52 protein-coding genes, 2 tRNA genes and 1 pseudogene (2 of these 55 cut by a window edge) are annotated in these 57,116 nt (G+C 55.4%); 19 read left to right on the top strand and 36 right to left on the bottom strand.

Features of this window, described 5'->3' with window-relative positions; translation table 11 throughout:
* The 5 genes from tilS to F8N36_RS09385 form a co-directional block, all read right to left on the bottom strand.
* A protein-coding gene (tilS, locus tag F8N36_RS09405) for a tRNA lysidine(34) synthetase TilS (RefSeq protein WP_291332536.1) crosses the window boundary here: on the bottom strand, positions 1-130 show its beginning. The gene continues 977 nt to the left of window position 1, outside the view; the window shows 130 of its 1,107 coding nt (coding positions 1-130); its start codon is at positions 128-130; its stop codon lies beyond the left edge, outside the window.
* Positions 131-277: 147 nt separating this feature from the next.
* Positions 278-616, bottom strand: a complete 339-nt coding sequence (locus F8N36_RS09400) for a hypothetical protein (RefSeq protein WP_291332535.1) — start codon at positions 614-616, stop codon at positions 278-280.
* Positions 616-1,911, bottom strand: coding sequence for a glutamyl-tRNA reductase (hemA, locus tag F8N36_RS09395; RefSeq protein WP_291332534.1), 1,296 nt, complete (start codon positions 1,909-1,911; stop codon positions 616-618). The genes F8N36_RS09400 and hemA overlap by 1 nt, the downstream gene beginning before the upstream one ends.
* A gap of 13 nt (positions 1,912-1,924) precedes the next feature.
* Positions 1,925-2,752 carry a cytochrome c biogenesis protein CcsA gene (ccsA, locus tag F8N36_RS09390; protein ID WP_291332533.1) on the bottom strand — a complete coding sequence of 276 codons (828 nt, stop codon included), beginning with the start codon at positions 2,750-2,752 and terminating at the stop codon, positions 1,925-1,927.
* Positions 2,739-3,431: a bifunctional precorrin-2 dehydrogenase/sirohydrochlorin ferrochelatase gene (locus F8N36_RS09385; protein ID WP_291332606.1), complete on the bottom strand. Its 693-nt coding sequence runs from the start codon at positions 3,429-3,431 to the stop codon at positions 2,739-2,741. Before F8N36_RS09385 ends, ccsA begins: the two co-directional genes overlap by 14 nt.
* Positions 3,432-3,648: 217 nt before the next feature.
* Here F8N36_RS09385 and F8N36_RS09380 point away from each other — a divergent pair, with 217 nt between their 5' ends.
* Positions 3,649-4,932, top strand: a complete 1,284-nt coding sequence (locus F8N36_RS09380) for a glycosyltransferase family 9 protein (protein WP_291332532.1) — start codon at positions 3,649-3,651, stop codon at positions 4,930-4,932.
* Positions 4,932-6,218, top strand: a complete 1,287-nt coding sequence (locus tag F8N36_RS09375) for a glycosyltransferase (RefSeq protein ID WP_291332531.1) — start codon at positions 4,932-4,934, stop codon at positions 6,216-6,218. The genes F8N36_RS09380 and F8N36_RS09375 overlap by 1 nt, the downstream gene beginning before the upstream one ends.
* Positions 6,219-6,309: 91 nt before the next feature.
* On the opposite strand, the gene F8N36_RS09370 is transcribed toward F8N36_RS09375, so the two are convergent.
* Positions 6,310-7,329: a hypothetical protein gene (locus F8N36_RS09370; RefSeq protein ID WP_291332530.1), complete on the bottom strand. Its 1,020-nt coding sequence runs from the start codon at positions 7,327-7,329 to the stop codon at positions 6,310-6,312.
* 439 nt (positions 7,330-7,768) lie between these two features.
* Here F8N36_RS09370 and ybgF point away from each other — a divergent pair, with 439 nt between their 5' ends.
* The 4 genes from ybgF (at position 7,769) to F8N36_RS09350 (ending at position 12,650) form a co-directional block, all read left to right on the top strand.
* Positions 7,769-9,217, top strand: coding sequence for a tol-pal system protein YbgF (gene ybgF, locus F8N36_RS09365; RefSeq protein WP_291332529.1), 1,449 nt, complete (start codon positions 7,769-7,771; stop codon positions 9,215-9,217).
* 12 nt (positions 9,218-9,229) lie between these two features.
* Positions 9,230-10,576, top strand: a complete 1,347-nt coding sequence (gene dprA / locus F8N36_RS09360) for a DNA-processing protein DprA (protein WP_291332528.1) — start codon at positions 9,230-9,232, stop codon at positions 10,574-10,576.
* A complete protein-coding gene (locus F8N36_RS09355) occupies positions 10,573-11,547 on the top strand; it encodes a tyrosine recombinase XerC (RefSeq protein WP_291332527.1) in 975 nt (324 codons plus the stop codon). The genes dprA and F8N36_RS09355 overlap by 4 nt, the downstream gene beginning before the upstream one ends.
* Before the next feature lie 185 nt (positions 11,548-11,732).
* Entirely contained in the window at positions 11,733-12,650 is a 918-nt protein-coding gene (locus F8N36_RS09350) for a manganese-dependent inorganic pyrophosphatase (protein WP_291332526.1), read from the top strand.
* 483 nt (positions 12,651-13,133) lie between these two features.
* Here the strand turns inward: F8N36_RS09350 and F8N36_RS09345 are convergent, their stop codons facing one another.
* Positions 13,134-13,853 (bottom strand): hypothetical protein, encoded by a 720-nt coding sequence (locus F8N36_RS09345; RefSeq protein WP_291332525.1) that lies wholly within the window; start codon positions 13,851-13,853, stop codon positions 13,134-13,136.
* A 176-nt stretch (positions 13,854-14,029) separates the two neighbouring features.
* On the opposite strand from F8N36_RS09345, the gene F8N36_RS09340 reads away from it, so the two are divergent.
* A complete protein-coding gene (locus F8N36_RS09340) occupies positions 14,030-15,229 on the top strand; it encodes a biotin/lipoyl-binding protein (RefSeq protein WP_291332524.1) in 1,200 nt (399 codons plus the stop codon).
* Positions 15,230-15,490: 261 nt separating this feature from the next.
* On the opposite strand, the gene queD is transcribed toward F8N36_RS09340, so the two are convergent.
* The 4 genes from queD to F8N36_RS09320 all read right to left on the bottom strand — a co-directional run bounded on the left by queD (position 15,491) and on the right by F8N36_RS09320 (position 19,358).
* The gene (gene queD / locus F8N36_RS09335) at positions 15,491-15,847 is read right to left on the bottom strand and encodes a 6-carboxytetrahydropterin synthase QueD (RefSeq protein WP_291332523.1); all 357 of its coding nucleotides are present in this window, start codon (positions 15,845-15,847) and stop codon (positions 15,491-15,493) included.
* An 8-nt stretch (positions 15,848-15,855) separates the two neighbouring features.
* A complete protein-coding gene (gene queE, locus F8N36_RS09330) occupies positions 15,856-16,494 on the bottom strand; it encodes a 7-carboxy-7-deazaguanine synthase (RefSeq protein ID WP_291332522.1) in 639 nt (212 codons plus the stop codon).
* A 351-nt stretch (positions 16,495-16,845) separates the two neighbouring features.
* Positions 16,846-18,585, bottom strand: coding sequence for a YcaO-like family protein (locus F8N36_RS09325; protein ID WP_291332521.1), 1,740 nt, complete (start codon positions 18,583-18,585; stop codon positions 16,846-16,848).
* Complete coding sequence (locus F8N36_RS09320; RefSeq protein ID WP_291332520.1) at positions 18,582-19,358, bottom strand: 50S ribosomal protein L11 methyltransferase; 777 nt, start codon at positions 19,356-19,358, stop codon at positions 18,582-18,584. The genes F8N36_RS09325 and F8N36_RS09320 overlap by 4 nt, the downstream gene beginning before the upstream one ends.
* Positions 19,359-19,570: 212 nt before the next feature.
* On the opposite strand from F8N36_RS09320, the gene F8N36_RS09315 reads away from it, so the two are divergent.
* Both F8N36_RS09315 and F8N36_RS09310 read left to right on the top strand, forming a co-directional pair.
* Positions 19,571-20,419 (top strand): 50S ribosomal protein L11 methyltransferase, encoded by an 849-nt coding sequence (locus F8N36_RS09315; protein WP_291332519.1) that lies wholly within the window; start codon positions 19,571-19,573, stop codon positions 20,417-20,419.
* Positions 20,420-20,426: 7 nt separating this feature from the next.
* Positions 20,427-20,768: a hypothetical protein gene (locus F8N36_RS09310; protein WP_291332518.1), complete on the top strand. Its 342-nt coding sequence runs from the start codon at positions 20,427-20,429 to the stop codon at positions 20,766-20,768.
* 7 nt (positions 20,769-20,775) lie between these two features.
* On the opposite strand, the gene F8N36_RS09305 is transcribed toward F8N36_RS09310, so the two are convergent.
* Positions 20,776-21,660, bottom strand: coding sequence for a peptidoglycan DD-metalloendopeptidase family protein (locus tag F8N36_RS09305; RefSeq protein WP_291332517.1), 885 nt, complete (start codon positions 21,658-21,660; stop codon positions 20,776-20,778).
* A gap of 128 nt (positions 21,661-21,788) precedes the next feature.
* On the opposite strand from F8N36_RS09305, the gene F8N36_RS09300 reads away from it, so the two are divergent.
* From F8N36_RS09300 to F8N36_RS09285, 4 genes are all read left to right on the top strand, one after another.
* Positions 21,789-22,646, top strand: a complete 858-nt coding sequence (locus tag F8N36_RS09300; protein ID WP_291332516.1) for a pirin family protein — start codon at positions 21,789-21,791, stop codon at positions 22,644-22,646.
* A gap of 87 nt (positions 22,647-22,733) precedes the next feature.
* Entirely contained in the window at positions 22,734-23,783 is a 1,050-nt protein-coding gene (locus F8N36_RS09295) for a metal ABC transporter substrate-binding protein (RefSeq protein WP_291332515.1), read from the top strand.
* Entirely contained in the window at positions 23,773-24,687 is a 915-nt protein-coding gene (locus F8N36_RS09290) for a metal ABC transporter ATP-binding protein (RefSeq protein ID WP_291332514.1), read from the top strand. The genes F8N36_RS09295 and F8N36_RS09290 overlap by 11 nt, the downstream gene beginning before the upstream one ends.
* Positions 24,680-25,543 (top strand): metal ABC transporter permease, encoded by an 864-nt coding sequence (locus F8N36_RS09285; protein ID WP_291332513.1) that lies wholly within the window; start codon positions 24,680-24,682, stop codon positions 25,541-25,543. The genes F8N36_RS09290 and F8N36_RS09285 overlap by 8 nt, the downstream gene beginning before the upstream one ends.
* Positions 25,544-25,645: 102 nt before the next feature.
* On the opposite strand, the gene tpx is transcribed toward F8N36_RS09285, so the two are convergent.
* Complete coding sequence (gene tpx, locus F8N36_RS09280) at positions 25,646-26,149, bottom strand: thiol peroxidase (protein WP_291332512.1); 504 nt, start codon at positions 26,147-26,149, stop codon at positions 25,646-25,648.
* Positions 26,150-26,398: 249 nt separating this feature from the next.
* Between tpx and hslU the strand changes: the two genes are divergently transcribed.
* Positions 26,399-27,712, top strand: a complete 1,314-nt coding sequence (gene hslU / locus F8N36_RS09275) for an ATP-dependent protease ATPase subunit HslU (RefSeq protein WP_291332511.1) — start codon at positions 26,399-26,401, stop codon at positions 27,710-27,712.
* A gap of 274 nt (positions 27,713-27,986) precedes the next feature.
* Here the strand turns inward: hslU and F8N36_RS09270 are convergent.
* Positions 27,987-28,062 (bottom strand) — tRNA-Lys (locus F8N36_RS09270).
* 334 nt (positions 28,063-28,396) lie between these two features.
* Here F8N36_RS09270 and F8N36_RS09265 point away from each other — a divergent pair.
* Positions 28,397-28,483, top strand: a tRNA-Leu gene (locus F8N36_RS09265).
* 184 nt (positions 28,484-28,667) lie between these two features.
* Here F8N36_RS09265 and F8N36_RS09260 read toward each other — a convergent pair.
* The 5 genes from F8N36_RS09260 to F8N36_RS09240 all read right to left on the bottom strand — a co-directional run bounded on the left by F8N36_RS09260 (position 28,668) and on the right by F8N36_RS09240 (position 34,202).
* A complete protein-coding gene (locus tag F8N36_RS09260; RefSeq protein WP_291332510.1) occupies positions 28,668-29,396 on the bottom strand; it encodes a site-specific DNA-methyltransferase in 729 nt (242 codons plus the stop codon).
* A gap of 191 nt (positions 29,397-29,587) precedes the next feature.
* A complete protein-coding gene (locus F8N36_RS09255) occupies positions 29,588-29,956 on the bottom strand; it encodes a hypothetical protein (protein ID WP_291332509.1) in 369 nt (122 codons plus the stop codon).
* A complete protein-coding gene (locus tag F8N36_RS09250) occupies positions 29,953-30,513 on the bottom strand; it encodes a hypothetical protein (RefSeq protein ID WP_291332508.1) in 561 nt (186 codons plus the stop codon). Before F8N36_RS09250 ends, F8N36_RS09255 begins: the two co-directional genes overlap by 4 nt.
* A complete protein-coding gene (locus F8N36_RS09245; protein ID WP_291332507.1) occupies positions 30,501-31,991 on the bottom strand; it encodes a hypothetical protein in 1,491 nt (496 codons plus the stop codon). The genes F8N36_RS09250 and F8N36_RS09245 overlap by 13 nt, the downstream gene beginning before the upstream one ends.
* Before the next feature lie 9 nt (positions 31,992-32,000).
* Positions 32,001-34,202 carry a DUF4815 domain-containing protein gene (locus F8N36_RS09240; RefSeq protein ID WP_291332605.1) on the bottom strand — a complete coding sequence of 734 codons (2,202 nt, stop codon included), beginning with the start codon at positions 34,200-34,202 and terminating at the stop codon, positions 32,001-32,003.
* Between F8N36_RS09240 and F8N36_RS09235 the strand changes: the two genes are divergently transcribed.
* The 4 genes from F8N36_RS09235 to F8N36_RS09220 all read left to right on the top strand — a co-directional run bounded on the left by F8N36_RS09235 (position 34,180) and on the right by F8N36_RS09220 (position 37,808).
* Positions 34,180-34,491 (top strand): DUF2975 domain-containing protein, encoded by a 312-nt coding sequence (locus F8N36_RS09235; RefSeq protein WP_366247043.1) that lies wholly within the window; start codon positions 34,180-34,182, stop codon positions 34,489-34,491. The two genes, F8N36_RS09240 and F8N36_RS09235, sit on opposite strands and share 23 nt — an antisense overlap.
* An 8-nt stretch (positions 34,492-34,499) precedes the next feature.
* Positions 34,500-34,739: a helix-turn-helix transcriptional regulator gene (locus tag F8N36_RS09230; RefSeq protein ID WP_291332505.1), complete on the top strand. Its 240-nt coding sequence runs from the start codon at positions 34,500-34,502 to the stop codon at positions 34,737-34,739.
* 1,025 nt (positions 34,740-35,764) lie between these two features.
* Positions 35,765-36,628 (top strand): acyl-CoA dehydratase activase, encoded by an 864-nt coding sequence (locus F8N36_RS09225; RefSeq protein WP_291332504.1) that lies wholly within the window; start codon positions 35,765-35,767, stop codon positions 36,626-36,628.
* Between the two features lie 40 nt (positions 36,629-36,668).
* Positions 36,669-37,808 carry a double-cubane-cluster-containing anaerobic reductase gene (locus F8N36_RS09220; RefSeq protein ID WP_291332503.1) on the top strand — a complete coding sequence of 380 codons (1,140 nt, stop codon included), beginning with the start codon at positions 36,669-36,671 and terminating at the stop codon, positions 37,806-37,808.
* A gap of 238 nt (positions 37,809-38,046) precedes the next feature.
* Here F8N36_RS09220 and F8N36_RS09215 read toward each other — a convergent pair whose 3' ends face one another.
* From F8N36_RS09215 to F8N36_RS09135, 17 genes and pseudogenes are all read right to left on the bottom strand, one after another.
* Positions 38,047-38,754 carry a zinc-binding dehydrogenase gene (locus F8N36_RS09215; protein ID WP_291332604.1) on the bottom strand — a complete coding sequence of 236 codons (708 nt, stop codon included), beginning with the start codon at positions 38,752-38,754 and terminating at the stop codon, positions 38,047-38,049.
* 84 nt (positions 38,755-38,838) lie between these two features.
* Positions 38,839-39,114 (bottom strand): annotated as a pseudogene (locus F8N36_RS09210) (alcohol dehydrogenase catalytic domain-containing protein); the annotation flags it as partial.
* 10 nt (positions 39,115-39,124) lie between these two features.
* Positions 39,125-40,960, bottom strand: a complete 1,836-nt coding sequence (locus F8N36_RS09205) for a hypothetical protein (RefSeq protein ID WP_291332502.1) — start codon at positions 40,958-40,960, stop codon at positions 39,125-39,127.
* 19 nt (positions 40,961-40,979) lie between these two features.
* A complete protein-coding gene (locus F8N36_RS09200; RefSeq protein ID WP_291332501.1) occupies positions 40,980-42,239 on the bottom strand; it encodes a class I SAM-dependent methyltransferase in 1,260 nt (419 codons plus the stop codon).
* An 11-nt stretch (positions 42,240-42,250) separates the two neighbouring features.
* Positions 42,251-43,138, bottom strand: coding sequence for a sugar nucleotide-binding protein (locus F8N36_RS09195; protein WP_291332500.1), 888 nt, complete (start codon positions 43,136-43,138; stop codon positions 42,251-42,253).
* 12 nt (positions 43,139-43,150) lie between these two features.
* On the bottom strand, positions 43,151-43,732 hold the full coding sequence (locus F8N36_RS09190) for a WbuC family cupin fold metalloprotein (protein WP_291332499.1): 582 nt from the start codon (positions 43,730-43,732) through the stop codon (positions 43,151-43,153).
* Positions 43,690-44,826 carry a class I SAM-dependent methyltransferase gene (locus F8N36_RS09185; RefSeq protein ID WP_291332498.1) on the bottom strand — a complete coding sequence of 379 codons (1,137 nt, stop codon included), beginning with the start codon at positions 44,824-44,826 and terminating at the stop codon, positions 43,690-43,692. Before F8N36_RS09185 ends, F8N36_RS09190 begins: the two co-directional genes overlap by 43 nt.
* Complete coding sequence (locus F8N36_RS09180) at positions 44,823-46,676, bottom strand: hypothetical protein (RefSeq protein ID WP_291332497.1); 1,854 nt, start codon at positions 46,674-46,676, stop codon at positions 44,823-44,825. The genes F8N36_RS09185 and F8N36_RS09180 overlap by 4 nt, the downstream gene beginning before the upstream one ends.
* 17 nt (positions 46,677-46,693) lie before the next feature.
* Entirely contained in the window at positions 46,694-47,365 is a 672-nt protein-coding gene (locus tag F8N36_RS09175) for a methyltransferase domain-containing protein (RefSeq protein WP_291332496.1), read from the bottom strand.
* 47 nt (positions 47,366-47,412) lie between these two features.
* Positions 47,413-48,096: a hypothetical protein gene (locus F8N36_RS09170; protein ID WP_291332495.1), complete on the bottom strand. Its 684-nt coding sequence runs from the start codon at positions 48,094-48,096 to the stop codon at positions 47,413-47,415.
* Positions 48,097-48,338: 242 nt separating this feature from the next.
* Positions 48,339-50,162 (bottom strand): cobalamin-dependent protein, encoded by a 1,824-nt coding sequence (locus F8N36_RS09165; RefSeq protein WP_291332494.1) that lies wholly within the window; start codon positions 50,160-50,162, stop codon positions 48,339-48,341.
* Positions 50,163-50,782: 620 nt separating this feature from the next.
* The gene (locus F8N36_RS09160; protein ID WP_291332493.1) at positions 50,783-52,867 is read right to left on the bottom strand and encodes a glycosyltransferase; all 2,085 of its coding nucleotides are present in this window, start codon (positions 52,865-52,867) and stop codon (positions 50,783-50,785) included.
* Positions 52,868-53,058: 191 nt separating this feature from the next.
* Positions 53,059-54,093: a phosphotransferase gene (locus F8N36_RS09155; protein WP_291332492.1), complete on the bottom strand. Its 1,035-nt coding sequence runs from the start codon at positions 54,091-54,093 to the stop codon at positions 53,059-53,061.
* Between the two features lie 3 nt (positions 54,094-54,096).
* Positions 54,097-54,774: a hypothetical protein gene (locus F8N36_RS09150; protein ID WP_291332491.1), complete on the bottom strand. Its 678-nt coding sequence runs from the start codon at positions 54,772-54,774 to the stop codon at positions 54,097-54,099.
* A gap of 29 nt (positions 54,775-54,803) precedes the next feature.
* On the bottom strand, positions 54,804-55,730 hold the full coding sequence (locus F8N36_RS09145) for a transketolase C-terminal domain-containing protein (RefSeq protein WP_291332490.1): 927 nt from the start codon (positions 55,728-55,730) through the stop codon (positions 54,804-54,806).
* A complete protein-coding gene (locus F8N36_RS09140) occupies positions 55,727-56,566 on the bottom strand; it encodes a transketolase (RefSeq protein ID WP_291332489.1) in 840 nt (279 codons plus the stop codon). The genes F8N36_RS09145 and F8N36_RS09140 overlap by 4 nt, the downstream gene beginning before the upstream one ends.
* On the bottom strand, positions 56,550-57,116 hold the 3' portion of the coding sequence (locus tag F8N36_RS09135; RefSeq protein WP_291332488.1) for a radical SAM protein. The gene runs 507 nt beyond the window's last position; only the last 567 of its 1,074 coding nucleotides appear in the window; its start codon lies beyond the right edge, outside the window — the gene reads right to left on this strand; the stop codon is at positions 56,550-56,552. The genes F8N36_RS09140 and F8N36_RS09135 overlap by 17 nt, the downstream gene beginning before the upstream one ends.

The following is a 57,116-nucleotide window of genomic DNA, read 5'->3' as shown; positions in this document are numbered from 1 at the left end:
CAGAGAGCGCCAATAACAGATGTGAACCACGCGCGAGACCCAGCCGCAAAAGGCAGAATCGCTCAACCTCAAGGCAAAGATGGGCCGCAGCGGGCGGGAGGGTTTGCAGCGTAGGCGGTGATTCCATCATGGCATGTCTGTGGCAGCGAAGGTGTGGGCAAAAGATGGACCCGGAAAAACTGGAGATTGTGGAAACAGGAAAGGGCAGTTGAAAACGGCCCTGGGGTTTTGGCGTTGCGCATCGCCCCAAGGCCATAGAAATATTTACTATCAGTGCCTAGGCCGGGTTGATGCCCAGCTCGGCCAGCAGATTTTCAAGCCAAACGATCATGCGGTCGCGCAGTTCGGGCGAGGCGTAGTGTACGCATTCGCAACGCATGCGGCCACGGGCACGCACCAGCAGTTCGAGGCGCACAAAATTTTCTTCAATTTCCAGCCCCATAACGTGGGGACCGCAGCTTTCCACATGTTCCTGCTGCACGGGCGAGAGCATCTCGGCGGGAACAGGCAGCCAGAAAAGGCCGTCCATGCCCGATGTCAGCTCCATCTCGGTGAGCGTGGCAACCAGTTTTGCGGTATCTTCTTCGGTAATGTCGTCAATTCCGTACCAGCGCATCAGTTCTCCTCCGAGGAATAGGGACAGCCAGTTTTATCCAGATTGAAAATACGGCGCGTTATGCTTATGCGAGGGCCGTTGCCCTCCTGGGACATGCTGCCGCGTTTCAGAAACATGATGGGGTCGTGGTTGAACTTGCGCACCAGCGAGCCCACCAGCGCTTCAAGCGCATCGCGGGTTTCGTCGTTCACCGGGCCAAGCCTTTTGAGGGTCTTGGCCAGTTCTTCCTGTCCCATGCGTTCGCCGCGCTGGATAAGGTCAACAATGGTGGGTTGTACATCAAGGCTTGAGAGCCAGCGCGAGAAAAGCAGCACTTCCTCGTTTACGATATCTGCGGCCTTGGCGGCCTCGTCGCGGCGGGTGGCAAGGTTTTCTTCCACCACTTCCTTGAGGTCGTCGATGTCGTACAGATAGACGTTGTCGAGGCCGTTGACATCGGGGTCGATGTCGCGCGGTACGGCAATGTCAATAAAGAACATGGGGCGGTTTTTGCGGGCTTTGAGCACGGCGCGTATGTCGCGCGCGCGGATGATGGGCTCCTGCGAACCGGTGGAGGTGATGATGATGTCCACCTCGGTGAGGTGCTCGGCCATGTCTTCAAAGGCAATGGCGCGGCCTTTGAACTGCTGCGCCAGCTCCTGCCCGCGTGCCAGCGTGCGGTTGGCCACCAGAATTTCATCAATGCCCGATTGCAGCAGGTGCATGGCGGCCAGCTCGGCCATTTCGCCAGCGCCCACCAGCATGGCCTTGTGGCTTTTCATGTCGCCAAAAATGCGCTTGGCGAGCTCCACTGCTGCATAACTGATGGAAACCGCGCTCGAGGCCACGGCTGTTTCGGTGCGTACGCGCTTGGCTACAGAAAAAGCCTTGTGAATCAGCCTGTTAAGGATAACGCCCGTGGCATGACACTGAACCGCCTTGCGGTAGGCGCTTTTGAGCTGGCCCAGAATCTGCGGTTCGCCCAGCACCATGGAATCCAGGCTGGACGCCACCGAAAACAGGTGACGCACGGCTTCAAGATTTTTGTGCACGTACACATAGGGCCGCAGCTCATCGGCCTTGGCCCCGCGCGCCGTCGCCCAGTTTTCAAGCACCTGCCCGGCAACGTCGCCGTTGCCCGCAGCCAGCAGTTCCACGCGGTTACAGGTGGAAAGGATAACGCTTTCACTCACCGCGCCAATACATGGCACGGCCCAATGCTCTTCATCGCAGTGGTTGACCAGGGCAAAGCGCTCGCGCACGTCCACGCTGGCAGTGCGATGATTCAGGCCGACAAGAAAGATATCACAGTCCATGGCTATAGCCCGGTCAGCGCCGGATGAATGCGTGGTGGGTTTCCATAAAGGTATTCACCACAATGATTGAAAAGAGGCACAGAATAAAAACAAAAACAGCAAGTTGTGCTGGCTTGCGGCCTTTCCAGCCCTGAGTGATCCGGTTGTGGAACAGCACCGAATAAAACAGCCAGATCACAATGCTGATAACTTCCTTGGGGTCGCCCGTAACCGTACCGCCAAAAACAGGTTTGGCCCAGATAAGCCCCGAAACTATGCCCAGGGTGTACAGGGGAAAGCCCACCATGGTGGCGATGGCATTGATCTTGTCGAGCATGGAAAGGGCGGGCATGTCGAGCCAGAAGCCCTTCATGGTCAGCTTGCTCTTGATGCGCCCTTCAATGAACAGAAACAGCGCCCCGGCGGCAAAGGCCAGCGCCAACAGGGCCAGACTCAAAAAGAGCGAACCTATGTGCAGGGCGTAAAACGAGGTGGTGAGAGAAGGCGGAACCTGCACCACAGAGGCCAAATACGGAGCCGACATGGCAAACAGCATAAGGCCCAGAGGCGTGGCAAATACCAGCGGTATTTCCTGTCGTAGCTTGGCCCATGCGGCAATGCCGCACAGCACCACAAACCAGGCCATCAGCTGAAAATACGCGCCAGCGCTCAGGCCGCCGGGCAGGGCTTTATGAAAGCCCATAAACAGCATGAAGGTCTGGCAGGCAAAGCCCACCACGGCCAGTGTGCAACCGATTTTGCGCCACAGAGGCGCACGGGCAACTATGCCCGCAAGCCCCGCAACGCTGGCCGAGCCATAGAGCAGCAGGGTCACGGCGGTGGAAAATTCAGGGGAGATCATGGAGTAACTCCGCTATATCAGCGTGCAATGCGGGCGGCAGCTCCGCCTGCAAACAGCGTCGACAGTTTTCAAGGTCGTTTTCTTCCAGCCATTGTTGCAGAGAAGAATCCGCAAGCTTTCGGAACAATCGTGTATTCTGCCCTGTATCTTCGCCCAAGGCAAGAACCAGAGGCCGTAACCGACCCATCAGGGCAGCCATGCGCGCGCGGGGCTCCAGCCAGTGCTCAAGCTCGCCCTTCCAGCGTCGCGCAAGGGCAGGGCTTGCCCCACCGGTAGAGAGGGCCGCAGCCAGCGGTGTACGACGCGCAATGGCGGGCACCTGAAAGCAGCCTTCCTCGGGATTACTGGCGCTATTGCACAATATGCCCGCCTCGGCGCACAGGGCGGCAATGCGGCTGTTTTCTGCCGCACTGCCTGTGGCAGCAAAAACGAGGGCGCAGCCTTGCAGGTCGGCCTGTGTGCAGCTGCGGCGCTCAAAGCATACGCGCGAATCATTCAGCAGGGCTGCGGCTTCAGCCATGGGCTCTGCGAGATCAAGCACCAGCACAGAGGCCGGGTCGCAGGCCAGCAGGCCCGAAAGCTTGCGTTGCCCCACCTGACCAAGGCCGACAACCAGACAGCGAATGCCCGAGAGCGAAATAAATATGGGGTAGAGCGGTGCGGTGGGCTGTGTGCGCATGTGTGATCCAAAGGGTGAAAGAAGCTTGAGAGCGAGCATACAGCAGCGCGAAATATTTTGCAAAGGGCCAGCGCGCCGCCGTATTTGCAAAGCAGCAATAGTTGCGTGGGCGCCGCTGCGGCGAACCTTGCTTGCCTAGGTGGCCTGATTGCCTTAGATTGTGGGCAATTGGCAGTTTTGCGGATACTTGCGGCCATCAACATACTTACGGAATGATATGCCCAAATTTCTGGTCATACAGGCGGCACGCTTTGGCGATCTGGTGCAGACCAAACGCCTGTTGCTGAGCCTGGCCGGGCGCGGCGAGGTGCACCTTGCTGTGGATGCCGGCCTGGTTCCGCTGGTCAGGGTGCTCTATCCCTTTGTTGAGCCGCATGCCCTGTCGGTGCACGGCAGGCCAGAGGCCGAGGCGCTGGCGCGCAATACTGCCGTGCTGCTGCGGTGGCAGGGCTTGCACTTTGAGGCCGTGTACAACTGCAATTTTTCCGGCACTACGGCGGCCCTGTGCCGTGTTTTTGATGAAGGGCTGGTGCACGGTTACCGGCCAGAGGCAGGGGGAATCTCGCGCTCGCCCTGGGCACGGCTTGCCTTCAGAACAAGCGAGCGTCGGGCTCTGGCCCCACTTAATCTGGTGGATTTTTGGGCGCATTTTGCTTCTGAACCGGTGGAGCCACATAGCATCAACCCTGTGGCGAGCCCCGGTGGGCGCGGTCTGGGCGTGGTGCTTGCCGGGCGCGAATCGCGCCGCTCTTTGCCCGTACCCGTGCTGGCCGAAGTTGTGCGCACGGCCTTTGGGGCCATGGGCGGCCCGCGTGTGTTTCTGCTAGGTTCTGCGGCAGAGAAACCCGCAGCTCGCCAGCTCATGCGGCATCTGCCCGCCAGGATGCTGTCGTCGATTGAAGACCTCAGCGGCAAAACAGACTGGCCCGCGCTTGTGGAAGCCGTAGACGAGCTGGATGCCCTGATCACGCCCGATACGGGCATCATGCACCTTGGCGCGCACCTTGGCGTGCCTGTGCTGGCGTTTTTTCTGTCCTCTGCCTGGCAGCACGAAACAGGCCCCTACGGCGAGGGCCACTACGTGTGGCAAACCTGCCGCGCATGTGCCCCCTGCCTTGAAACCGCACCTTGCCCCTACAATGTTGTCTGTGGCCAGCCGTTTACGCAGGTGGAACTGCTACGCTCGCTGGTGGCCGTGCTTGGCGGTATAAAGAATGCTCTGCCAGCGGCGGCGGCAGATGAAAAGCCATGGCCGGCACTTGTGGAGGGTTTGCAGCTCTGGCGCACAGGCTTTGATGCCCTTGGGGCGCTGCCCCGGTTACTGGCCGGGCACGACCCGCACGAGGCCGAACGTCGATATGTGCGCAAATTTCTGGCAGGCCGCCTGCATGTGTCGCTCGATCCCGCTGGCCGCGCCATGACGCCCCCGCCCCCCGCCGACCTTGAACAATGGCTCTGTAATGATGCGGACTGGATGTTGCCGCCAGGGAGATACTACTGATGCCCGCCGTTCCTCTGCGAATTCTTGTGGTGCTGCCCATGTACGGCGGCTCGCTGCCCATTGGCAGATATTGCGCCAGCGCTCTCAGCGCCCTGGGGCACAGCGTGCGCGTGTTCGAGGCTCCGTTGCTGCATGCGGGCTTTACGGGCCTGCGAGGTCTTGGGCTGGCACCGGCGCAGACCGCCCAGCTGGAGAATTCATTTTTGCAGGTGGTTTCACAGGCAGTGTGGGCGCAGGTTCAGGCGCAGGAACCGCATCTGGTGCTTGCCATGGCGCAGGCTCCGCTTGGGCGCAGCCTGTTGCAGCGTCTGCGCAGGGCGGGCATCCGCACGGCCATGTGGTTTGTGGAAGACCACGAAATTTTTGACTACTGGAAAGGCTACGCCCCCCTGTACGATGTTTTTGCCGTCATCCAGAAAGAGCCGTTTTTGTCCATGCTGGCGGGCATAGGGCAGGGCAACGCCCTTTATCTGCCGCTGGCGGCCCAGCCAGACTTTCACAAGCCGCTGCAACTCAACGATCAGGAACGGCGCGAGTACGGCGCGGATATTGGCTTTCTGGGCGCTGGCTACCCAAACCGCAGGCTGGCCTTCCGTCAGCTGATCGGGCGCGATTTCAAGATATGGGGTTCGGACTGGGACGGCGAAACCCTGCTTGCCGCCCACGTGCAGCGCGGTGGCGCGCGTATTGAAGCCGATGAATGCGTAAAGATTTACAATGCCACGCGGGTAAACCTGAACCTGCACTCAAGCCTCGGCACTGCTGAGCTTGTGAGCAGGGGCGATTTTGTCAATCCGCGCACGTTTGAGCTGGCGGCCATGGGGGCTTTTCAGCTTGTGGATCGGCGGGCGCTTATGCCAGAGCTGTTTGCGCAGGACGAACTGGCAACCTTTGGTACGCTGGAAGAATTCTATGCGGCCATAGAGCACTTTATTGCGCACCCCGAAGAACGCCAGGCTTTTGCCGCCCGCGCCCGCGCCCGTGTGCTGCGCGACCATACCTATGAGCAGCGCATGAAGGCCCTGCTTGATTTTATGGAGCAGAAGCTTGGGGCGTGGCCCCAGGCGGAGGATGCAGTACAGGCCCTGCCGCCTGATGTGGATGCTGTGCTTACGCCAGAAATACGCGCCGAGCTTGCAGGCGTGGTGCAGGGTCTTGGCCTTGGGCCCAATGCGGGCTTTGACGACGTTATAAGCGCCTTGCGCGCCCGTAGCGGCGCGTTGACAGAAACAGAGACCGCCCTGCTGTTTCTCGACGAATGGCGCAAACAGTACGGCAAAAAATAGCCGCTGACGCAATCTGCTACCATGCCGCATGAAAACGAAAAACCCCGCCGTGAGGCGGGGTTTAGTTGTATCGCAAACTGTGCGGCCAACGTTATTCAATACCCTCGGTAAGAACCGCTGGCATGGTGATTTCTGTCATGCTGGCGTAAAAGGGCAGCATAACGGCCACGGCCAGCACTAGGGCTGCCAGCAGGGTGAGCTTGTGGCGCATGGGCGTTGCGCTGCGGGCCACGAGGGTCCACAGCAGGGCGGGCACCAGCCAGAGCAGCAGCTCGGCGCTTTCCAGCACGGCGTCCATGGCAGTAAAGGCTTCGCTCTGCCATTCGCGTTGCACGTCAAATACTGACGATGCCAGCAAAATCACCCAAAAGACCGCCCAGGCGTTGCGCGCCCACATGGAGCACCAGGGAAGCATGGTGTTGTAATGGTCGCGGCCAAAGTCGTCGTATTTGCGGCGCAGCACAAGCCAGAAGGCGCCCATGCCGCCAGCCACTGCCAGCGTGAGCGGCAGCGACCAGAAAAGGGCGCACCAGAAGGGCGTGCCGAAACCCGGCACATAGATGTGCCCGAGGGTCAGCATGTCCGCATCGGGGCGCGCCAGCGCCATAAGCATGCGTGCGGCGGCCAGGGAGGCTGCCGTGGCAATGCACGCCTGAATGCCGCTTACAACGCCGAGGCCCACGTGCAGCATGGGCAGCTTGACCAGAAACTTCCACAGGGCAAAGTACAGGCTGTTGAACAGCACCGCCAGGCCCAGCATGACCCAGCTCATTTCGACCATAAAGTCAGAAAGTGAATCGGGTGTGTAGGAACCTTGGGTAAAAAAGAGCCATACGCGGCCACAGATCAGCAGCAGCCAGCCCATCAACAGGGCCAGCAGGGCCAGCTGGCGGGCGCATTTTTCGTATGAGGCGCGCTTGCGCGTGACAGCCAGCGCCCTCGCGGTGGCCGACATGAAGTTAAGACCCACAAAGGCCAGCAGGGCGGCCAGCGGCAGGGCCACGCTCAGGGCATCAAGGCCCATGCGCGCCAGGGGAAAGGACTGTCCAAGATGCCGCAACGCGTCCATCCATGTGGTAAGGGTCGCCGCCATTTCCTGGAAAAAATTCATCAGGCTTCGCCTCCGGTATGGCTTGATGCCGGATAGGAACGGTTCATAATGTTCTCGCTGAGTTGGCCGCAGCACAGGGCAAACGCGTTGCATAAGCCCTGTTGCCAGATCGGCGTCATACCAGGCTGCAAGACGCATTCGGCAGGCTGTGTAGCAGCTTTTTCCGCGCCGTAATGCCCTGTTTGTCCGTAACTGTTGTTCTGTAATAGCGTGAGCAAGCCTGTTCTTGCCTGAAAAACGCTGCCGCTGCAAGAGTTCTTGAAATATGGTCGGGGTTGAGGCACAAGAAAGCTTGGCCGCTTACGCGCCTTGCATGCCTTCACCCATCGCTGCAAAGGCCCCGGCGACATTGCCAAAAAGTATGATGAGCGTCTGTTGCGGGTTTTTGACGCATTGAAAGATATTTCAACGCACGAATACTCTTGTGCTGGAGACAGGGATGAAAAAACTGATCGTTGTACCGCTGACTTGCCTTGCGCTGGCTGCGGGGTGCGCTTCTTCAGGCAAGGTGCGTCAGGCTGAATCGAACAGCGAAACCAACCAGAAACTGCTGCGCGAGACAGATCACCGCCTGCGCACACTGGAGCAGAGCGTCAACACGCTTGATACGCAGGTTGCCCAGCTCAACAACAGGGTTTACGAGGTGCGCACCCGTGGCGGGCAAAAGACCGGCATGACTGTTGTGCCCATCATTCCTCCGCAACCATACAAAAGCGCCGTGGCTACCCCCGCGCAGCCCGATGCCCAGCTGACCAAGCATGGTCCTGTGGCTGTGCCGACTGAAGAGTCTGCCGCCAGCCAGCAGGCCGCCACCAGCCAGAATGCCGCGCAGGCGAGCGCCAGACCTTCCATCGCAGTAGCTTCGACGAGCACGCCTGCCAGCAGTTCGGGCAGCACGCCCGCCAGCAATCAGGCAATCAATTGGAATGATCCGGCGGCCACCATACGGCCCATTCCCGCCGCGCCCCAGCGCGAAGCTGCAAGCCCCGCCGTTGAATCTGCCCAGCCTGCGCCCAAGGCTGTGCCTGTGCAGGCTGCTCCGGCAGAAAAACCGCTTACCAAGGCAGAAGCCAGAGCTGCGGCCAAAGCCGAGGCCAAGGCTGCCGCCGAGGCTGCCAAGGCAGAGGCTGCTGCCGCCAAGGCCGCCAAAACAGCGCCCGCCGCAACTTCCGCAGGCGGTGCCACTGCTGCAGCGTCGTTTGCCCTGCCGCCAGAGGCTGCCTCTCCCTCCAAGCCTGCCACGCCGGTTCAGCCCATGCTGCCGCCTGTTGCGGCAGCTGGCGGCAATGCCGATGTTCCCGTGCCTGCAGTGCCGCAGGCAGATCTGGCCCTGCCGCCAGAAATTCCTGGCCTTGTGCCGCCCTTGCCCGGCGAAGCCCCCGCTACCTCTGCAAAAAATGGGGCAAAAGGCAAGGCCGCTGCCAAAGCACCCACAGCTGTGCCTGCAGCGCCAGTTCTCGCCGCCACTCCGGCAGCCCCGGCAGAAGTGCAACCCGCCTCGCTGCCCAAGAGCGGCAAGGGTGAAGAGGCTGCCTACAAGACCGCCCTTCAGCCAGCCATGGCTGGCCGCGCCGCTGAGAGCATCAGCCGGTTCCAGACATTTTTGCAGGAGTACCCGCATGGCCGTTTTGCCGCCAATGCGGAATACTGGATAGGCGAGGGTCTGTACGCTCAGGGTAAATATAATGAAGCGCTGGCGCAGTTCCAAAAGGTCAACAGCCAGTGGCCCAGCCACCACAAGAATGCCGATGCCCTGCTGAAAACCGGCATGACCCTGAGCCGCATGGGCGACAAGGAAGGTGCGGCGCAGGCGTACAAGAAGCTTCTGTCGCAGTTTCCCAACTCTGAGGCTGCGGGCGTTGCCCGTTCGCGCGGATTGGCCCGATAGTATGGACGGAGCATGTGTGCTGACCCCGACAGCGGGGGCGGCATGACCCGGCAGGGCAGAAACTGGGCATGCATGGACGAAGCCGCCCGCAAGGAATACTGGGCCAGCCTTGCCCTGCGGCACTGCCGTGGTTTGGGCGCGCGTTCTGCCGCACGCCTTGCGCGGCACTTTGGCTCGGCTTACGCCGCTGTTCAGGCTCGCGGGCAGTGGGGCGAGGCGGGCGTCAACAAGGGGCAGGCGGCTGAATTTGCCACAGGTTCGTGGCGGGTAACCGCCCGCGAAGAATGGGACCGCTCCCGCGATCTTTCCGCATCCATAGTTCTGTGGACAGACCCTGAATATCCCGCGCTTTTACGCTCCATTATTGATGCGCCCCTTGTGCTCTATTGCCGGGGTGATCTTTCTCTGTTGCAGTCTCCGGGTTTTGCCGTGGTGGGTTCCCGCAAGGCCACCCGGCATGGCAGATCTGTGGCCGAATACATGGCCCGCTGCCTTTCGGCCTGCGGCATTGCCATTGTTTCGGGAATGGCCCTTGGCATCGACAGGGTTGCCCACGAGGCCGCACTCGCACGGGTGGGGCGCAGCATCGGCGTACTGGGTACAGGCATTGACGTGCTGTACCCACCGGATAACATGGTGGCATTTGACGCCATGGAGCGCCGTGGCCTGCTGATTTCTGAATTTGCCCCCGGCACTGTGCCGCACGCGGGCAACTTCCCCATCCGCAACCGCATTATCAGCGGGCTTTCGCTGGGGGTGCTGGTTGTGGAGGCCGCCCAGCGATCGGGCAGCCTCATAACTGCGCGGCTGGCGCTGGAGCAAAACCGTGAGGTCTACGCCGTGCCAGGGCCCGCTCTGGATGCGCATTGCCTGGGATGTCAGGATCTTGTGCGGCAGGGCGCGCGCGCCGTTTTTTGCGCAGAGGATGTGCTGCGCGATCTGGCCGAACAGCTGCGCCCCTTCGGCATAGACGAGCAGAGCGTTCCCGAACAGGAGCAGGGCTTGCAGGAGGATGTCCCCTCAGCAACTTCCGCAGAAATGCAGGCTGCAAAACCCTCTGCGCCGCAAGCGATCACCAATCCTGCTCCGGCTGTTTCGACAGAGTCCGCGCCCTCTGCGACAGCGTCAGAAGCGCCGCCGCTCAATGATGGCGAACGCGCGGCTGCGGAGCACGCCGCCAGCACGGGCGAAAGCCCGGATCTGGTTGCGTATCTGCGCCAGCACGGCCCCACCCATGCAGATGTTCTGGCCGATGCCGCGGGGATCAGTGCCGCTGCGGCCAACGCCGCCCTTGTGGGGCTTGAGATGCTCGGCAAGGTGAGGCGTCTGCCCGGTGCGCGCTACGAGGCCGTGTCGTGAACAAGCGGCAGAATCAGCAGCAGAAGCAGCCTGCGCCTGACCGCGCCAGGCTGTTTGTCGATGCCTTTCTGGTATGGATGGAAGTGCAGAAGGGCGCATCGTCAGCCACTCTCAAGGCCTACGGCAGCGACCTTGCGCAGCTGGCCGAATTTCTGCGTGGGCAGGATGCTGACCTCGGCAGGCCCGAAACCGTCACCAAGCGCCACATTCAGGCCTATCTGGCGTGGCTGTTCCGCCTTGGCGACGCCAAAAGTTCCATGGCCAGAAAACTGGCGGCAGCCCGCTCGTATTTTCGTTTTCAGCAGCGCACTGGCGCTGTGGCAGAGAATGTGGCCGCGCAGGTGCGCAACCCCCGGCAGGAAAAGCGCCATCCTCGCGCACTCAATGTGGATGAAACCTTTGCCCTGCTGGACACGGAACAGAAGCCGGGGCAGACCGGGGTGGAAAGCGCCGAGGCAGAGCGGCTGCTTTGCCGCGATCTGGCGCTGGCCGAGCTGCTGTACGGTTCTGGCCTGCGCATATCTGAAGCGCTGGGCCTCAATATAGATGATGTGCAGCTTTCATCGCGCGTGCTGCGGGTCATGGGCAAGGGGTCGCGCGAGCGCCTTGCGCCGCTTTCCGACACTTCGTGCGAGAGACTCAAAAGCTGGCTCGACGAACGCCCCCTCATGGCCTTGTCCGACGAACCGGCCCTGTTTGTAGGCTCGCGCGGTTCTCGCCTGAACCGCAGGGAAGCCGCGCGCATTGTTGAGCGCCTGTGCCGCAGGGCAGGGCTTGATTTTACGGTATCGCCCCACAGCCTGCGCCATTCGTTTGCCACCCACCTGCTCACTGCTGGCGCAGACCTGCGCAGCGTGCAGGAACTGCTTGGTCACAGCAGGCTGACCACCACCCAGCGATACACGCAGGTGAGTCTTGAGCACCTTATGGAGGCCTACGACAAGGCCCATCCCAAGGCGTCCAAAAAATAAAAAAATCACGAAGTTAAAAATATTGTTTTATTCAAGTAAGTTATATTTTCATAGCAAAAAGCTCATCAATCTGTGCCGGGTTTTTTTGCGCTAAGACCTTGGCATGAGCAGGACTTTGTGCTAAAGAGAACAAAGCGGTCAGATTGAACCGCATACCCGAACAAATCCCGGAAGGAGAGACTGTCATGTCCGCATTAGTTATTGGTCACATGAATCCCGATACCGACAGCATCATTTCTGCCATTGCCGCCGCCGACCTGTACAGCAAGCGCGGTCTGGACGTTACCCCTGCCGCTCAGGGCGCGCCCACGCCTGAAACCGAATTCGTGCTCAAGAAGTTCGGCCTTACCGCTCCTCAGGTTGTTGCCGACGTGGCTGGCAAGAATCTGTACCTGGTGGACTACTCTGACATCGCTCAGGCCCCCAAGGGTATGGATTCCGCGTGTGTGCTCGGCATCGCTGATCACCACAAGCTTGGTGATGTGACCACCTCTGCTCCCCTCGAAGCCTGGATCTGGCCCGTGGGCTGCACCTGCACCGTGCTGAAGAACATGTTTGACTTCTACGGCGTGGAAATCTCCAAGGGCATCGCTGGCGGCATGCTGTGCGCCATCCTCTCCGACACCGTTATCTTCAAGTCGCCCACCTGCACCCCCGCCGACAAGAAGGCCGTTGAAGAACTGGCCAAGATTGCTGGCGTGAGCGACGTGATGGCTCTGGGCATGGAAATGTTCAAGGTCAAGAGCGCCGTTGAAGGCACCTCCATGAAGGATCTGGTCTTCCGTGACTACAAGGATTTCGACATGGGCGGCAACAAGGTCGGCATCGGCCAGCTCGAAGTGGTTGACCTTTCCATCCTGGAACCCGTCAAGGCTGGCCTGCAGGCCGAAATCGCCCGCGTGAAGGGCGAAGGCCGTCACAGCGTGTTCCTGCTGCTGACCGACATCATGAAGGAAGGCTCTGAAATGCTGATCGTTTCCGACGATCCTTCCGTGGTGGAAAAGGCTTTTGGCGTGAAGGCCGAAGGCGAGTCCGTGTGGCTGCCCGGCGTCATGAGCCGCAAAAAGCAGGTTGTGCCCAACTTTGAAAAGGCCTTCAAGTAAGCTTTTACAAGCTTAGCTTGATGTGATTTTGCCCCGCCGGGGCAGGGAAGCAGGCTCTTGTGAGCTGAACCCCTGCCCCGGCGGGGTTCTTTTTTGCGCGGGGACGTTGTGCGACATGCAATCGGTTGCCGGGGTATCGCCAGCTTTTGCGTTGCCTGCGCTGACGGCATGGTGTTGCGCAGCATGCTGCCAACATGTTCACCCCGCGAGGGGGTAGCCGTGGCAAACTGTTCTGACCGCCAGCGCCTCCACATCACTGCGGCAATTCCCCATTGCTGTAGATAGGACTGTGTACTCTGCTGCACCTGCTGGGTGCGAGGCGGCAATGTTTGCACCAGACGCTCTGGATAGATGTGCCAGAAGGCCGTGTTGCGGGTTGCCGTTTTAAACTGGTTTGAGCGGCATACAAAAAAGGCCGCCGGTTCATGAAACCGACGGCCCATTGAGCGATAGTATGCGATTGATGGCGGCGTGCGTCAGCCCTTACAGGCTGCGTTCTTCCAGCCCGCTGCCCTTGGGTGCGCTTTTGTTGGGCGGTGTGGTCACGGGTTGCAGGCCGGGAACCACGTCGTGGATTTCAGTGGGCGGCACAAGGGGGTCGGCCGCATCGCGCTGAATCACCTTGCTGTCGCGCACATAGAGCGTGCAGGAGAGGCCAAAGCATTCGTACACGGCGGCAACCGTGCCCTTGAGCTTTTCTTCATCATTGAGCGGCGGGGGAACCAGCACATAGTAGATACGGGTGCGGCCGCCGCGCTTGGGCTCAACAAAGCACGACACAATCCATTCGTCCTGACCGTCCCCGTTCCAGTCTGCAATACCAACCATATTGACTTTAAGCCTCTGGGTGGCATGATCTATGCTGAAACCGTTGGGAAAATGCTTTACGCGGCTGTCGGGCAGTTTGGTGGCAGCAAAGGTAGCGCCAAGATACACATCGTGCGCAGCGTCATTTTGCAGCATAAACGAGGGCGACAAACGGTTGTACAAAATCTCGCCGTAGTCCTTCAGGCCCTTGAAGGACATGGGGGCCGTGTACGAGCCATCCGCGTCCAGCAGATTGCGTGCCTTCAGTTCCTTGGGCATGTTATGCGCCATTTTTATGAATTCGTCTTTTTCTACCACAACCACCGGGCGGGTAGTGCCGCATCCGGCAAGCAGGCAGCCCAGACAGAGCAGGGCGCAGATTCGCGATAAGAACATGGTGTGTGTCAACTCCCCTGGCGGAGTTTTGACGGCAGGGAGCCGCTTTCTCCGTGAATGCAGACTTTGTAAGCGTCTGCGTGCGCCTTGTAAAGAGCATTGCGGCCACGATGGTACGGTATCTGCATGTTTTTATGATAATGTCATGAAAATGCACCTCCACCACAGGACAAGCCATGCCTGAACCGATTTATTTACACTTGCCAGAGGCCCCGCTGAAAAAGCACGGGCGCCAGTTTTTGCGCCTGCTGCCCATTTGGGTACTTGTTTTTCTGGCAGCCGGAGCCTGGTGGTGGATTGAGGCTGGCCGCGTTACAAGCACCTGGGCCATGCTGGACGGCATGGTTTACGCCGTTTCATCCGAATTTCCCGCCAGGGTGGACGCCGTCGCAGTGCGCGAGGGCGACCGCGTCAAAAAAGGCCAGGTAATTGCCCGTCTTGATGTCAGCGGATACGCCAAACGTATGGCTGAGGCCGGAAAGGATGTGGCAGGCATGCGGGTAATGGCGGGGCCTCCCGGCATGGAAGAAACGGCTTCACGGCTCAGACAGGCGCAGGCAGCCGAGCGTGAAATAACGCAGCGCATAGCCCAGGCGCGGCACGAAGAAGACCTCAAACAAAAAAATCGTGAAGAACGGGTGGCAGAGCACGTGCGCGCGCAGCTTGCCCTGCGCACCCTTGACAGCCAGGGCGGTGAACACGCTGTGGGGACATCACGCTATGCCGCCGCCAAACAGGCGGAAATGCAGACCCGGCTGGCCAAGGAAAGGGCCGTGGTGGAATTTGAGCAGGTAAGTCTGGTGCGTGCGGCCATGGATCAGGAACTGGCCCGCGTGCGCGATGAAACCCTGCGCTACAAGCAGATGGCCTCGCGCAACCGCTATGCGCCCCAGTATGTCACCGGCGCTCTTGGTGCTGCCATGAATGCCGCCCCCCAGCAGGTGGTGGACGGCAACCTCTACGCGCCGCAGGACGGGCGCATCCTGCGTGGCCTGGCCGTGCCGGGGCAGACCGTGCAGCGGGGCGATCCCGTGGCCTTGTTGCTGCCAGAGGGCAAGGAAGCACAAAAATCTTTCTGGATCATTGCCTACTTTACGCAGGATGCGGCCAATGCCCTCAAGCCCGGGCAAAAGTGCGCCGTCAGCCTGCAAAACAATGTAAAGCTTGAAGGCCGGATTTATGACCGGCTCGAACCGCAGTCCCTGCCCGCAGGTGCCAGTGTGAACAGCAAGGAGGTTGCGGCCAGCAAGGAAGCCGTAGCCAGCCCGCAGCTTTATGTGCCTGTGCGCATTACCATCAGTGATGGCGAGGGCAAGCAGTTTGAGCCGGGAATGGTGGGAAAGTGTGAAGTTATGACGAGGGTGTTCTGGGATTAGGGGCTGCTTGCGAGCGCGGAGTGCGACACGATGGGCTGGTTATTGGGCAACGCCAACCATGCTGATGCCAGACCCCGCTTTGCGGTTTGAAAAAAGCGCCGGAATTTTGCGTGCAACGTACCCGTGTACGTGGGCAGCAAAATTCCGGCGTTGAAGCATTCAGGCCGTAAAAGTCAGGTTTGCGCAGATCAGCCTGACAGCTTCACCCCAATTCATATTGTGACAGCGGGTTTTGCCCGCCAGACAAAGCATGTCCTGAACCTATCTGCCAGTGTACACTGCGCCAGAAGTGGGGCTTTCCTTGACCACAATCTTCGAAAGCCCTTTGATATGCGGCTCAAGCTTGCGCCATATCCAGATGGCGATATTTTCGCTGGTGGGATTTTCCAGCCCTTCAATATCATTCAGATACGTATGATCCAGCTGATCGATATATGATTTGGCAATGCTTTTGAGGTCGCCAAAATCCACAACCCAGCCACTGGTTTCAGACACTTCACCCTGCACATACACTTCAGCAACAAAGGTATGCCCGTGCAGATTGCCGCACTTGTGCCCAGCGGGCACAGCAGGCAAGCGGTGCGCTGCGTCAAACGACAAAGAAACGTAAATATCCATGATAGCTCCTAACGAATCCCGATAAACTTATGTGTCTGAAGGCTCAGTTTCCACAGGGGCCGCCTGAGGCAGGTTTGCACAGCCTCCTGGGTCGCCTGCGTCTGACCCGAATAGTCACGCGGTTGCAGAAAAAAATGTTCAAAGTCCATCTGCTCAAAATCCTGCAGCTCAATGCCTTCTTGCGGCCACACAAGCTTCAGCTCGTTGCCGCGAGTGACGACCAGTTCTGTTCCTGCCTTGGGGCTTACGGTAATCCAGTCCAGCCCGTCTGGCAGTGCCAGAGTACCGTTGGTTTCCATGCCTACCTGCGCGCCGTGGCGGGTCAGCTCCCACACCAGCTCGTCCGTAACCTGCAGGGCAGGCTCGCCACCGGTGAGGACAACGTATGGCCGGTAACCGGAATGCACATAGCTGGGGAAGTGGGAACAGATGGTGCGGGCCAGCTGTGTGGCGTTTTCAAATGTTCCGCCCGACTGGTCGGCGCCGAGAAAAGCAGTATCGCAAAAACGGCATTTGGCAAATTCGCGGTCTTCTTCGCGTCCCGACCACAGGTTGCACCCGGCAAAACGGCAAAATACGGCGGGGCGGCCAGCGTGAAAGCCCTCTCCCTGCAACGTATAAAAAATTTCTTTTACTGCAAAGCTCACGATATTTCTCCCGTTTGACCAGCCTGCTGCCATGTGCTGTCTGCAAGCACTGGCAGCCGAGCGAATGTTTTTCATCTGGGGCGTTCAGCACCATAACCCGAGAGCCATGCGGTGGCAAAATGCCTTATTTCATTAAATATGTTAGAATGTTATTGACTGCAATATTGGGGTGTCCCTTTGGGCCGGAACAGAAAGCGCCGGAATTTCGAGTGCGCCGTACCGAGGTACGAAAGCATCAAAATTCCGGCACTGTAACCTTTAAAACACAAATTCCGGGTTTGCAGGGCGCAGCGCAGCTGGTTTGCCACCCATCAAGGCTCGCCTTCGGTGAGGGAGGCAGGGCCAGTATCGTTAGACTGCGAGTTCGGCCAGATGTTTGCGGGCAAAATCAAGGCTCGCGTCCAGCTCCAATGCGGCGCTCAGGTATTCACGCGCCTGTTCGGCATTACCCATGAATTTTTCACACAGGCCCAGATTGGCCAGATCCATGGCAGAACCTTTGTCCACGCGCAGCACCGCCCTGAAGGCCTCTGCCGCCTTGGCGTAGTTGCCGGTTTTAAAGTGCGCCACGCCAAGAAGATTGCCGTATTCCTTCATGTCCGGGCACAGTTCTGCAGCTGCGGCCAGAGCTGGCAGGGCCTCCTGCCAGCGGCATTGCAGGGTATCGGCATAGCCAAGATAAAAGGCGGCCAGCGCTCTGGAATCTGTATCGGGTTGCAGGGGCACGGCAGCGGCAAATGCGCAGCGGGCCGTGTCAAAGTCTTCTGCCCGCAGGGCCAGCATGCCCTCAAAAAAAGGCAGAAAATGCGCACCGGGGTAGCAGCTTCCCAGCACTTTCAGGCCGTGCAGCACGGTATCGGCATCGGCTTCTTCCACCAGCTTGCGGCCTACAAAAAGCCCCAGGCTCTGGTTGCGGTCACGTTCGCGAAACTGCAGACCCGGCACAATGCTGTAATGCGTGGGAATGCCCAGGCGCGGGTGTGTGGTTTCAACCGCATAGAGTTCCAGCGGGGCAAGGCCGCGCAGGGCCGTGAGCAGCTCTTCGCGTATGTCGGCATTTTCCACGCTGGGCAGGCTTTTCAGATCAACAGTGGGGCCTTCGATCAGCCAGTTGATCTGTTCAAGTGCCGTGTACTTGGAAAGGCCCGAAGCCTCGTAGCAGGCGCGGGTGCAAAAATCGCCCGCAAGCTGGGCCACTTCGGTCACGGCGCGGATGGCCGCCTTGGCGGGGGAAGCCGCCGTACCAGCGGTGTAGACGATTTCAGACGTATCGGGGAATGTTTTGGGGTCCCATGCCACGGCGGCAACCGTGGGCAGGGGCATGCCCAGCGAAAAGTCTTTAAGCACAATGTGCACGCCCTCGCGCTCAAAGGCGGCCAGCAGTTCGGCCAGCACGGGGTCAAAGGCGCAGGATGCCGGGTCAATGGTGGGCGTGGTGGGCAGGTTGCGGTCAACGCGGCAGCACACGTGGCGTTCGATCAGTTCGCTCAGGCCCTGCAACAGCGATTCTTCGCGGCTGTTGCCGGCAGAGGTGCCGTTAAATTCGCCAAGCAGCTTGAACCAGTCGAGCGGCAACCACACGGTTTTGCCGTCCAGCAGGCGGGTGGCGGGGTAAAACTGCCAGCTTGTAAGGTCAAGCACGCGGCGGGCGTCTGCTGGCGCAAGCTTGTCGTCCACAGAGCGCAGCATGTCCTCAAGGGGCAGCAGGTCGCTGCCAAAGCGGGCCTCGGCCTCGCTCCATGTGGCGCTGACCATGTGGGGGAGTTCCTCCCAAAAGCTGAAAAACGCAAAGCGTTCCATCAGCTCCATCAAGGCCGAGGCTTCGGCCTGCTCGGCAGAGGACCCTTTGCCCATCTGTTTGCGGGTGGGCATGATGCGCCGGGCATCGGCCCCGCACACGCTCAGAAATACAGGTATGCCCAGGCGGCCCACGTCCACGCGGCGCGTTTTTGAAAGAATATCAAGGCGCGACGATTCAAGCTTTTCACGCACGCGCGCAATGGTCTGCGCGGGGCTCATGGTTTTGTCGAGGTCGCGGGTGTAGCCCTTGGGGCAGGGGGCAAGTGTTATGATGGGCAACTGCTCGCTCATGGCCGCTCCAGAATCAGAATGCTGTACAGACGGCGTTGTTCCTCGCCGTTTTCGTCCTGCGATTTTACACCGATGCGGCCTTCGGTAATCTTGAAGGTCTTGGCTGCAAGCTTGCCAAAATGGGGTTTGGCGCGGGCCACATCGGTGCAGAAAAATGCCTTGCCGCCGGGGGCCATGTGGCGATCCACAAACTTGACCAGGGGGCGGTGCAGGTCGTCGAGATACAGAATTTCAGAGGCGGCGATAATGTCAAAGCCGCTGGCAAAGCGGGGGTCGCGACCCGGCGCGGTCACGTCCACATGGGTAACCTCGATCTGGTCACCCAGACCGTTGCGCAGCACGTTGGCCCGGGCAAAGCGCAGGGCCTGCTCAACCACATCACTCAGCACCACGCGCTCAAAGCCGTAACGCGCGGCCACAAGGCTGAGTGCGCCGCAGCCCGCGCCAAGTTCCAGCAGGGTTTTGCCCTGCGGCTCATATTTGCGCAGCAGGCGGCCAAGCACAAACGAGCCGGGCCACAGCTTTGCCCACAGGGGCAGGTCTTTGAGCGGATCGTGGATGGCCTTGCGTTGCAGCAGTTTGTCCAGATGCGCGCTCATGTTCTGTATGGAGAGCACCTCAAGGGGATTTTCGTCCACATGCAGCGGTTCGAAATCCACCTCAAAATCGGCGCGGATGCGTTCAAGCAGGCTTTCAAGTTCTGCGGCGTGCGCAGCGGAAAGTTGCGGCCCGGATTCCGGGGCGGCCTGGGGCGGGCTTTGAAGGTCAGACATGGATGTTCCTTGCAATGGGGAATACAAAGGCATTGATAAGTTTGTCACTATACCCGCATTTAAGGTATATGGCAATCCTTATTAAATTGATATGTTTCAAGCGCCCTTACAGCCAGAGCGTGGGGGACTCGACCCAGCCAGCGAAGTCTGGCATGCTTCGCAGGTCGGTTGGCGTGCCTGTGGCCCCACCGCAAACACTGAGCGAGAGGATTATGAAGAATATTTTTCGTCTTGAACTGGTTGTGGCCGAAGAAGACGCAGACCGCGCCACCGGCCTGTTGACCCTGGGCGTGCCCTTTGGCTGGGAAGAAGAAACCCTGCCCACGGGCGAAACCCGCTTTCGCGTGCATTGCGAAAACCCCGAATTTATCAACAACCTGCAAAGCGATCTGCAGGCGCATATTCCCGCTGCGGAATACACGCTGACCACCCTTGAGGACCAGGACTGGCTGGCGGCGTGGCGGCAGTTTTTTACGCCCGTTTCCTGCGGCAACCGCTTTGTGGTGCTGCCCCCGTGGCTGGCCGACAGCCCTGACTTTCCCGGGCGGGAAAAGATTGTTATCGAGCCCAAAAGTGCCTTTGGCACGGGTCACCACGCCACCACCGCCCTGTGCCTGACCGTGCTGAGCGAGCTTGTGGAAAAGGGCCGCGTCAAGGCTGGTCAGCATTTTCTCGATCTTGGTACGGGCTCTGGCGTGCTGGGCATTGCCTGCTGCAAGAGCGGCCTCACTGGCGAGGGCTATGACATCGACATGCTGGCCGTTGAAAATGCCATTGAAAACCGTGGCATCAACGGCATTGAGGGCTTTGAGGTCGGTCTTGGCAGCATAGATGCCCTTGAAGGCCGTACCTATGATCTGGTGCTGGCAAATATTCTGGCCCGCCCGCTTATCGACCTTTCACAGCGCATTGTGTGGGCCTGCAAGCCCGGCGCGTGCCTTGTGCTCTCTGGTCTGCTTGAAATTCAGGCCGACAGTGTTGAGGAAGCCTACATGGCCCAGTGCCTGCCCAAGCCCCGCCGCGTTATCGACGGCGAGTGGTGCGCGCTGGTCTGGGAATAGGTGCTGCTTGACGCTATTTGCTCTTGCCGTGGCGGCGCAGGCAGATACCCTGCCCGCGTCGCCCGGCACGCTCATATATCTTGAAGGGCAGGGGGCTTCGGCCCTGATTTTTGCCGTGCTGCTGGGGCTGGGTGTGGCCCTGCAGGCACTGGGTGTTTACCGTGCAGGCCCGCATGGGCTCTGGGCCCTGCTGGGGGCGGTCATGGTTGTGGGTGCGGGGCTTTTTGACCGTGACCCAGTGCTTGTGGTGGGGCAGATTGTACTGGTTGCGGCCCTGTGGCCAGCGGCGGCAAAAAAGTTTGCTGGATCTGGCTCAGGTGCGGCGCAAAAGAACCAGAAAATACGCTAGCCCCGTGTTAGCGGCGCTCGTTCCAGGTGGGAATGGGCGGCGGCGTGTAGCTATCCATTTTTTTCAGCATTTCGCCAAGGCGCACAGGGTGCCCATTGGGGCCGCGCTGCACTGGCCCGCACGATTGTGCCTCAAGAACCTGCGGAATATCAGCGGGATCGGGCTGCAGTACTTCGTCTGCCGAATGCAGGTAGGCCAGCGGGTCAATGGCCTTGCCAGTGGCATCAAGCAGGCCAAAATGCAGATGCGCGCCGGTTGTTCTGCCGGTGCAGCCCACAAGACCCACGGGTTCGCCAGCTTCAACGCGTTGACCGCTTTTTGCAAGGGTTTTCGACATGTGCCCGTAGCGGGCTGTCATGCCGTCATCCTGTTTGATATCAACAGAAATGCCCATGGCTCCGTTATCGCCTGCCCGAACCACCTTGCCGGGTTTGAAAGCCGTGACGGGCCAGCCCATTCTGGCGCGGATATCAACACCCGCATGGTCGCGCATGACCAAACCACGCCTGCTGAGCCAGCCGGGCATGCGCCGGTTGCCAAAAGGCGAGGTAACAAGTTCGCGCAGGGGCGGCAGGGTATGCAGGGCTTCTGCGGGGGGCTGGTTTTGCGGGTCGCCAGGTGTGGCCTCTGACGCAGAACCGTTGTCACTGCTGGCAGAATTCTGCTGCTGGGCTGGCTGCTGCACGTCTGCATCGGGGGCAACCGCTTGCGCATTGTCCGTTTGCTGATTATCTGGTGTTGTATTGTTGCGCTGTCCGGCTTCTTTTTGCGGCTGAGCAGCCTGCTGCCGGTCACCGGGGTTGGCGTCTGATGGCGTATCAGCCAGGGCAGGCGTGATGATGGGGCAGGCGCAAAGGGCAAGCAGCGCAAGGCTGAAAAGTATTTTATGCACGTTTTCTCCTGTGCTGCTCGGGTGTGCGCCTTGGCGTACAACAGGTTGGCAGCATACGACGCACTGCGAAAAAATCAAGCGGGTTGCACTGCGGTTCAGGCAGTGCAGCGCATTTTTGGGAGGTCACAATGCCTTTGCGAACCGTCGTTCAGGACGTTACCGGCAGACCAACAGTTGATGGCGCAGGCGTGCGACTTGTGCGCGTGCTGGGTTCGCCCACGGTCAAGACCTTTGACCCCTTTCTCATGCTTGATGCCTTTGATTCGCTGAATCCCGACGATTACACCAAGGGCTTTCCCACGCATCCGCACCGGGGCATTGAAACCTTTACCTATCTGGTGAATGGGGCCATCGAGCACAAGGACAGCCTTGGCAACCAGGGAGTGATAGGCGATGGCGACTGCCAGTGGATGACCGCCGGCGGCGGCATTCTGCACCAGGAAATGCCGCTGGCCTCGCCGCGCATGCTGGGCTTGCAGCTGTGGATCAATCTGCCTGCAAAACACAAGATGGTCGATCCAAAATATCGTGATATCACCGCTCCCATGATTCCGCATGTGACGGAAGACGGCGCCTCTGTGGCCGTGGTGGCGGGCAGGTACAATGGCGTGAATGGCGCAGCCCAGGGCGATTATGTGGATGTGCGTTTTCTCGACGTGCGCCTCAAGCCTGGCGCGCGCTGGCAGGTAGAGACAGACCCCGCGCACACGGTTTTTGTCTATGTGTATGAGGGCGACTGTGTTCTGCCTGATAGCAGCGAGCCCATTCTGCTGCGTCATGCCTACCTGCTGGGTGATGGAGACTCCGTGGCCTTTGAAGGCGGCGATACTGAATGCCGCTTTGTGCTTGTTTCCGGTGCTCCATTGCACGAGCCCGTGGCCTGGGGCGGCCCCATTGTCATGAATACTGATGAAGAACTCATGCAGGCATATTTTGATATTGAAGAGGGCAGATTCATCAAGAACTGGGTTTCACCGCGCAAATAGCTTTTGTCAGACAAAAACGGCCAGCCTTGACACGCCTGCTAACGGGTCTTATTGGGGACTGCTGCATCAGAAACAGGAGTCAATGTTATGAGCAACTGTATTTCTGCATTGTTCTGCAAGGGCAAACAGTATGCCCTTCTGCTTGCCTGCACCCTGCTGGCAACCTTTTTTGCGGTTGCAAATGTTGCCGCCGCCGAGCCCAGGGTGCGCGTTCTTGCCACGACCTATCCGGTTTATCTCATAACCCGCGCAGTCACACAGTCGAGCCCAGATGTGCAGGTAGACCTGCTTATTCCCGCCCAGACCGGCTGCCCTCACGATTACGCCCTTACACCCAAGGACATGCAAAAACTTGCCAAAGCCCGCATTGTGGTCATCAACGGGCTGGGGCTTGAGGCTTTTCTGGAAAAACCGCTTGCCGCCGCTGGCAAGATTACGGTTGTCGACAGCAGCAAGGGCGTAAACGCCATTGCTGAAGATCACGATGAAGGCCAGCACGCCGCACACGGCAATGCCGAAGCTGCCCACAAGGACGACCATGCCCCGGCTGCTGCGGCAAAGGGGCATGAAGCTGAACACGGCCACGGACATGGTAATGAGCATGGGCACGACCACGGCGGCGTAAACCCGCACGCCTTTGCCAGCCCCATACAGGCGGCCATAATGGCCCGTAACATTGGGCGTGAACTTGCCGCCGCCGAGCCTCTTGCTGCAAAAAATTGCCCCGAAACTGCGGAAGCCTATGCCGCAAAGCTTGAAGCCCTGGGCAAGCGTCTGGCCGCTGTGGGGGCCAATGCCGCCAACAAAAATGTGGTGGCCCTGCACGACGGCATGGCCTACCTTGTGCGTGATGCCGGTCTGAATCTTGTGGATGTGATTCAGGAAGACGAAGAGGCCCAGCCCTCTGCCGCGCGGCTGCTCGATCTTGTTAAAAAAATCAAGGATTCAAAGCCTGTTGTGCTCATTGGCGAACCGCAATACTCGGACAAGCCCGTGCGGGCCCTTTCGGCTGAAACGGGGGTGCCTGCAGTGCAGCTTGATTCGCTGGCCTCCGGGGCTGCCAGCGCGCCGCTCGACCATTACGAAACCGTCATGACCAGAAACTGCGATATTCTTGAGAAATACTTTGCCAAATAATACCCTTTCTGCCCCCTCGGTCTGCTTTGAGAATGTTTGCCTCAGCCGAGGGGGCAACCGTATTCTTGAAGGCATCTGCGCCACTGCCCCGGCTGGCGGCAGCACGGTTATTGTGGGCCCCAACGGTGCAGGCAAAACCACTCTGCTGCTGTGCCTTATCGGCGAATTGCCGTTTACGGGTCGCATCGAATTTACCGGCAGTGCGCATCAGCCACGCGTGGCCTACGTGCCGCAACATCTGAGCATGGATCGCAGCCTGCCCCTGCGCGTGGGCGAATTTATGGCCCTGAGCAGCCAGCGGCAGCCCTTGTGGCTGGGATTGCGGCCCTTTGCGCGCGTAGAGGGCCGGCAGCTGCTGGAGATGGTCAAGGCAGAGCATCTGGAGCAGAGCCGTATGGGTGACCTTTCTGGCGGCGAATTGCGGCGCGTGCTGCTGGCTGCTGCCCTTGGCCGCAACCCGGAGCTGCTGGTGCTGGACGAACCCGCTGCTGGCGTTGATGTGCGCGGCGAGAGACTGTTTTGGGAACTGCTGGACGAAGCCCGCCGCGAGAGGGGCTTTACGCAGATTATGGTTAGCCACAACCTGCCTCTTGTGGCGCACTACGCCACCCATGTGATCTGCCTCAACAGGACTGTGTGCGCCATGGGCGCGCCCCGCGCAACCCTGATTTCGTCCACCCTCATGGAGCTTTTTGGCGTGCCCATTCACCTGTACCCCGACCAGTGCGACCCCGAAGACCCCGGCTGCCCGCAGTGCGGCGTAGTGAGCGAAGCGGAAGGGCTGCTCCCCAATTATGCATCCATTGAACGGCGCGAAGCTGCCCGCAGTGCTGCGCGTAAAGCTCGTCAGCAGGCTGGCCGCAGCGACGGCGCTGCAACTGGTCAGGGAGGTTCCCGTGCCTGATCTCGCACCCGTGTATGCGCTCATCTCCCTGATTCCGCTCGACTGCCTGCAAATGCGCTTTATGCAGCAGGCCCTGCTGGGATTGCTGCTGCTGGCTCCCATGGCCTCTGTGCTGGGTGTTGAGGTTATCAACTTTCGTATGGCCTTTTTTTCAGACGCCATCGGGCACTCGGCCTTCGCCGGTGTGGCTCTGGGGCTCATACTGGCCGTGCCGCCGCGCCTTGCCATGCCCCTGTTTGGCATACTGGTGGGGCTTGCCATCATGGCCGTGCGACGCAAAAGTGATCTTTCGTCCGATACGGTCATCGGCATTGTTTTTTCTGCCGTTGTGGCTTTCGGGCTTGCGGTGGTGAGCCGCGCCGAGGGCGTGGGCAGGGACATGCAGCGTTTTTTGTACGGTGATATTCTCACCATAACTGATGGCGAGATCGGCTTTTTGGCCCTGCTGTTTGTTGCCCTGCTGGTGTTTCAGGTGGTTGGTTACAACAGACTGATGTACATTGCCCTCAACCCTGTGATGGCCCGGGTGCACGGCGTGCGCGTGGCCCTGTGGCAGTACGCCTTTGCGGGCCTGCTGGCCCTGGTGGTGATGTTTTCTGTCTGGGCGGTGGGCGTGCTGCTGGTTACTGCCATGCTGATCGTGCCTGCCGCTACGGCCCGCAATTTTGCGCGGTCTGCCGGGGGCATGTTCTGGTGGGCACTTTTGGTGGGCACTTCTTCCGCCTTTGTGGGGCTTGCGCTTTCGGCTCAGGAATGGCTTGCCACGGCCAGCGGGGCCACTATCATTCTTGTGGCCTGCTGCTGGTTTGCACTGAGCCTGCTGGCAGTGCAGGCGCGGGAGCACAGGCGCGGGTAGCGCTAAAGCCGCAGGCTGCACCAGCGTGGCAGCAATAAAATAAAAAAACCGCCTTCTCCGTTTTTTCGGGGAAGGCGGTTTTGCGTGCGGGGCTTTAATGCACTAGACCAGCTTTTTTACGGCTTCAAGGGCGGCTGCGTAGTCCGGTTCGTGGGTCACTTCGGTCACCATCTGGCTGTAGGCCAGAGTGCCATCGGGGCCGACCACAAAGATGCTGCGGGCCAGCAGATCCAGTTCCTTGATCAGAATGCCATAGGTTTTGGCAAACGAGGCGGTGCGATAGTCAGAAAGGGTTTCAACAGCGGTTACGCCAGCAGCGCCGCACCAGCGGGCCTGGGCAAAGGGCAGGTCACGGCTTACGGCCACAATGCGTACCTTGTCGGACTGGGCGGCGGCTTCTGTATTGAAGCGGCGCACTTCCATGTCGCATACGGGGGTATCGAGCGAAGGAACGCATACCAGCACCAGCACCTTGCCCGCGTAGTCTTTCAGGCTGCGGGGGCTCATGTCGTTGGCGGTCAGCGTAAAATCGGGAGCCTTGCCGCCTACGGCAGGCTGGGAGCCTTCGAGATGCATGACATTGCCTTTGAACGTAACTGTATCCATAGGAAACTCCTTATTGTTTCAGGGTTCTTGGATTGTGTGGCACCAAGGCTTTATTGTCAATGATTATTATTAACGAAAATTCACAGAAGAATTTTCGCCAATACTTTTTCATTGTACCTTTGGGCCACATTCTTCGCAAGAGTGACCGGGCGACTCAAGGCGCGCGGATAAAATCGGCGCTCTTTCCATTGCCATATGCGCGGCAGTGCCTATATTTAAACAAGAATGTGTCTACAGCAGGAGCAATTGATGAGCACTTTGACACCACGCGGCATAGTTGCCGAACTTGATAAATTTGTTGTGGGACAGGAACAGGCCAAACGCATGGTGGCGGTGGCGGTGCGCAACCGCTGGCGACGTCAGCACCTTTCCCCCGAACTGCGCGACGAGGTTTCGCCCAAAAATATCATCATGATGGGCCCCACCGGTGTGGGCAAGACAGAGATTGCCCGTCGTCTGGCCAAACTTTCCGGCGCTCCCTTTGTAAAGGTTGAGGCCACCAAGTTTACTGAGGTGGGCTATGTGGGCCGCGATGTGGAATCCATGGTGCGCGACCTCATGGAAATTGGCATCAACCTTGTGCGCGACGAAGAAAACGCCCGTGTGCGCAAGGCCGCTGAGGCAGCGGCAGAATCGCGCCTGATGGATCTGCTGTTGCCCAGCTCTTTTGGATCGGAAGAACGGGCCTCTACGCGTGAAAAGCTGTTGCAGCAGTTTCGCCTGGGCTTTCTGGACGACCGCGAAGTGGAAGTGGAAGTTACGGAGCAGGGCGGCGGCAGTGTCGATATTTTTGCCATCCCCGGCATGGAGCAGATGGGCGGTCAGGTAAAGGACATGTTCAGCAAGGCCTTTCCCCCTAAGCACAGCCGTCGTAAAATGAAGGTGCGCAACGCATTTGCCGTGCTCGTACAGGAAGAATCGGGCCGTCTTGTGGATCAGGAAGCTTTGGTGGACAAGGCCCGCGAGCGCGTCGAGCAGACTGGCATCATCTTTATTGACGAAATCGACAAGATCGCCAGCTCTTCGCAAAACCGCACCTCGGACATCTCGCGTGAGGGCGTGCAGCGCGACCTTCTGCCCATTGTGGAGGGCAGCGCTGTCAACACCAAATACGGCATGATCCGTACCGATCATATTCTGTTTATTGCGGCGGGTGCGTTCCACTTCAGCAAACCCTCGGATATGATTCCCGAACTTCAGGGGCGTTTTCCCCTGCGGGTGGAATTGCAGCCCTTGGGTAAGGAAGAATTTTTGCGCATTCTGAAAGAGCCGGACAACGCCCTGACCAAACAGTACGAAGCCCTGCTTGCCACAGAGCAGATTCGCCTGAGCTTTACCGATGACGGGCTGGAAGAAATTGCGGCCTTTGCCGAAGACACCAATACCCGCACGGAGAACATTGGTGCGCGGCGGCTCTATACCATTATGGAAAAAATTCTGGCCGACATATCGTTTGACGCGCCAGAAATGCCCGGCGCGAAGATAGTGGTGAACAGGACCTATGTGGAAGACCACTTGCAGGATGTGCGCGACGATCAGGATCTGAGCCAGTACATTTTGTAAACTGCAGGGCTTGTGCCCAGCATATCAGGGCTGTAGTGCCCCTGCACTCGGTTTGCCAGCCTGGGGTGGGGAGTGCGGATAATGTCTGATGCGGCAAGCCTGATGGTTACGAAAACGTTTGTACCAGTAAAGCCGGCCTCGACAGTGCGCGAGGTCGGCTTTTTGATTTGGAGCGTTGTGTTGCTGCGCCATTGGCCTGAGAGCGGCGGAAAGGGCAGGGGGCAGAAAAGGGCAAGAAAAAAGGTTCGCGGTGTAACCGCGAACCTGAATTTTCTGGTGGGCCATCAGGGACTCGAACCCCGAACCAACTGATTAAGAGTCAGCTGCTCTACCAATTGAGCTAATGACCCGCATTGCGTGAAGAGGTGTTTACGCAAATGGGGGCTGAGTGTCAAGCGTATATGAAATTTTTTTTATAATTCTTTTTTGCGGCAAGCGGTTACCGACATAAACAAGGTGGATTGGGCGACAGAATATCCGCAACTGACGGGAGATTTTTAGAATTCTTGGGTGCGAGATCATCCTGCCGACAAAATTTGAACAAAAAATCGCCGGCTAAAAAGGGGCAACCTGTGAAGGCCGACCGGCAACCGACCACAGCACTTGACGAATTACCCCGCCTTGGGCTACAAAGCCACTCACGCCACGCATTTGCAACATGTTTTGCACGGTGTTGGCCTGTATGCCGGGATGGTGGAATTGGTAGACGCAGCGGACTCAAAATCCGCCGAGGGCAACCTCTTGCGAGTTCAAGTCTCGCTCCCGGTACCAAGTAAATCAAAGGGTTAGGAGTAATCTCCTAACCCTTTTTTATTTCTGTTCTGCACCAAACTGCACCAGATCGAGAGGGCATTATTCCGCTGCTCTGGTGTGAGAGGTCGCGCAATTTGAGAATTGCTTTCACGGAAAATGAGAACGTGCCGCAGCCTTTTTTAACTGCGGCACGTTCCTTGCTTTAGGCTATTTTTTGTAGCCTTTCTGCGCTCAATTTTGCGTACTCTGGGGACAGCTCCACGCCGATACACTTTCGACCAGTGAGCTGGGCTGCATGGGCCGTTGTTCCGCCTCCCAAGAAGGGGTCAAGAACCGTCCCGCCTTCCACGACAACGCCCATAAGTTCTTTCAAAAGTTCCAATGGCTTACCTGCAATATGAACTTTCGTACTCGCATTTACTGGGTATTTAAAAACCCCCGGAAAGCATCGGCGGGAATGCAAGTTGGGTTTACCCTTGCTGCCATAAATGACAAATTCTGTCTCGCGCCTGAACTCGCCTATAGCTGGCCGGGCGCTGGGCTTCTGCCAAACAACAACCCCTCGCCAAAGCCATCCCGCAGCCTGAATGGCGTCCGTAACACTGGGCAACTGCCGCCAGTCTGTAAATACCAGTAACGGAGAACCATCTCGCGCTATGCGCCAGCACTCTGAAAGCCACCACGTTGCCCAAAAAGCATAGGACCGCTGGTCCCGCGTATCTCCAAGCATGGCCGGATACGCCTTTCTTGTGCCGCTATTCTGGTATTTCTTGCACGGGTCTTGCTGCTTACTTGCCAGCGTCATTCCCCCAGTGGAATACGGCGGGTCCGTTATTACTGCATCCACGCTGGCGGTTGGCAGGCTGTGCAGGACTGAAAGAGCTTCCCCCTGATAAATAACCGTGTCATTTCCAATTTTAAGGCAATCCATTTAAAGTTCCAAAGGTTGCGCCCCCTGAATCTCCGTGATAGCTCTTTTTGACCTCGCGTAAGAGGAAATAGGCGGAAACTCTGCATGAGGCCGGAATCCTCATGTGGGGCCGTGGTGCGACACTCCCGGCGTCGCATCGGTGGGGGCGCTGCTACGCCCCCGCCACTGCCACGGCTTTACCATCTTACTTTTCATATTTTTTTGCGCGGAGACTGCGCGTTCTGTGCGAGGAAAACCCCCTTCCGCAAGTCCGGTGGTAACTGCCTCCCCTCGAATTCTGACCAAAAACTTTCTTCACAGTGATTTTTGTCCCCAAAAAGCAGTGCAAGGCTATCAACAACACGGCACGGCCAGCTACGCACACCGTTGATATGCCAACGCCAGCAGTGTGCGCTAATCGTTTCATCGGCCCACCATAAACCAGCTTGCCCCAAACGTGGGCACAGTGCCACCAAAGCCACTAAAAGGCCCAAAACGGCGTTACCTGTTTGGTCCAAAGCAATGAGCAGTTGCTTGGCGTTATGCGCAAGCACCTTTGTGCGCGATAGAGGCACTGTCATATGGCCTCCAACTCTTCGGCAGTTGCGCCCCGTGCCACTGCTTCGGCTAAAGCAGCCTTGCGCGCACCACCTTCGGCCATTCTGGCGGCCTTGTGAGCAACCGCCCCAGCCGTGTATAAGGTAAGAAATGTGGCCGCAGTGAACGTAAGGCGAACGAGTTCGCCCTTGCTGTTTTGCCAGTTTTTATATGCGTTCCAGTTGACGGATTCAGGCAATCCCGTGCCACCCATCTGGGCAAGCAACGCCACATTAGCGGTGTCTGCAAAATTTTGCTGGTCGAAAGCGTCGTATGAAAAGTGATAAGAAACGCCATCCACAACGTAATCAAAGCCAGCTATGATTGCCGCCGATGTTTCCGAATCGATGGCGGCTAAAACTCTGGATGCAATAGTAGCAATGTGCGCAGCACACAGATCAGCCCACGCGGGCTTTACGCGCTTGTCTTCCCACGTTACAGCTTGCCATGCTTCCTGCGTACCGTCCGTTACAGAACCGCCAAATTTCCAGCCCGTGCCAAGCTGTTCAAGTGCCATGCGGATGTTGATTACATTTCCCATATGCGCAACTCCGAGTATATTTCAGCAACGCCAGATATGCCCGCCACAGGGTAGCCCATGCCATATGAGTTGGCAGATTGCGTCCACATGCGAACTTCAATCTGCGAAGGGGTATCCAGAACAATTTCTCCTTCTACAGTAGTTTGAACAATGTGGGCAGAACCGGGGTTGGTGCGCCCTGTAGGGCCGTGCAGCATGTAGGCCGAGGATGTGGCGTTGTAGATTGCCAGCCGGGTTGTTTCTGCCGCAAAGCTTGGCGCGTTTGCCCTGACATAGTATCGACCTGCGGGCAGGGACACTCTGTTGCTATTTAATGATGCACCGATGTAATTGTTTATTATGGTGTTTATGTCCCGCGTGTTCCAAGTACCTGACGATGTTGCCCCGCCACTAGTGCCAGAGGGCTTTTCATCGCGCGCGTAGAAGTACTTTGATATGGCGTTGCCCGTAGCATTTCTCAGGTCGGTATTGGCCTTGCCAGCAAGCGCTGCCATGTAATTCGACCAGTCGAACACACTCGCACTGTTATGGGCGCTGGCAACAACCACAAAATGGCGTAGACGAACCTGCTCATCTGTGACAGTGGTGGAGTTGCCGTAGATTGAATTAACGGTTGAGGGGTCAATTACAACTGTATCATTGTAGCCACTACCGCTCAGGTCTGAACCACCAGTGCCAGATTTTTTGGCAGCCCCAGAGGCTGTTTGAATCAATCCTCTACTGACAAAGGTAGCGGTAAAATTCGGCAACCCAGCCTTTACACTCTTGCCAACCTCCGAAGCGTTGGCGGCCTGCGTCGTTGAATCGCCGTCTTTCTTAAATGGAACCCGGAATTTTTTATTCTCTCTGTCGAGCGCAAATTTTGCACAGTTGCCCGTCAGGGCCAATTGTGCCGTGTATTCTGCATATGTGCAGGTGTTAAGCTTGCAACCAACGAGGTAATCAGCGTACAGGCTGGGAAACTGGCTTTCAGCATATTCTGCACCATCTTGGGGCACGCAACCCAAGGGTACATAGCTTGCTGAAGCATAGTGTGCTACCTCGCTGCCGATCAGCGTTGTGCTTATGGCTGTGACATTGGCTTCTACTGCTTCAAGCTCTAGTTTGCTGGCCTTGTCCACGTTAAGGGCAGCCAAACCCTCCGCGTGAGCACGAAGCGTATAATCGCAGTCTTGCAACGCCGTATCATGTGCTTGCAGCGTGGCCGACGCCTGCCCCATACTAACTTCTAGTGTCGAGGCCCGGACTTCAACTGCGGACGTTCGGCCCGCCAAGGCTCCCACGGTTTCCTCGCTGCTTGCCGCCCGCTGTTCCAGCACCCCCGCCCGTGTTTCAATACCGCTAAAACGGGCATCTTCAGCTGCGGCGTTAACGTCCAGAGCCTTAAGGGCTGCTTCAATCCGCAAGGCGTCGTCTTCAAGCTCGTTGTCAACATTGGGAAGCGGCAATTTCAGGAATTTAGTTTTATTATCAACCATGATGCCCCCTTACGCCACGGCCATCAGCCGCACATTCTGGACCATGGGACGAGCGGCCAGCGTGCCAGTCAGGGTAAGGCGCACCTTTATCAGGTCCGCGCCGTTCAAAACGTGCTTGAACTTATATTCCACAAGACCGTCGCCCTGTTGCGTTGCACCGTCAGCTTCCATTCTTTCCCACGTCCCGGAATCCACCTGAATTTCAGGCGTCACACCAGCGCCGGAAGGAATCAGAGCGTCGTAAATCAAGACGGCCTTCACGGCTCCGGCAGCGGTTATGCTGCGCGTATAGTAGTCCGCCGATTCCTGCACCGTACCTGCCAGCACTTGCGAACCCGGCCACAGCACCGGCGAGCCCTTAGAGTCACCGGCCAGCTTGGCCTTGACAGACAGCGCCCCGGTCAGGGTTTCCGAAAGGCGTACAGGCTGCCCGTCTGCCACGGTCACAGAAGCGCCGCTGGGAAGCCCCAGTTCATACTCCACCCTTGTTTGCGCTGTGGGTGTTTCAGCCAACGCCAACAGAATAATATCCGTGGCCCGTTCCGTTATCTGTGCGTCACCAAGCTCGACCACGTTTGTGCCGTCAGCGAACGCCGCTTCAAGAAGTCGGAACGTAAGGTCACGCGACTGGTGAGCCGTCCACGTCGATGCGTTGGAAGACGAAAGAAGAACACCCACGGTGTAAGGCTGTGACGCAACCCATTGCTGCGCGAACTGGTCAAACTGGCCTAATTCTGCAACACAAAGTTCGGTCTCGGCATCGTCGCAAAGCACGACCACCGCGTATTCCGTGGATGCTGCCAGCGACACGGGGGCGGGGAAAAGAATCCGCGTATGCCCGCCGCCAGAAACAACGATTTGTTCCGCCGGAACAATGGCCTCGCAAAGCACTGTGCGAGTAGGCACACCATTACTTACCTCACGAATCTGCACCCGCACGCCTCGCGCACCTTTGGCCGTGAACCACAGGTCAACGCCAGATATTTGCGAATCCCCATCCAACACGAAGGTTTGCGCCAGCGGGTCAACGTAAGTATAAATCACGGTGGACACTTTACGAAGCGTTTGTGTTGTGAGCGCTCCCTGCCCCACAAATGTTGCATTTGCTGTGCTCCCGCCCCGTCCAGTCGCTTTAACGGTTTTGGCTCCGGCAGGGACGCTTGCAGGGATAGTAAACATGCCCGCCAGCGTACCTTTGTTGTTGGCCACAATCTCGGTCTTGGGTGTTACATCAATGCCGTCAAACGTCAGATTGTCCAGAACTTCGCCGGGGCCAAACCCGGAAACGGCAAACTTCACATCAATCTGCCGCAAAAATTCTAGGGCAACTGTAGTAGAGTTGACGTTTTCAACAGTGGAACTTTTGTTCACAGAAGACAGAACACCATTGCCCGTACCGCCCCAACGGTGAGCATCCTGATTAAACGCCTTGGTAACTTCGCTGGTCCAATCCGTCACGGTTTCGGTCCAACGGTCCAACGGCGGTTCAAGAGTCATCACGCCCGGCAAAGGGTCAAACGCCATATAGGGGTTTACCTTCATGGTCCCTGTGCGGTACGGCTGGGTCATAAGGACGCGAGGGGTGGACGTGCGGGCCACCGGTACGGCAACATCAGCCGAAAGAGCATACACCTTGGCCGACAGTGGCAAGGTCAACACCCCGTCGACAACGGCGGCGCTTTGGGCAAGTCCTTGGTCGCGCATGGAATCGTCAAGCAGGGGGTCCACAAAAAGCCCCACACGCGCCCCAGATTCCCGCGTAAAAACGTCTGCTTCCAACCGTTGCCGGGCTACTTCCTGCAGGGCGTATTCTACCCGTGCAGCAAGCGCCTCAATTTCTGAAAACGCCACAACCCGTACACCGTCATTTTTTACCGTCCGGGCGCTGGCATCTCGCCAAGTTTGGGATACGCTGGCTATGGCCAGTGACGTCTCCGGCACTCTGGGAGCCTTGGGGTTGTATTCAGCAGGGACGCCCTGCACCCATGTAAATGTTCCGTCGCTGGTGATGCACAGGCGATCAATACGCGGCAGCGCCTGATTGTAAGACACCATTATACCCGTGCCCTGAACGGCCCCGGAAACACTGAACCCGTCGTAATCCACGGCCTCCGGCGTAAGGGTTTTGTCAATGTAGGTATATATGACCTGATAGGTCGAACCGGGAGCTGGTTCCGCGCCTGACGGCGTGCGGGGTTTTTCGGTGCTCAGTGGCTTGTTTGGCCTCTACGCATCTGGAGAACTGTTCAGCCCGCGCAACGTGACGTGCTATCGCAGGCTTGGACGAACGTTATTGTATTGGGCTGCAGCCGCATTCCTGCACACGCCGTTGCTTTCCTTGGCTTCCTCTATTGGTATGCCCCAGGGCCAGCGGCACATCTCCGTGGGCATCGGCTCCGTGGAAATCGTCGCCCTTTTCGCCGGAGCTACGGCCCTGGTTATTTCCTGGGTCATGGATGAAGGCCGGGGAATCGAAGAAGAACGTACCTTGACCATCTAGGTGAAACCATGGCCATACTGGTTAATCTCGATGTGATGTTGGCCAAGAGGAAAGTCTCCTCCAAGGCCTTGGCCGAGGCTGTGGGCATAACCGCCCAGAATCTCTCTATTCTGAAAACTGGTAAGGCCAAGGCCATCAGGTTTTCCACCTTGGAAGCCATCTGCCGCTTTCTGGACTGCCAGCCGGGGGACATTCTGGAATGTCTCCCTGGTGAAGATTCGTCGACAGGGCCGCAGCGGAACGGATAGTGCACATCCGTCGCTGTGTCTGAATGCACCCACCTTTGCCCCCGGCGACTCGGGGGCTTTTCTTTTCTCCTATCCCGTGCGGAAAGCGGTGAGCTAGTTTTTGATTTTCTCTTCGGTGCATGGCGTTTGCGCCGTTTTTTTAAGGCTCAATTCCTCCTCATTATCTCTCAGATTGCATACTGCCGCCAGTAGGGCGCCGAATAAAAAAGAGGGAAATGTTAGGGATATTTTTTGTTGAATTATTTTTATCATTATATTTAACAAAGTTACATATGATAAATGGCACTTGCGCCCGGTATAAAAGCAAGTCAGAGGGTTAGGAGATCCTAACTCTTTTTTGTGTCTTTTTGTATCACCACCGTATCACCATCACCAAGACCGGGCATGAGGGCAGCAGCCTGACTACCAGCTGTAACGTGCGAATACGTACCTCCTGCGGTTGCCCACATGCTGTGCCCAAGCTTTGCGGCAACCGCGGCGAGGCCTGCACTCCTCTCAAGCCTTCATGAGCAAATAATGCAGCCCTATCGACAATATGTTGCCCTTCAGGTAGGTTGATATCCAGTTTCTGATGAAGCGGCTTATGCGGAATCTGTAACCTCAAGGGCCCTTGTGAGTATTTTCAGGATTTGTCATGTGCTGCCCGCCAAAAAAGGCGGGGGGGCATGAATGCATCTGTGCCTCCAGGTTGGAGGCCCTCTTTTGCAGCGAAGCAACGCCGCCCCATAGGTTCCGGCGCTTCGGCCCAGAGCCGCAAGCGGCGGGGCTCATTCCATTTTTCTTCACTCATCTCTATCCGGTCGTTTTTAGCCGTTTTGGTATTTACTGGGCGGCTGGCCTGTCCATTGTGGCAGTCTCGCGGCACAGTCAGCCCTGACTTCATATTTACCAGTTTTGTCAACCTCGCGGCCCAAAGGGCCAAGCGCGATTATTTATTGGCTTACAGCCCGTCTTGCAGCCTTGCGCTGCACGGCGGGTTTTTGTTTTGCGGTTTTTACCAGGCGGGCAGCCGCAGGAGCAGTTGAATGTATGTAGCAGGTATTGATGTTGGTTCTGTCGCGGCAAAGGCCGTGGTGCTTGAGGTACAGCCACTGCAGGCGCAGATGCCCCCGCGTGTGGTCGGGCGTGCCGTGTTGCCCACTGGCTGGAACACCGCCGAAGCCGGTGAGTATGCGCTGGAAAAAGCCTGCACACAGGCGGCAGTTGAGCGTGGGGCGCTTCAGCGTGTAACGGCCACGGGCTATGGCCGCATTGCCCTGCCGTTTGCCGACAAGGCCGTTACGGAAATCAGCTGTCACGCTCGCGGTGCGGCTCAGCTTTTTCCACAGGCCGGGCTTGTGCTTGATATTGGCGGGCAGGACAGCAAGGTCATCAGCCTTGAAATGCCTCGTGAAGCCAGGGGCGGCAAGCCGGGCGGGACAAAACCGGGCGCGGTGCGCGATTTTTTGATGAATGACAAATGCGCCGCAGGTACTGGCCGTTTTTTGCAGGTGCTCTCTGGCATTTTGAACATGCCGCTGGATGAACTGGGCCGAGCAGCCTCAACGGGTAATCCCGTTGCCATTTCAAGCATGTGCGCCGTGTTCGCCGAAACGGAAATTGTGGGCCTGCTTGCCCGCAGTACGCCCCCGCAGGATATTGCCGCCGGGGTGTTTCGCGCCATTGCCCGCAGGATGTGCGCCCTTGCCCGCCGCATTCCCATGCAGGGACAGTGTGTGTTTACCGGCGGGTTGGCCACAAGCCCAGCCTTTGCGGCCATTCTTTCAGACGAACTTGGCCTGACCGTGAATGTGCCAGACGACCCGCAGACCGTGGGCGCGCTGGGGGCCGCGCTGATTGCGGCAGACTGGCTTGAAAGGAACAGTCGCACAGCTGTTGCATCCATATAACCCCATCAACCAGAAGCCTAAAACAAGAGGAAGGAAGCCCATGAAGTGCGCCAGCTTTGACCGTATCGTCACCGCTTTTGAAAAGAATGCCCTGGCCGTGCAGGAGGCCAAAAAAGACGGCAAAAAGGTTGTGGGGCAATACTGTTTGTACAGCCCTTCTGAAATAGCAGTGGCCGCCGGGGCCATTCCTGTTTCGTTGTGCGGGACGCGCAACGACTCCATTCCCGCTGCGGAAGAAGTGCTGCCACGCGCCATTTGCCCGCTCATCAAGAGCAGCTTTGGCTTTGCCCTCAAGGACAGCTGTCCTTACCTCAGCGCCGCCGATGTGGTGGTGGCCGACACCACCTGTGACGGCAAAAAGAAAATGTACGAGCTGCTTGCCGCCTACAAGCCCGTATTTTTGCTGCAACTGCCGCAGGTACAGAACGATGACGCCCTTGCCTACTGGAGGCACCAGTTTGAGCTGCTCATCGCCTATCTTGAAAAAGAATTTAACGTGTCCATTACCGAGCAAAAACTGCGCGACGCCATCAAGCTCATGAACCGCGAACGTATGGCCCTCAAGGCCGTGATGGATCTTGCCAAGCGCAAGCCCTCGCCCATAACGGGCATGGAGCTGCTGGAAATCGGGTTCAAAACGTCCTTCTTCCCCGACAAGGAAAAAGGCATCACCATGATGCTGGAACTGGCCGACGAACTGGGCAAGATGGCCGACGCGGGCCAAGCAGGCGTTGCCGCCACCGCCCCGCGCATTCTGCTTACGGGTGTGCCCGTGGGCATGGGATCGCACAAGGTTGTGCGACTTATTGAAGAATGCGGCGGCAGCGTGGTGTGCCTCGACAACTGCTCTGGCTACAAGAAAACCCGCGTGATGATGGCAGAGCAGGGCGATCCGCTGACGGAGATGGCCCGCCGTTATCTTGATGTGCCCTGTGCCGTCATGTCGCCCAATCCGCGTCGCTACGAGGCCATCAGGGAACTGGCGGCAGATTTTTCGGTCGATGCCGTGGTTGATCTGACCTGGCAGGGCTGCCAGACCTACGCGGTGGAATCTTCTTCACTGAAAAAATTTGTGCAGGATTCCTTGCAGCTGCCCTTTATGCAGATTGAAACAGACTACTCCGAGACCGATACGGAGCAACTCAAGGTGCGCATAGAGGCATTTATCGAAATGCTGTAAAAGCTGAGCTGGCGCACGCAACTGCATCCGCGCATGGTATAAAATCAGACGGCCAGGCTTTCCGTAAGGTGAACCTGGCCGCCTGTTGTTCGTTGCCGAGATTGGGATCATCGGTGGCTTTGCGCCCGAATTGGGCCCCCCTCAGGCTTTCGCCTGGATACCATTGTCGCCTAGCTGTCTAACCTGACTGGGCATCTCTATCGTGGGCAGGCGTGTTGGGCCGCCAGTAGATAATAAACTAGAATGTGATGAGGCAGCGTCCGGCAACTTCTCCAGAGCGCATTTTGTCAATCGCGGTATTGATTTCTTCCAGCGGATACGTTTCAGAGATCAAGATATCCAGATCAATATTCTTGGATTGGGCAAGTCTCAGATATCGTGGAATGTCTTCGTGCGGGATGGTTTCTCCGCCATGCGAACCGGTAATACTTTTACCAAAATGAAGCGGGAGCGTATAAATGGTTGTGGCGTCATTTTTGGCCGGGACTCCCACACAAACGGTTCTGCCCCGCGAGTGGGTCAATTCATAGGCCATGGCAATGCATTGGCTCTGGCCTGTGTTGTCGATGCAAACATCCGCACCCTGCGGCATCTGAACTGAGGCCAAAATATCCTTGATGGCCTTGCGGGTGTCTGCTGCGGCTCCATTAACTGTATGGGTTGCACCCATACGTTTTGCCAGCTCCAGCCTGTTGTCGTACAGGTCTACGGCGATAATGGGGAAAGCTCCGCTCAGCGCCGCCGCCTGAACAATGTTGAGCCCTACACCGCCTGCGCCCAAAACAACAACAGACTCTCCAAGCTTGACCTTTGCGTCATTGACAACAGCGCCAAATCCGGTGGTCAGGGCACAACCGAACAGGGGCAGGATGTGGGGTGGGGTACCGGCTGGTACAGGAGTCATCCTGTTTTCTGAAATGACAGCATAATCGTTGAATGTGGTCACCCAGCCAGCATTGAGTTTGCGCCCCTGCCAGAGGTAGGCTGGGGGAGCAGCCTCAATGCCCAGGCCTTTTCGCCAGTGCAAAACGACCATGTCACCAGCGTGTACATGCCGAACACCAGGGCCGCATTGAACCACTTTTGCGGCAGCCTCATGCCCGAGGAGGTGCGGCAAATAGTGGTCTTCTCCTTTACGGGCGTCTATTTCTCCCAGCTGCGAGCCGCAAATTCCTGAATACAGAACCTGGACAAGTACCTGACCATAATCAAGCTTTTCCGGCAGTGAGATGGTATCAATCACCAGCGGAGAGCGACTTTGAACAAGTATGGCTGCCCGAGCTGTTTTTTGCTCTATAGTGTACATTGTATCCTCTCTACATATATTCTTGCATGGTATTTTGCAGGAAATTTCGTGCCCCAGCAGTGAAGATTTCTGCTGGAGGTACCGGCAGTGCCTTGCTCCCGAAATGCAGTATTTCTTTTACTTCACGCGAGGCAGTTTGATGTGCCTTGCCCCATTCTTCTTCGCTGCTTATTGCTCCCGAATAAAAACGACAGGGCAAGGAAAAAAAAATTCTGTTCCACAGGTTCATTCCCAGCCGAAAATCCCTGGCAAAGCTGGCGAGGTCATAGGGGGGCCAGCGCATTGCGTTATCCTGAGCTGCACGAGGGTCCATGCTGGCAACACACAGTGACACGTTGTCTGTAATGATCTCCATTTGCTGTGGCGGCAGGAGAGGGCTTATCGGATGATCAGCATCAATGGTTGTTCGCGTGTAGATATTGGGATCCGGTTTGAGGATTATGGGGACAAAACATGCCATGTGGATAATGTCGCCATGCGTTTTGATCCTGTACATCCGCATGATGGCGCCAAAATAGCGCAATGGTGAATTGTCATAATTAAGCAGTGATGATGTGTGCCTGTATTTTGAGCATATTTCACGCAGACCTTCATTGCTTATTGCCAATACGTCGTCATCAAGGAATTTTTTGATGTTTTTCTGAACTGCTTCAAGCTCGGTGTATGGCCCTGAATAATAAAATATGTGAGTTTTTCCACTCTTGATGCGTGCGCTGATTTTTTCAAAAAAATCTTTCTGCCATATGATGTCTGGAAAGTTGAAGAATACATAACGCCCTTTTTGGGCGGCATGGCGCATGCAATGGTTATGGGCTGCGGTCATGGGCGCATACTTGTCGGCAAAACGCAATCCCAGCAAGTCGTGCGCTGTATCCCGCAACATGCTGTCCATTATTACAAAGCGGATTGCCGCAAACTGTTTCAGTCTGCGGTAAACGGGCAGGCTGCGTATCCTGTCTCTGTCTTCATGCGTTGTATAAAAGACAAGACATACGGACATTTTTTTAGCCATGGCGGGGATATTGCCGGGGGCCAGAAGTGTGGGAGCATTGATCTCTGCCCAGCGCTCCACGTAGGTTTTTCCCCAGATGACAGTGACAACATCAATGCTCTTCTCCGAGGCCTGTTGACCGCCCGTGCTGGGTTCTTCTTCCGCTGGAAGCGCAACGGCTCCGCGGCGAAGCCTTTCTCTCTGTGTTTCCACCTGCCGGTTTGCCAGAATATAGGCCAAAAACCATGTTGCCATGCGCTGGGGCGGGTTTCCGGATCTGTCTTTTGTGTCGTGGCGCATATAGAAGCGCAACAGAGGCTCAGGCAACATCTGGCCGGGTGCTGCACATGCTCGGTAAAAGAGCCTGCCTATGCCTTGCAGCAGCCTGCCGCAGCAGGTCTGAAATGTGCCGTCAGGCTTGTTATTGCCTCGCTTCATTTGGAAGCATCTGGCCAGGGCAGGGCGGTGCTCCTGCAAATACGCCATTACCCCGGGAAGAAAGAAACCAGCTCTCTCCGAATGACGCAGGGCTGTCGTCAGCGCCTGTATTGGCGGCATTCGCCAAATCTGGAAAGGATCTATCTCGTTCTGCACGTCTTCCTGGGCATAAAATGTCTCCCGAAGCTTGCGCAGCCATGTGATGGCCATGGCTGGCGGCAAGCGAAGTGAAAGCTCCAGGGCGAATGGATACGCATACGGGTGCTGTTCCAGAAGGGCGTGGCATGCACGAATGCGTTCTTCACCATTCAGGCTGTCCAACCGCTGCCCCAGCATGGATGCTGCCAGGTCTGCAAATTGACGCACTTCATCCTCATGGAGGAGATAGCCGGGATCGGAGCTTGGAGTCGTGTTCATGCTGGTTTTCCCGAATGCATTACAGAGGGGCTTCTCCGTTACGGTTCACAAGCCTCGGCTGGGGGCAAAGCACCACAAAGGTGCCGCCGCGTTCAAGGTATTCCTGATGTTCCTGAATGATCTTTGCCGCATGTACCCAGGCAAGAATGACGGTATAGGGCGGCATGCGCTCGTACAGTTCTTTTGTTGGCACAATAAGTGTGCCTTCGCCTGATGTGTGTAGCCCCACCTTTTGCGGGTGGTCGTCCAGAATGTACTGCAGCATGTTTTCCAGGCCCAGTTGCGCGATGAGGGTGGGGCCGCTACGCGCTGCCCCGTAGCCTGCAATGCATGCCCCTTCGGCTGTGCGCGCCTGCGCCCAGAGGCGGATACGCTCACGCATTGTTGCTATGTCATCCGCAAAGGCGCGGAAAACAGCAATCTGGTCGAGCCCCTGCTTGTGTTCAAAGTCGAGCAGGGTCTCCACCGAGGGGCACATTGCATGCGGCCCATGCAGGTGCTGGGCAACGCCAATAATGGAGCCGTGCTGGATGGGTACGCGCTGGATGTCTATCATTTCCAGACCGTGCCGTTTGAAGAAAGGCACCAGCGCAACGGCAGAATGGTGGCTCATGTGTTCATGAAAGATGGTTGCGATCAGGCGTTTTTCAATAATGTCAGAAACATATTGGGATTCAAAAACAAAGACGCCATCTTCATGAAGAAGCTCGGCGACGCAATCGGCTATTTCTTGCAGGTTGTCCATATGCGCAAAGGCATTGAACATGAAAACCAGATGGGCTGGCCCGTGCTCCTTGCGGATGCGCTTGGCAAGTTCCAGACTCATGGGTGCTACAATGGTTGGAATTCCCTGCCGGTTGGCCTCGGCGGCAACCGTTTCAGCCGGGTCCACTCCCAGAACGCGCAGGCCAGCGGCCTTGAAGGGGCGCAGCATCGACCCGTCATTACTGCCGATATCAACAACAAGTGAGCCGTTTGGAGCGGGGTAATCGGCCATGATGCGCGCGGCAACTTCGGCAAAATGCTCGGGCATGCCCTTGGCCGACCCGGAAAAATAGGTATATTTGCTCCACAGGCTTTCAGCATCAACCACATCCAGTTGCTGAACATGCCCGCAGTCGCCGCACATATACAAGTCTACGGGAAAACGGGGGATGTTCCTGCCTTCCTCGGCTGTTGCACTGTAGGCTTCCGCCAAAGGGATAGGCTCGAGTTTAACAGCGAGATTGACATTATCAGAATTGCACAGACGGCAGGTGGGACGGTGATAGACTCGCATGCATAAACTCCTCATAAGCTGGCAGACAACAGAATATCTTTCACAACTTCATCAACCGGTTGCGGATGGAGGCCGGTACAGGCGGTGGTACGGGTCATGCCCAATCCGCTGAAACGGGGCTTGAAAGGAATATCCACCCCTTTGGCCACAGCCGTGGTTGGAACAATAAGCCTGGGGTCAACGCCCAGAGTTTTGGCTAAAATATGGGCGAAATCAACATAGGTGACGTTTTCTGCGCCGGAAACGTGCAGTGCGCCAGCTACCTTTTTTTCGGCAATTGCAGCCAGAGAATTCGCGGCAAAGCGTCTGGATACCGGGGCAAACGTAAGGTCGGCAAAAGGTTGCACGGGCTGCCCTTGACGCCATGACTCAAACCACGCTGGCAAAGGCGAGGACGAGGCGTCCATGACCTTGGTCAGCCGAATGATTGCCAGGCTCTGTTCCGCTTGGCAATTGCGTGCGGCCTGTCTTACGCCTTCTTCCGCCAGAGATTTCTGCACTGCGTAGGGAAACCGGGCATCGTGGGGGGCATCTTCATGCGGCCAGGGGCGGTCGCCCCCGAAAACAGAATTGCTTGAAATAAAGCTTACAAAAAACCCCCGACGCAAAAGAGCTTCCACCATGCGCGGCGTATGCACGGTGTTGATGGCGTGGCATTCCGGGCGGGCGGCACAACGGGCATAGTCCGTAGCTGCTGCAACCACATGAACATACGCCACCGCATCGGGAAACTCGGGTGGGGTGGGGTCTTCAAAGTCGAAAAAAAGACGGTCGGCAGTCAATGTTTCCTTGCGTCTGGTTGTGCCAAACACCCGATGACCGCGCTCCCGCAATGCTTCTATCAGGCTGCTTCCAACCAGGCTGTCCGCCCCGATTACCAGATGGGCTTGTTCTTTCATATCTGTCATCCTTTATCGTGCGGCACAGGCGTCGTAGCGTCCACGCAACATCTTCAAATAACTATGGACGGCAACGGTATCTTCAGCATGCGGGGCAAAGGGTGCAATTATTGATTCGTCTGGGGTAAATGGGCCGGTGATTGTTTCATGTATAACCAGCATGGGCCCGTGCGGCAGCACGGTATGGTACAGCGGCGCGGAAAGACGGTAGTAAAATCCTTCCGGGCTGTCGGAACTCAAAGAAACAATCCTTGTGATCTCCCCGGATTCTTCAAAAAAATATATATCGGCCTGACCTTCAATGATATGGAAAGATTCTGTTTTGCCCACATGCCTGTGCGGCGCGATGTATGAATCGTGGCACATTGCAATAATCATTTCCTGTACCGGATCGTTCGCACTGGCATGGGCGCATATTCTGCTTCTTCGCAATGGGGCCGCACAGGCATCTTCCTTGATGCGGTCCAGATCATTTCTGTTTACGCATGCAATCGGCCCATTAGCAATAAACACCCCGGGATTTTTGCGATAGATATGTTCCATGGTTCCTCTTACACCCAAAAATCGGATATGCCGGAAAAAATGGACTGCCACTTGCCCCCACCCGGGGAGAAGAAAGCGTGTCGCTGCTGCAATATGGTGTGCTTTTCAGGATTGACGGCCACAAGGCAAAACCCTTCCGGATGCTGCGCCAGCCATGAGGAATCATTAACCGGCAAAAATGAGCCAGGCAGAAATGTGCCCCTTTTCTGGGGATGATCGTCCAGAACTGTTTCCAGAAAAGGCTCCAGGCCATAGAAATGTATATACTTCATGCCCAGATGGCCGGCTCCGAAAAGGCTGATGCCCTTGCCTGCGCAGGATGCCCGTTTAAGAACCTGCTGTGCTTTGGCTCCTTGACTGTGCAAGGATGATCCGAAGCAGCGCACCATGCCAATCTGCTCATCCAGGCTGTCTTTATCGCTGCATGCGGCAGGGGCGGCAGATTGAGCAGGGCGGGCTATTGCAACAATCGAATTTTCCAGCGGCAGGGGGTATTCCAGTATCTCCAGCACCTCAAGTTTGCAGGAGAGCAAAAAGTCTTTCAGGTTGGCCCTGGTAAAATAGAGGATATGTTCCTCCCACAAAAAACAATGCTGGTGCTGCTGTAGCATCCTTTCAAAACCGGGCACCTCAAAAACCAGCAGTCCATCCGGGTGGATCATGGCGGAGCAGGAGGCGATAAACTGCTGGGGATTACGGGCATGCTCCAGAACGTGACGGGCGATCAGCACATCGGCCTGCGGCTGGGCATGAGAGGTCGCCATGGGTGAAGACGCGGCCCAGCCGTAGCTCTCCAGCCGATTCAACAGCGTCGAATCCTTGTAGCTGACGCCGCATACATGGGGGTTCTGCTTGCCAACGGCGGATGAGAGGTATGAGGCCAGATCATCGAGGTGCTGTTCCGGCTCATCATAGCGAAGCCAGTCGTGCGTACAGCGCACCATGTTTTCCGGCATGGGGTCAACGATCTGCGCAAGGCCGCAAGAGGTACAAACGCCAAAGCGCAAAGGGTGCGTAGGGTACTGCTGCGTTGCACAGCCGAGAAAAAGATTGCTGGGAGGTTGCGGGCCCAGATCAAGAACCAACTCAACCTTCGGCGCATGGCAACCGAGGCAGCGCACATCAACACTATTTGTCGTGCTCATGATGCATTGTCACTTTTGAGTGAGAATACCGCAAGTACGCCGGTAACACCGGGAGTGCCACGCCTGCGTGCGAAAAATACGCTGGAGAGATTGTTAATCAGGCAGGCAAAAGAAACCCCCAGCATCTGTGGGAGATGCCAGGCAGGATTAAGCTTTACCCTGTTGATAGCGTCCAGCATCCACTTTGTAAGCGTGAGCCCCAGCCAGTTGCCAATATGGGTCAAGTGTGGGCTATAGGGGGCAAGGTCTGACATGGCGTGATAATATACATCCATGAAATGCTTGTTTTTACGGGTAAGCTTGCTCATCGTCCTGCCAAAAAAGAGCATGACCGTCTGCGGACCATCTAGATGCGGGGCAATGCTGTCAACAATGCGCTGAACATCAAGATTGTCGCATTCAACGGCAACAAGGCACGCCGAAAACTTTTTGCCCGGGCACAGCTTGTCCAGATGGCCGTTGAGGGCATCCGCAGCAAAAATTTTGGTAACCTTTGCGTGCTGCATGACAATGCCGTCATAAGCAAAGCTGTCAGTGATGAACAGCAGGTCCCTGTTTTCGGAACAATGGGATTTGATTGTCTTGTCTATGGCCCTGTAGTTTCCCCACAAGGGGTGCCAGGGGAACGCTTTGGGCGGTACGCCAAGAAAGAGCGCCATGGCTTGGGCAACGCGGCCACGTGTTTTTTTCTCCATGCTGGCATCAATGCGTGCAAGGGGCATGGAGACGCCCGTGCAGGGCTGTATGTCGCTATGCGTTCGGTCATAGCGCATCTTGCGCGGTGCCCATAGTCTTAATGCGCCGATCCAGTGATGGTGCGTCTTTGGGGGAAGCGGGCAGGGTGCAAGCTCTTTCTCAACTTCCGCCATGAAGTTCTGGAAACAACGACGCTCTTCCGCCAGACTGGAAGGCAGATCTTCGCCATGGATGACTGTTTCGTAGCGGGATTGGCGACGGTGCCATTCTGTTGTCCATGCCGATACGGAATCAGCAACACAACGAACGGTGGGAACGCCCATCTTTAAAAAATACAGTTCTTGCTGAAAATTTTGCATTTCAAGCAAAAAGAAATCATCGGAATCAGCAATAGTAGCTATTTTTCCAGATGGGCAGAAGGTTCCAACCATGTTGTAGTCTATAAAGGAGTCTATTGTTGCACTATAAACTGTAGGACGAAAACAAAAAAGTGTCGTAAGAAAATATCTTGCCAGAATAGTTTGACTGTCAACTTTCCAGTATACCTGATTCCAGTGTGTGTTTGTGTAGGTGTTTTGGTTGACTGTTCGTGAAATAACAGTGTGGTGCCTGTGTTTAAGTGAAAGCCGTGCAAGTGCGCGTGATGGAATATTTCCATGATGAGAATCAACAAGCTCATGCAACTCTGGTAAAATGTCTCCAGAATTTGCTCTAAAGCTCGTGGCAAGGATAATGTCGTTATCCTGCTGAATCAATTTTTGCACATGTGTCAGGCTTCCATTTGATAAAATAAAATCAGCATTGAAAAAGATGAAGTACGTATTGGTCATATCCTGGCCAGTTCGTGTAATACCACGAACATAGGCCAGGGTTAGAGGCATTGTATAGTCGGAACTTTCGGCAAGAAGATCATCAATAGGCTCATATGCAACATTACACGCTTCACTGAGTCTTTTAAAATTACCATGCCTCGGAATGTATTCTATGCTGTCTTTTGTTGTTAAAAAGACAGCAGTGACATTACATTTTTTTGCAATAAATGGTACATTGTCAGGCGAAAGCAATGTTTCCATTGCTGTATTCATGAATGCGGCAAGATAATCTTCACCCCAAACAGGAATCAGAATGTGAATATTCGTGTTGCGCTCATTCATGAATTGCCATCCAAACATTATTCAAAATAGATAAATGAGTGATCGCCAGAGTAGCCTGTGTGCTCAAACCACCAGTTCCATTCTTCTGGAGTGTAAAAACTTTCGCAAGTGACCTGCCAGTAGAGCAGGTTGGCTTTTTCCTCTTCATTGCGGTACGATTCAACACACAGGTATTTGTTCTTTTTTCCCACTCTTTCCATTTCCCGCAACGCTTTGTCCAGTTCGTGACACATCAGGTTGTGCAGCGTGGTGATGGAAAAGACAAAATCAAAATAGTTGTCGGGCCACGGCAGGGAAACTGCGCTGCCCTGGCGCAGGTTTGCGGCGACACTTTCATGGGCGTTGGACAATGCGTAGTCTGATATGTCCAGGCCATATACTTCAAGTTCTGGCATGACTTTTTTCAATTCTGCCAGCTGGAATCCTTTTCCGCAGCCGATATCAAGAATCTTGTCGCCAGGGCGAAGTCCGTAATGGGCAATCATGGCGCTTGCCACAGGTTCCCATCGGCCCGGCATGTAGCGATAGCCTCCATAGCAAATGCGCCTGTCGCCATCCCAGTAGTCAAAGCCCCACTGTTTTGCCAGGGCCGCGGCCTTGGCTTTGGGGTATTCCGGGGCGTTGACTCTGCCCAGGTAGTCGCGCGTTGTAGCCTTGTGCAGTGGCGAGAGAAAATCGATGTAGGCCATTTTATGTCCTGATTTTTGTATATTGCAGATAGAAAGTATTGTTGATGTTACAATGTAACACTTGTTGACAAGTCTTTGTTGAAAATAAAATCATCGTCTGTAGTTTTTTGAAATACAATCGTTAAGCCATAGTTGTCAATGGTTATATCCTTCAATGTGTTAACTATTTCGAATGCAGGATGGTATTTGATTACGTTTTTGGGATATTCAAATAGAGAGATTGGGCCGCCGCTAGAGTAGTTTACATGGCAAATTTTATAATTATTGCGATATGCCATGTCCACAAAAAACCTTGTTGTATAGATAAAGTATCCATGATCAGCATACCCGGATATTGGAAGCTGGTGCATGATAAATGCATTCTTTTTTGCCATGTTGTGTATGGTATTAAACGCATTTGACTGGTTAAAAACGTGTTCTGTTGTGCCAAAATTTAAAACAAGGTCAAAATTTTCTTTCCAGTTTTGCGGTACCTGCTCTGTATTTAAATCAAATACAGTTGTCTTGTATCCTTTTGCAATGTCTATCGAGCTGTATGAAAAACCGCATTTTTCAAAAAAATCACCAGCCCATGAAATATTTCGACCGCCCGTTATAGCATCGTAGTGCGCGCCGTATTCAAGGCGCGCTGCGTAGTCATCCAGGTCACTCGTGTAAGGAATGAATTTTGTCAAAAGGCTGACAATGCTTTTGGCCGGGGCCTGATATAGATTTGATGTCCCGATATCCATTATTTTGCAATTGGGTTTGAGAAGATTCAGCTCAAACATCTTTTCTATCATATCGAAGGTTATGCCCATATCAGCCTCTACTCCGTTTGATGTGAATGTACGATGCTGTTTTAAAAGAAAGTTACGGTTGGCATTATAGCCAGAAATGATTTCAAGCGCGCTTTGTTTTGCGCCTCGGGCATTACCCCCTACACCGCACCTGTTTTTGCTGTTACTGTCGAGTTTTCGCCGTGCTGTTGCTGCTAATAACCGTTAATGAAAACATCTATTTCACATGAATGTATGTTATTTCGCGGTACGTTGTAGGAATGCATGAGGTTCTTTGATACGGGGTATCCGTAGTTTTTTGGAAGAATAAAAGAGAGGAAGTGACTATCTTTGTCGTGATTATTGTCGGCAAAAAAATCTTCTGTGCATACAACGGGTGTGCCTTGAATGTCTTTTTCAGCGGGAAGGTAGGCGCGGTCAACTAGAATGGCGCGCGGCCTGAGGCTTGCAAAAAAGTTTTTGTTGCGAAGATAGTTTTCGCCAGCGCCATAAAAAATCCAATCCTGTTCCTGGCCCTCAGCCACTAGCTTTTCAAAATGCTGGCGCTGTGTGCGGTATATCCAGCCACGGTAAAAATCGATAAGTTGCAATGCATCGCGCTTAAACATGCGCATTGACATTATCTCATTTAAATCTTCTGGGTCCATCTTGTTGGCAAGATATATGATCATTGCACGATAAAGCCACTCATTTGCCGGCATTGGGTCGGTCACAACCCTTGGCGCAATAATGGTCAAGGGGGTTTTGGGGTGCGGCCTCAGGCGCGACACGGATATGTCCATGAGGTCTGGCTGCTCCGGGTTGAAGGGGAGCTGCCTCGCAAGGTCCACTGTCTGCAAAAAATCTTCCCAGGTTTCATAGCAGTTGCCTGAGATAAACTGGGCTGTGCATGCAATGAAGTTGTCAAACAGCATTTGAGCGTATTCCAGCATTATTTCATGCTGCGGCCTTCTGCCATAATAATTGCGCAGCATGTTTTCTGATCCGCTCTGGAAGCCAATCCCTGTATAAGAAAGTCCTGCGTCAATTGCCAAAGAAAACAATTTTTTATCTTCAACCATCTGCTCGTAGTGAAGATATGCAAAAAAGTTTTTATTTACTTTATCTTTGTACAAAGAAAAGAATTCAGCAGTGCTTTTTTTGGACATGGACCAGAATTCATCCATGAAAAATATGAATTTTATATTTTCTGGAATTGTTGCACATTCGTTGATCACATCAAGATAGTTTCTGTTGCGGCGAGGATACGACTTTTTATTGTCCATTTTATATAAAGATCGCCACTGTCCGCCAGAGCAATACGTGCACTTTCCTGTGCATCCCCTACCGAGATATGTAGTATATGTGATGTCTTTAATAACAGGGTCGAAGTTACGTTTTACCGTCCCTTCAGCTATGACAGTAAAATGCTCGTGCCCATAAAGTTGCGGGGGGTATTTTTCAAGATCTTTTTCCTGATCTCTCATTGGATTGGAGTTGCCGCCAAAGTTTTTACTCCAAACAGTATTGGAAATATTGGCCGCGGCCTCCCAATCTTTCTTTTCATGGCAGTCGACCAGTTCAAGCAGTGCTTCTTCTCCGTCTCCTCGAACAACCACGTCAAAGCCACCGTCAAGGTATAGCTCCGGTTCAAGTGTCGGGCCGTAGCCTCCGGCTACCAGCAATGCATTCGGGACGGCACGCCGAAAAACCGGGACAAGGTGGGGTATCAGATGGTTGTTTGTGGAACGGGCGCTAAAGCCTATGATATCTGGCTGTTCTTCTTGAAGAATTCTTTCAAGTTCTGCAAAATCCTTGTCAGTCAGAGGAAATATATTGGCAATATTGGACGTGAGTTTGCCTCTCCACAGGGCCAGATATCCATGATGTTTTTCTTGCAGCGTTGAAACATACCGGCCGGAATCACACCCGAGCAAAATGTTGTGCGTTTCATGTCCGAATTTTTTAAGATAGGATGCCAAAACTCGTGTGCCGAGATAAGAGTATTCAAAGGCATTTACAAAAACCATTTTGCTCATACTATCCCCCAAATGCACGGGTAACATAAAACTGCATGCAGCTGATCGCTTTTTACTGCATTTTGCTTGTGTAGTGAGAATAATCCTGTTTTACAGTAAATATTAACAGTATGGCTTAATTATTATTTTTTGTGTTGCCCCACGGCTTGCTCTGCTAATATGGTGGGAGTTCTGCTGACATGGGTTCTGTTTGTGCGGAGCCCTTGCGATATCAGCTGCACGTTCGATACTCCTGCCGCCAGTCCCTGTCTTTCGTGTGCCAACTCTGTATTGACTGCTTTGCCAAAAAATAATGCCCTTATCCTTTGTATACAACGGCTTAAATGCGAAATTCTTAAGGGGGATCGAGGGCAACCCCAGATGTGGGACAAGGAATTGTTGCTGGTCGCCGTGGCATCTGCAAAGGCATTTCCTGGGGGATGCCTCAGACACGATGCGTTTTTGAGATGCTGCAACTCAACAGCTTTTGAAACGGGTCGGGCTGCGTAGTTTGGCTTTTCAGCAAAGGCTGCCTCATGAATCCAGTAAGGCCAGGTCGCAACTCCACTACAAACAGTAATTTGGCCGTGCAGAAGCATTTCATCATTCACACCGTTATGGGGAGCGTTTGCCTTAGAATCCTATGATCCCTGTATCTTCTTCAAAAAATCCTGTCCGAATTCCGGACAGATGGATATGCCTTTCTGAATCAATGAATCATCGCCTGTCTGCATATAAATTTGTACAAAGTCAGCCAAAACACCCATGGCAAGGCGGCAAAAATCATCGTAGTGCCGATTTTTGAAGTGCCTGTTCAGGGTGTTGTAGGTGCGCAGTTCATTAAGTCCATGAACAGCTCTATGGTCGACGTGGTCACCTTCGGCTGAGGCGTAGAGCGATGCGGCATGGCGACGATAAACGCTCATATGCTCTTTGAGATAGCCAATGAGGCCTGTTTCGGCGTGCAACAGATGCCAGTACCAATCACTGGGAACAAGGGTTGGGTCAAACCAGTCAGGCAGGCCATCTGTAAAGCGCCAGCGGTACATCACAGAATTTGTCTGCATGAAATTGGCAAAAAGCAGATCTTTAATTGAGTAAAACTGGCGAACACCCCCCCGCAAAATGTTTTCCGGAGGATATGTGCGTGTTGGTGAACCGTCTTCATAGGTTACGTTGACAGGGTGAAAACACAGCGCGCACTCAGCGTGTTTTTCAAGAAAATCATACTGTTTTTGAAGTTTGTGCGGATCTGTAAAATAATCATCCCCATCACAGATAGCAGCATATTTAGTATGGCATCTACCAAACAGTGTTTTTACGTTGTCGCCCCCGTTATGTCGTGGAAACCTCGGAATAAAAACGGGTTTGATATGCGCAAAGCGCCGGGCATAGCTCTCAATAATATTTTGTGTGTCATCGTCTGAACCGTCATCAACAATTATATGCTGGATGGGAACAGAACATTGCTGGTCAATGATGCTTTCTATATTTTGGGCTATGTAGTCTTTTGCGTTATATGCGAGCGTTAGTACGCTGATAACGTATTGAGTATCTTGATACTCTTTTTTTGTCTGAAGTTTATGGTTGAGATGCTGTTTTATGCATATCTGTTCGTCAGTTAATGATTTGAATTCTGTTTCCATGCAGTGGGATATCCACTGCTTTTGCTCTACGGATAAAAGATGGATGCATTTTTCAATGTTATCTGCAGATAGCGTGTGCACTGGTTCATTGGGAGTTTCCACAGGATTTTCCGGGCCAGCCTGCATGGCCGCGCTGATTTCCGGATATAGACGGCATAGTTTGTCATTGCCGTCCTGCCCCAGTTCCAATGCTTTTTTCCGCATTGAGGCTGGACTGAGAGGCTTCAGCGAAAAAAGACCCTGCATTTCGCCTTGGCGCAAGGAGGCTAGCACGCTCTGATGCATTGAAGATTGCCATGCATCGGCGCAAAATTTTGTCTGCACTCCTAACACCTGAAAGGCGAAAGGGAAGGGTGGCGGCAACGTCAAGGCCGCAAAACGCAAACAGTCATGAGATTTCAGCGTGGTGTTGTCTTGCGCGATCGATTCAGGTGTGGACAACCCGCAACTGTGCAGAATTGACTGCACAACAAACTGCTCGTCTGCGTCTGTGTGTCCAGGTTTCCAGAGTACATGCGGTTTGCATAACGGAATGCCGTACTTATGGGCGCTTTCGGACAGCCTTGTCCACGCTAACAGGTAATTGTATTTTTCTTGTGTAGGTTGAAAAGACTCTGGCGACACGCTGTGCCACATGTTGAGGCGATAAAAAAACTCCAGTGAATCTTCCTGGTGGAGCATGGGAAGTATTGCTTGAACCTGAATTGTTGAAATATCCATAACTTCCGCAGCTGTTTTCCAAAATATGTCCCAGCTGACAATGCTGTTTCTTAATGAAATAAGTGTATTGTCTTTCTGTGTGAGCTTTTTTGCTATGTCCTTCCAGAATGTTTTGAGGCACGAAACGTAATAATTGCGGCTCTCGATTGATTCGTAATTTACTGATTTGTTGATGAGCTGAGAGAGATACGCATGCGATTTTAATTGTGTTATAATGTCATATTGAGTGTTTGAGTATGACAGATTTGTTTCTGAAATGTTATTATGTAAATAGCGGTGTAACGTATTTTCACAGCTTCCATATGGAAATATGTGCAAATATAGTGTGTGTTTTTGTGTGTTGTCAGAATGTGTTTTCATAATCTCTCCATGCTCTATGTTCGCAAGGACGTATTAGTAATATCTGAAAATCAAGAGCACTGAATTTATTTATAGCAAGCGCAACATGATAAATACGTTAATATGCTAGCGGCAAATGCTGTCTTATGGCGATCATGCCGGTTGTTTTGGCTGTTATTTAAGATATGAATTATATTATTTAAATTCATTAGTTATTTAAATACGCCGTGCATATCTGCGTAGCTTTGAGCCTTGTGCATCTGAATTTCCAATTTATCTGCCCCTGAATTTTCCTCATTGGAAAATTCTCTTCGCAAGGCATGTAATTTAATGAAATCGTTCAGTATAATGCAGCACCATTTGATCCTGTGCAGCGGAAGGAGCATTTTGGCCCGCTGCAGAATTTTTTTTGCATCAAATGTTTCCAGAGAGTCCGTCATAGTCTCCAACTCGTCTTCCTCCACTGGAATTTCCGGCTGGCAGACAAAATCGCACACGGTCTTTACGGGGTCATCCCGACCTGCATACTCAAAATCCACAAAAACTACGCCGTCCTGAATCCTGAGGGCATTGTGAAAGCCGAAATCGGAAGGCGAAACTATAAAGTCGTGATGGCAAAGCGGTTGGCGCAGGGCATCTGGTTCAATAAGGGATTGCGCCATACTCATGACCGAGTTCAGTGCCGGAACAAGCCCTTTTACGGCAAAATCTCGAGCCTGCAGTACTATTGGGTTGGTCTGGGCGGCCATCAGAGCTGTTGAAAGTGCTTCTACACGGCGTTGAGCCAAGACCATGTGGTCCCATGCACTTGTGCAGGCATCCGCTGCAAAAGGCAGTTTCGCTGCCTGCGGGACTGATGAGCAAAGGGCCAAAGCGCCCAGCAAGGCTGCGGCAGATTTTATGTCTTCGCTGGAAACCTGCCCTTTTTTTACTGGTGCCCCATCTATCCAGCTGTACAACGCCATACCGCTTTCCCAGTCAGAAGCCAGCGGCAGAGGAACTCCCCCGATGCCTTGGTCCCGGCAAAATTCAAGGAATGCGTATTCCGCCCCCAGCCTGTCTCTGGTGTCATGGGGGTGGCGAAAGTAGACTTTTAAAAAATAAGAATGTCCAAGAGTACGCACATGGTAAGAGCGGTTATTTTTGCCGAAAAAAATGCGTTCAAGCCCAACGAAGTGCTCACCCGTTTTTTGCAGATAGTCGCGCAAAAATGGTTGCGGAATGCTGGTAATTAACGGCTCTTCCATAGCTTACTGTCGGGTTGAACCAAGGGGCGCAGATTGGGCATCGGCGCAATCCATATCGGCCTTGGTACCAGTGTGTTCAAGCAGGCGCATTTTGATGGAGCTCCACTGGGAGAACGCATTCGCAAGCAGGGGCGTCTCGGAACGGGCGTTTTTTTCATGCGGGTCAAACAAAATGCGTTTTGTGTTCTGCGGAAAGTCCGGGTGGCAGAGGAGTTCCGGGAGATCGTCAATAAAGTATGCACAGCCAAGCGCGTCAATGCGCTGAAGCTTGGACTGCAGAGTTGGTTCCAGAAAAACCTTTTCGGGTGAAAGCATGCCCTGTGCAAAGAATTGCCAGGCCTCAAGCCAGCCCAACGCCGCAAGGTGCAGATCGTATTGGGGGCCGCGGTAGGGAAAGCGCGTTTTATGGCTGATTACATATACCCCATAACCAGCCTGAAGCAGTGCAGCCACAGTTTCTCTCGCGCCGGGATACGGCTGTGCCTTAAGAATCCCAGGGCCGTAAACATGCCCCTGAAGAAGTGTAAAGTCTTCATCTCGCCCGAGTGCGCGCAAGGCATCGCGCACCGCCTGCTTGCCTGATTTCGTTTCTGGAGGCAGTAGCTGCCTTCTTATCGCCTCGTTGTAAAAGAGGTCATCATAGTTGACTAACGTGTTGTCAAAATCAATGCCTACAATCATAATAATCTCTTATGATTCATGTGGAGTGGCTATGTTGCAGCAGATGCAATAGTGCTGCACACGTCTGAAACGGTCAGGCCAGAGAGTTGTTGTGCCCAGGCTGCGTTGCCGCCCTGCGTATAAAACACGTCTTTTGCTCCGCAGCGTACAAGGCGCGCCTTGGCGGTGGTGGGGTGTTGCATGCTGAGCCATTCTGCAACTGCAGACCATGCGCCGCCTGAGGGAACATGTTCTTCCAAAACCGCAACCACTTTCTTGGTGGCAAATATCCGCTGAAGCAGAGCCGTATCCAAGGGCTTTACGGTATGCAGGCTGACTACCTCTGTCGCAATGCCCTGTGAGGACAGAATTTGCGCCGCCTCAACCGCGAGCGGCAACAATGTGCCCACAGACAAAAGGCAGGCATCCTGACCTTCACTCAATGAAATGCCCTTGCCCAGAACAAACTCTGGTGGAGTCGCATGGACAATGGGCTCGTTTTTTTTGCCCAGCCTAAGGTAGGCAGGCCCCCCATGGTGCAGCGCCGCTCTCAGCGCGCAGCGGGTTTCAACGGCATCTCCGGGGCAGATTACAGTCATATTGGGCAGGCTGCGCATCCAGGCTATATCTTCCAGCGAATGGTGTGTTGGCCCCAGAGAGGCGTATGAAAAACCTGCGCCCACGCCAACCACAATGACGGGAAGATTTTGAAGGCAAATGTCGATGCGCACCTGTTCCGCACAGCGCCCGGGATTGAAAGATGCTATGCTGTATGTGATCGGCAGCAAACCGGCTAGCGCCATGCCAGCCGCAATCCCGGTCATATTGGCCTCGGCTGCGCCGCAGTTGATAAAGCGATCTGGAAAGCGCTTTTTAAACGCATTAAACAGATTATTGCCCATATCGCCAGAAAGGAGGACGACACGCTCGTTTTCTTCGGCAAGGGTCAGCAGTTCGGCGGCAAAAGCGTTTCTCATGAGAGCCCCAGCTCCTCGCGGACAAGATTCATTTCGGCTTCATTGGGTATGCGGTAGTGCCAGTTGTTGTCATCTTCCATAAAGGAAATTCCTTTCCCCTTTATGGTGCGGGCAACTATGGCCAATGGGCGTGTGCCGGTGCCGACCTCTTGGAGGGCAGCTTTAAGCGTATCCGGATCATGGCCGTCCAGCTCAACCGCCTGCCACCCAAATGCACGCCATTTGTCGGCCAAAGGCTCAAGAGCCGTGATTTCGTTGCTACGGCCTGTTGCCTGCCAACGGTTGGCATCCACAACTGCGCACAGGTTTGCGGTTTTTTGCGCTCCTGCCAGCATGGCAGCTTCCCATACGCTGCCTTCATTGCATTCGCCATCACCCATGATAACACAGACGCGGAAGGGGACGCCTTCTATCCGGGAGGCCAATGCCATGCCAAGTCCAAGAGAAAGCCCGTGCCCCAATGAACCAGAGGCGTTCTCTACACCATGCATCGCCCCCAGATTGGGATGCTCCTGCAGGCCGCCGTTTTTGTTGAACGCGGCAAACAGTTTTTCACGGCTGAAAAAGCCGCGTTGGGCCAAGGCGCAGAACAGAGCAGCAGCGCAATGCCCTTTGCTGAAAACCAGCCTGTCCCGCGAGGGGCTTGCGGCAGTTTCCGGGCTTATGTTCAGCCCCCCGTTGTAGGCGGCTGCAAGTATGTCCGCACACGACAGGCATGAGCCGATGTGCGCCGCACGCGCGGCATGGGACAATGAAATGATGTCAAACCGAAGCTGTCTGGCAATCGCGTTGAGATCGGGCATGGCGTCCTCGAAATGTTCAGATAAAATTGTCATGAGGGTACGGATGCCGCAAGCGCCAAAGGTAGCTGTTGACTGGTTCCATGCGGCAGGTGACATGACAGTTGGTTATATCAAGGCTCTCAGTGCACTGTTTTACTTTTGCACGCCTGTCGTCTCCCATCCAGATTTCTGCAAACGTCTGCTCTGACAGATTTCCGTAGCGAAATTCTTCTTCATTCAGGTGGCGCAAGCACCCCCATACGTTGGCTTCTGAATCCACGTAGGCCCAGAATGGCAATGCCAGACAGCGGTCAAAATCCATTTTTTTGGTATCCCACCGCTGCATGGCCTCGCTGCGAAAAACGACTTTAAAGCCGGGCGTTTCCTCAGCGCGAAGCGTTTCTTCCAGGTCGGCAAAATCTTCGTAGTGAAGGTGACCAAAGGGATTATGCAAGCTGAGAGGGCTGTGGGTATATGGCTTGATCACCAGATAATCCGCCCCTGCGTCACGGGCCTGGCGGGCAAAGGCAGGCAGGTTGCCCGCAAATTCCGGCAAGAGGATGCACTGGAAGCCCAACGTGCATGAATAGCCATGCCGTGCGCG

The organism is Desulfovibrio sp., assembly GCF_009712225.1.
In the GTDB taxonomy this organism is placed as follows: domain Bacteria; phylum Desulfobacterota; class Desulfovibrionia; order Desulfovibrionales; family Desulfovibrionaceae; genus Desulfovibrio.
The sequence above is the reverse complement of the archived record's forward strand: the minus strand, read 5'-3'. Positions and strand labels throughout refer to the sequence as shown.

What these genes read in the sequence shown, in the direction of transcription:
- F8N36_RS09400 (WP_291332535.1), bottom strand. Translation starts at nt 616, where the DNA reads ATGCGCTGGTACGGAATTGACGACATTACCGAAGAAGATACCGCAAAA.
- hemA (WP_291332534.1), bottom strand. Translation starts at nt 1,911, where the DNA reads ATGGACTGTGATATCTTTCTTGTCGGCCTGAATCATCGCACTGCCAGC.
- ccsA (WP_291332533.1), bottom strand. Translation starts at nt 2,752, where the DNA reads ATGATCTCCCCTGAATTTTCCACCGCCGTGACCCTGCTGCTCTATGGC.
- F8N36_RS09385 (WP_291332606.1), bottom strand. Translation starts at nt 3,431, where the DNA reads ATGCGCACACAGCCCACCGCACCGCTCTACCCCATATTTATTTCGCTC.
- F8N36_RS09380 (WP_291332532.1), top strand. Translation starts at nt 3,649, where the DNA reads ATGCCCAAATTTCTGGTCATACAGGCGGCACGCTTTGGCGATCTGGTG.
- F8N36_RS09375 (WP_291332531.1), top strand. Translation starts at nt 4,932, where the DNA reads ATGCCCGCCGTTCCTCTGCGAATTCTTGTGGTGCTGCCCATGTACGGC.
- F8N36_RS09370 (WP_291332530.1), bottom strand. Translation starts at nt 7,329, where the DNA reads ATGAATTTTTTCCAGGAAATGGCGGCGACCCTTACCACATGGATGGAC.
- ybgF (WP_291332529.1), top strand. Translation starts at nt 7,769, where the DNA reads ATGAAAAAACTGATCGTTGTACCGCTGACTTGCCTTGCGCTGGCTGCG.
- dprA (WP_291332528.1), top strand. Translation starts at nt 9,230, where the DNA reads ATGTGTGCTGACCCCGACAGCGGGGGCGGCATGACCCGGCAGGGCAGA.
- F8N36_RS09350 (WP_291332526.1), top strand. Translation starts at nt 11,733, where the DNA reads ATGTCCGCATTAGTTATTGGTCACATGAATCCCGATACCGACAGCATC.
- F8N36_RS09345 (WP_291332525.1), bottom strand. Translation starts at nt 13,853, where the DNA reads ATGTTCTTATCGCGAATCTGCGCCCTGCTCTGTCTGGGCTGCCTGCTT.
- F8N36_RS09340 (WP_291332524.1), top strand. Translation starts at nt 14,030, where the DNA reads ATGCCTGAACCGATTTATTTACACTTGCCAGAGGCCCCGCTGAAAAAG.
- queD (WP_291332523.1), bottom strand. Translation starts at nt 15,847, where the DNA reads ATGGATATTTACGTTTCTTTGTCGTTTGACGCAGCGCACCGCTTGCCT.
- F8N36_RS09325 (WP_291332521.1), bottom strand. Translation starts at nt 18,585, where the DNA reads ATGAGCGAGCAGTTGCCCATCATAACACTTGCCCCCTGCCCCAAGGGC.
- F8N36_RS09320 (WP_291332520.1), bottom strand. Translation starts at nt 19,358, where the DNA reads ATGTCTGACCTTCAAAGCCCGCCCCAGGCCGCCCCGGAATCCGGGCCG.
- F8N36_RS09315 (WP_291332519.1), top strand. Translation starts at nt 19,571, where the DNA reads ATGAAGAATATTTTTCGTCTTGAACTGGTTGTGGCCGAAGAAGACGCA.
- F8N36_RS09300 (WP_291332516.1), top strand. Translation starts at nt 21,789, where the DNA reads ATGCCTTTGCGAACCGTCGTTCAGGACGTTACCGGCAGACCAACAGTT.
- F8N36_RS09295 (WP_291332515.1), top strand. Translation starts at nt 22,734, where the DNA reads ATGAGCAACTGTATTTCTGCATTGTTCTGCAAGGGCAAACAGTATGCC.
- tpx (WP_291332512.1), bottom strand. Translation starts at nt 26,149, where the DNA reads ATGGATACAGTTACGTTCAAAGGCAATGTCATGCATCTCGAAGGCTCC.
- hslU (WP_291332511.1), top strand. Translation starts at nt 26,399, where the DNA reads ATGAGCACTTTGACACCACGCGGCATAGTTGCCGAACTTGATAAATTT.
- F8N36_RS09260 (WP_291332510.1), bottom strand. Translation starts at nt 29,396, where the DNA reads ATGGATTGCCTTAAAATTGGAAATGACACGGTTATTTATCAGGGGGAA.
- F8N36_RS09255 (WP_291332509.1), bottom strand. Translation starts at nt 29,956, where the DNA reads ATGACAGTGCCTCTATCGCGCACAAAGGTGCTTGCGCATAACGCCAAG.
- F8N36_RS09250 (WP_291332508.1), bottom strand. Translation starts at nt 30,513, where the DNA reads ATGGGAAATGTAATCAACATCCGCATGGCACTTGAACAGCTTGGCACG.
- F8N36_RS09245 (WP_291332507.1), bottom strand. Translation starts at nt 31,991, where the DNA reads ATGGTTGATAATAAAACTAAATTCCTGAAATTGCCGCTTCCCAATGTT.
- F8N36_RS09230 (WP_291332505.1), top strand. Translation starts at nt 34,500, where the DNA reads ATGGCCATACTGGTTAATCTCGATGTGATGTTGGCCAAGAGGAAAGTC.
- F8N36_RS09225 (WP_291332504.1), top strand. Translation starts at nt 35,765, where the DNA reads ATGTATGTAGCAGGTATTGATGTTGGTTCTGTCGCGGCAAAGGCCGTG.
- F8N36_RS09220 (WP_291332503.1), top strand. Translation starts at nt 36,669, where the DNA reads ATGAAGTGCGCCAGCTTTGACCGTATCGTCACCGCTTTTGAAAAGAAT.
- F8N36_RS09205 (WP_291332502.1), bottom strand. Translation starts at nt 40,960, where the DNA reads ATGAACACGACTCCAAGCTCCGATCCCGGCTATCTCCTCCATGAGGAT.
- F8N36_RS09200 (WP_291332501.1), bottom strand. Translation starts at nt 42,239, where the DNA reads ATGCGAGTCTATCACCGTCCCACCTGCCGTCTGTGCAATTCTGATAAT.
- F8N36_RS09195 (WP_291332500.1), bottom strand. Translation starts at nt 43,138, where the DNA reads ATGAAAGAACAAGCCCATCTGGTAATCGGGGCGGACAGCCTGGTTGGA.
- F8N36_RS09185 (WP_291332498.1), bottom strand. Translation starts at nt 44,826, where the DNA reads ATGAGCACGACAAATAGTGTTGATGTGCGCTGCCTCGGTTGCCATGCG.
- F8N36_RS09180 (WP_291332497.1), bottom strand. Translation starts at nt 46,676, where the DNA reads ATGAATGAGCGCAACACGAATATTCACATTCTGATTCCTGTTTGGGGT.
- F8N36_RS09175 (WP_291332496.1), bottom strand. Translation starts at nt 47,365, where the DNA reads ATGGCCTACATCGATTTTCTCTCGCCACTGCACAAGGCTACAACGCGC.
- F8N36_RS09170 (WP_291332495.1), bottom strand. Translation starts at nt 48,096, where the DNA reads ATGGATATCGGGACATCAAATCTATATCAGGCCCCGGCCAAAAGCATT.
- F8N36_RS09165 (WP_291332494.1), bottom strand. Translation starts at nt 50,162, where the DNA reads ATGAGCAAAATGGTTTTTGTAAATGCCTTTGAATACTCTTATCTCGGC.
- F8N36_RS09160 (WP_291332493.1), bottom strand. Translation starts at nt 52,867, where the DNA reads ATGAAAACACATTCTGACAACACACAAAAACACACACTATATTTGCAC.
- F8N36_RS09155 (WP_291332492.1), bottom strand. Translation starts at nt 54,093, where the DNA reads ATGGAAGAGCCGTTAATTACCAGCATTCCGCAACCATTTTTGCGCGAC.
- F8N36_RS09150 (WP_291332491.1), bottom strand. Translation starts at nt 54,774, where the DNA reads ATGATTGTAGGCATTGATTTTGACAACACGTTAGTCAACTATGATGAC.
- F8N36_RS09145 (WP_291332490.1), bottom strand. Translation starts at nt 55,730, where the DNA reads ATGAGAAACGCTTTTGCCGCCGAACTGCTGACCCTTGCCGAAGAAAAC.
- F8N36_RS09140 (WP_291332489.1), bottom strand. Translation starts at nt 56,566, where the DNA reads ATGACAATTTTATCTGAACATTTCGAGGACGCCATGCCCGATCTCAAC.